At 43.5% G+C, this 44,613-nt stretch carries 39 protein-coding genes and 3 tRNA genes (1 of these 42 cut by a window edge); 13 read left to right on the forward strand and 29 right to left on the reverse strand.

Going from position 1 to position 44,613, the window contains the following annotated elements:
- From ACYVRH_RS07385 to ACYVRH_RS07405, 5 genes are all read right to left on the reverse strand, one after another.
- Nucleotides 1-52, reverse strand: the beginning of a protein-coding gene (locus ACYVRH_RS07385; protein ID WP_461256288.1) for a hypothetical protein. Its footprint begins 128 nt before the window's first position; the window shows 52 of its 180 coding nt (coding positions 1-52); it begins with the start codon at nt 50-52; the stop codon falls past the left edge of the window.
- A 75-nt stretch (nt 53-127) separates the two neighbouring features.
- Entirely contained in the window at nt 128-1,444 is a 1,317-nt protein-coding gene (locus tag ACYVRH_RS07390; protein ID WP_461256289.1) for an ATP-binding protein, read from the reverse strand.
- Between the two features lie 265 nt (nt 1,445-1,709).
- Nucleotides 1,710-2,510, reverse strand: coding sequence for a hypothetical protein (locus tag ACYVRH_RS07395; RefSeq protein ID WP_461256290.1), 801 nt, complete (start codon nt 2,508-2,510; stop codon nt 1,710-1,712).
- Between the two features lie 65 nt (nt 2,511-2,575).
- The gene (locus tag ACYVRH_RS07400; protein ID WP_461256291.1) at nt 2,576-4,936 is read right to left on the reverse strand and encodes a hypothetical protein; all 2,361 of its coding nucleotides are present in this window, start codon (nt 4,934-4,936) and stop codon (nt 2,576-2,578) included.
- Between the two features lie 137 nt (nt 4,937-5,073).
- Complete coding sequence (locus tag ACYVRH_RS07405; protein WP_461256292.1) at nt 5,074-6,546, reverse strand: hypothetical protein; 1,473 nt, start codon at nt 6,544-6,546, stop codon at nt 5,074-5,076.
- A 243-nt stretch (nt 6,547-6,789) separates the two neighbouring features.
- On the opposite strand from ACYVRH_RS07405, the gene ACYVRH_RS07410 reads away from it, so the two are divergent.
- The 5 genes from ACYVRH_RS07410 to ACYVRH_RS07430 all read left to right on the forward strand — a co-directional run bounded on the left by ACYVRH_RS07410 (nt 6,790) and on the right by ACYVRH_RS07430 (nt 11,721).
- Nucleotides 6,790-7,569 (forward strand): hypothetical protein, encoded by a 780-nt coding sequence (locus ACYVRH_RS07410; RefSeq protein ID WP_461256293.1) that lies wholly within the window; start codon nt 6,790-6,792, stop codon nt 7,567-7,569.
- Between the two features lie 44 nt (nt 7,570-7,613).
- Entirely contained in the window at nt 7,614-8,069 is a 456-nt protein-coding gene (locus ACYVRH_RS07415; RefSeq protein WP_461256294.1) for a hypothetical protein, read from the forward strand.
- A gap of 9 nt (nt 8,070-8,078) precedes the next feature.
- On the forward strand, nt 8,079-9,620 hold the full coding sequence (gene aroE / locus ACYVRH_RS07420) for a shikimate dehydrogenase (protein WP_461256295.1): 1,542 nt from the start codon (nt 8,079-8,081) through the stop codon (nt 9,618-9,620).
- Entirely contained in the window at nt 9,596-10,309 is a 714-nt protein-coding gene (rpiA, locus tag ACYVRH_RS07425; RefSeq protein ID WP_461256296.1) for a ribose-5-phosphate isomerase RpiA, read from the forward strand. Before aroE ends, rpiA begins: the two co-directional genes overlap by 25 nt.
- Before the next feature lie 74 nt (nt 10,310-10,383).
- Nucleotides 10,384-11,721 (forward strand): citrate/2-methylcitrate synthase, encoded by a 1,338-nt coding sequence (locus ACYVRH_RS07430; protein ID WP_461256297.1) that lies wholly within the window; start codon nt 10,384-10,386, stop codon nt 11,719-11,721.
- 238 nt (nt 11,722-11,959) lie between these two features.
- Here ACYVRH_RS07430 and ACYVRH_RS07435 read toward each other — a convergent pair whose 3' ends face one another.
- Nucleotides 11,960-12,211, reverse strand: coding sequence for a hypothetical protein (locus tag ACYVRH_RS07435; protein WP_461256298.1), 252 nt, complete (start codon nt 12,209-12,211; stop codon nt 11,960-11,962).
- A 34-nt stretch (nt 12,212-12,245) separates the two neighbouring features.
- Entirely contained in the window at nt 12,246-12,593 is a 348-nt protein-coding gene (locus ACYVRH_RS07440) for a helix-turn-helix domain-containing protein (RefSeq protein WP_461256327.1), read from the reverse strand.
- A gap of 168 nt (nt 12,594-12,761) precedes the next feature.
- Here ACYVRH_RS07440 and ACYVRH_RS07445 point away from each other — a divergent pair, with 168 nt between their 5' ends.
- Nucleotides 12,762-13,088 carry a hypothetical protein gene (locus ACYVRH_RS07445; RefSeq protein ID WP_461256299.1) on the forward strand — a complete coding sequence of 109 codons (327 nt, stop codon included), beginning with the start codon at nt 12,762-12,764 and terminating at the stop codon, nt 13,086-13,088.
- Nucleotides 13,089-13,186: 98 nt separating this feature from the next.
- Entirely contained in the window at nt 13,187-15,808 is a 2,622-nt protein-coding gene (locus ACYVRH_RS07450) for an InlB B-repeat-containing protein (protein WP_461256300.1), read from the forward strand.
- Nucleotides 15,809-16,018: 210 nt separating this feature from the next.
- Here the strand turns inward: ACYVRH_RS07450 and ACYVRH_RS07455 are convergent, their stop codons facing one another.
- From ACYVRH_RS07455 to fusA, 3 genes are all read right to left on the reverse strand, one after another.
- Nucleotides 16,019-16,252 (reverse strand): type II toxin-antitoxin system MqsA family antitoxin, encoded by a 234-nt coding sequence (locus ACYVRH_RS07455; protein ID WP_461251406.1) that lies wholly within the window; start codon nt 16,250-16,252, stop codon nt 16,019-16,021.
- Nucleotides 16,252-16,554 (reverse strand): DUF4258 domain-containing protein, encoded by a 303-nt coding sequence (locus ACYVRH_RS07460; RefSeq protein WP_461256301.1) that lies wholly within the window; start codon nt 16,552-16,554, stop codon nt 16,252-16,254. Before ACYVRH_RS07460 ends, ACYVRH_RS07455 begins: the two co-directional genes overlap by 1 nt.
- A 182-nt stretch (nt 16,555-16,736) precedes the next feature.
- Nucleotides 16,737-18,815 (reverse strand): elongation factor G, encoded by a 2,079-nt coding sequence (gene fusA / locus ACYVRH_RS07465; RefSeq protein WP_461256302.1) that lies wholly within the window; start codon nt 18,813-18,815, stop codon nt 16,737-16,739.
- A gap of 83 nt (nt 18,816-18,898) precedes the next feature.
- Here fusA and ACYVRH_RS07470 point away from each other — a divergent pair, with 83 nt between their 5' ends.
- The 4 genes from ACYVRH_RS07470 (at nt 18,899) to ACYVRH_RS07485 (ending at nt 20,826) form a co-directional block, all read left to right on the forward strand.
- Complete coding sequence (locus tag ACYVRH_RS07470) at nt 18,899-19,315, forward strand: secondary thiamine-phosphate synthase enzyme YjbQ (protein WP_461256303.1); 417 nt, start codon at nt 18,899-18,901, stop codon at nt 19,313-19,315.
- Nucleotides 19,316-19,530: 215 nt separating this feature from the next.
- A tRNA-Leu gene (locus ACYVRH_RS07475) sits at nt 19,531-19,613 on the forward strand.
- Between the two features lies 1 nt (nt 19,614).
- Complete coding sequence (locus ACYVRH_RS07480) at nt 19,615-20,502, forward strand: MBL fold metallo-hydrolase (RefSeq protein WP_461256304.1); 888 nt, start codon at nt 19,615-19,617, stop codon at nt 20,500-20,502.
- A 36-nt stretch (nt 20,503-20,538) separates the two neighbouring features.
- Nucleotides 20,539-20,826 (forward strand): DUF167 domain-containing protein, encoded by a 288-nt coding sequence (locus ACYVRH_RS07485; protein ID WP_461256305.1) that lies wholly within the window; start codon nt 20,539-20,541, stop codon nt 20,824-20,826.
- A gap of 76 nt (nt 20,827-20,902) precedes the next feature.
- Here ACYVRH_RS07485 and ACYVRH_RS07490 read toward each other — a convergent pair whose 3' ends face one another.
- Both ACYVRH_RS07490 and ACYVRH_RS07495 read right to left on the reverse strand, forming a co-directional pair.
- Nucleotides 20,903-21,475, reverse strand: coding sequence for a carbonic anhydrase (locus tag ACYVRH_RS07490; RefSeq protein WP_461256306.1), 573 nt, complete (start codon nt 21,473-21,475; stop codon nt 20,903-20,905).
- 49 nt (nt 21,476-21,524) lie between these two features.
- On the reverse strand, nt 21,525-23,723 hold the full coding sequence (locus tag ACYVRH_RS07495) for a methyl-accepting chemotaxis protein (protein WP_461256307.1): 2,199 nt from the start codon (nt 23,721-23,723) through the stop codon (nt 21,525-21,527).
- A gap of 480 nt (nt 23,724-24,203) precedes the next feature.
- On the opposite strand from ACYVRH_RS07495, the gene ACYVRH_RS07500 reads away from it, so the two are divergent.
- Together ACYVRH_RS07500 and ACYVRH_RS07505 are read left to right on the forward strand one after the other, a co-directional pair.
- Entirely contained in the window at nt 24,204-26,402 is a 2,199-nt protein-coding gene (locus ACYVRH_RS07500; protein ID WP_461256308.1) for a methyl-accepting chemotaxis protein, read from the forward strand.
- Between the two features lie 30 nt (nt 26,403-26,432).
- Entirely contained in the window at nt 26,433-28,679 is a 2,247-nt protein-coding gene (locus tag ACYVRH_RS07505) for an ATP-binding protein (protein WP_461256309.1), read from the forward strand.
- Between the two features lie 15 nt (nt 28,680-28,694).
- On the opposite strand, the gene ACYVRH_RS07510 is transcribed toward ACYVRH_RS07505, so the two are convergent.
- The 17 genes from ACYVRH_RS07510 to ACYVRH_RS07590 form a co-directional block, all read right to left on the reverse strand.
- Nucleotides 28,695-29,468 (reverse strand): TPM domain-containing protein, encoded by a 774-nt coding sequence (locus tag ACYVRH_RS07510; RefSeq protein ID WP_461256310.1) that lies wholly within the window; start codon nt 29,466-29,468, stop codon nt 28,695-28,697.
- Nucleotides 29,469-29,477: 9 nt separating this feature from the next.
- Nucleotides 29,478-30,566 (reverse strand): TFIIB-type zinc ribbon-containing protein, encoded by a 1,089-nt coding sequence (locus tag ACYVRH_RS07515; RefSeq protein ID WP_461256311.1) that lies wholly within the window; start codon nt 30,564-30,566, stop codon nt 29,478-29,480.
- Between the two features lie 9 nt (nt 30,567-30,575).
- Nucleotides 30,576-31,862 carry an SPFH domain-containing protein gene (locus ACYVRH_RS07520; protein ID WP_461256312.1) on the reverse strand — a complete coding sequence of 429 codons (1,287 nt, stop codon included), beginning with the start codon at nt 31,860-31,862 and terminating at the stop codon, nt 30,576-30,578.
- Between the two features lie 113 nt (nt 31,863-31,975).
- Entirely contained in the window at nt 31,976-32,149 is a 174-nt protein-coding gene (locus ACYVRH_RS07525; protein ID WP_461256313.1) for a pepsin/retropepsin-like aspartic protease family protein, read from the reverse strand.
- A 269-nt stretch (nt 32,150-32,418) separates the two neighbouring features.
- Nucleotides 32,419-34,197, reverse strand: a complete 1,779-nt coding sequence (locus tag ACYVRH_RS07530; RefSeq protein WP_461256314.1) for a leucine-rich repeat protein — start codon at nt 34,195-34,197, stop codon at nt 32,419-32,421.
- Between the two features lie 320 nt (nt 34,198-34,517).
- A complete protein-coding gene (locus ACYVRH_RS07535) occupies nt 34,518-35,642 on the reverse strand; it encodes an ABC transporter permease (protein WP_461256315.1) in 1,125 nt (374 codons plus the stop codon).
- Nucleotides 35,632-36,738: a BMP family lipoprotein gene (locus ACYVRH_RS07540; RefSeq protein WP_461256316.1), complete on the reverse strand. Its 1,107-nt coding sequence runs from the start codon at nt 36,736-36,738 to the stop codon at nt 35,632-35,634. The genes ACYVRH_RS07535 and ACYVRH_RS07540 overlap by 11 nt, the downstream gene beginning before the upstream one ends.
- Before the next feature lie 22 nt (nt 36,739-36,760).
- Nucleotides 36,761-36,834 (reverse strand) — tRNA-Val (locus tag ACYVRH_RS07545).
- A 108-nt stretch (nt 36,835-36,942) separates the two neighbouring features.
- Nucleotides 36,943-37,014 (reverse strand) — tRNA-Gly (locus ACYVRH_RS07550).
- Between the two features lie 108 nt (nt 37,015-37,122).
- On the reverse strand, nt 37,123-37,386 hold the full coding sequence (locus ACYVRH_RS07555; RefSeq protein WP_461256317.1) for an EscU/YscU/HrcU family type III secretion system export apparatus switch protein: 264 nt from the start codon (nt 37,384-37,386) through the stop codon (nt 37,123-37,125).
- Nucleotides 37,386-38,612, reverse strand: coding sequence for a hypothetical protein (locus ACYVRH_RS07560; RefSeq protein WP_461256318.1), 1,227 nt, complete (start codon nt 38,610-38,612; stop codon nt 37,386-37,388). The genes ACYVRH_RS07555 and ACYVRH_RS07560 overlap by 1 nt, the downstream gene beginning before the upstream one ends.
- 222 nt (nt 38,613-38,834) lie before the next feature.
- Nucleotides 38,835-39,362, reverse strand: a complete 528-nt coding sequence (gene cmk, locus ACYVRH_RS07565; protein WP_461256319.1) for a (d)CMP kinase — start codon at nt 39,360-39,362, stop codon at nt 38,835-38,837.
- Nucleotides 39,363-39,379: 17 nt separating this feature from the next.
- Entirely contained in the window at nt 39,380-40,246 is an 867-nt protein-coding gene (locus ACYVRH_RS07570) for a YicC/YloC family endoribonuclease (RefSeq protein WP_461256320.1), read from the reverse strand.
- Nucleotides 40,239-41,720, reverse strand: coding sequence for a UDP-N-acetylmuramate--L-alanine ligase (murC, locus tag ACYVRH_RS07575; RefSeq protein WP_461256321.1), 1,482 nt, complete (start codon nt 41,718-41,720; stop codon nt 40,239-40,241). The genes ACYVRH_RS07570 and murC overlap by 8 nt, the downstream gene beginning before the upstream one ends.
- 75 nt (nt 41,721-41,795) lie before the next feature.
- Nucleotides 41,796-43,331 (reverse strand): aldehyde dehydrogenase family protein, encoded by a 1,536-nt coding sequence (locus ACYVRH_RS07580; RefSeq protein WP_461256322.1) that lies wholly within the window; start codon nt 43,329-43,331, stop codon nt 41,796-41,798.
- Entirely contained in the window at nt 43,328-44,158 is an 831-nt protein-coding gene (locus ACYVRH_RS07585; RefSeq protein ID WP_461256323.1) for an SDR family oxidoreductase, read from the reverse strand. Before ACYVRH_RS07585 ends, ACYVRH_RS07580 begins: the two co-directional genes overlap by 4 nt.
- A gap of 103 nt (nt 44,159-44,261) precedes the next feature.
- Nucleotides 44,262-44,613 (reverse strand): FecR family protein (locus ACYVRH_RS07590; protein ID WP_461256324.1); only part of this gene is annotated, 352 nt, incomplete at its 5' end.

A 44,613-nucleotide genomic window follows, 5' to 3' on the forward strand; every position in this document is an offset into this window, starting at 1 on the left:
AATAAAAATTTGATAAGTCATGTACTTCAGCAAGTATATCGTCATTTATCATTATATGCTCCTTATGTTCTATTATTTTTTCAATAAATTAAGGGGTTTTCAAGAGGGAGAATGGGAAAAATGAGAATTATTTATTCCCGCCCGCAAGCATATCAGCAAAACTCGCTATCATATAAATAGGGATGGAATACAATCCGTCGCTAACGCCAAACCCTTTAAGAGTGGTGCGGACGGCATGAGCCGGATGGTACAAATCGCGGTATATTTCAAGGCTTTTTGATTGCGTGCGGATTCCTGATTTAACTTCTATTGGGACAATTTCATTTCGCCATTGCACAAGAAAATCCACCTCGCTCTTGCCTTCGTCACGCCCCCAGTAGAATATGGGCATAGTGCCAATTGTCTTCAATTCCTGCAATACGAATTGCTCGGTGATGGCGCCTTTGAATTCTTTAAAGACAAGCGGATCGAGATCGTAAAAAGTAGTTATGTCCAGTCCCGAAGCGGCTGCTAAAAGCCCGGTATCAAGCATATAAATCTTGAAAGCATCGCGGTCGGCATAGGCTGCGATGGGCAGTTTTGCCGCGCTTGTTCTATTCACCTTGTAAACGAGTCCTGTATTCACAAGCCAATCAAGAGCGTTTTCATAGGCCGCCGCTCTTGCGCCTGTCTTGATTTCCTTATACATAAATTTTTTTTTCTCTTTGGCAAGGTGAAGCGGTATGGAGTCCCAAATCATGCGAACCTTTGGTATATCCGTCCCCTTAATATGCTTGGAAAAATCCTCTTTATAGTTGTTTAGGATTTGCTCCTGCTCCTTGCGCGTTTCATGAAAATTACCAGATTCAATAAAAGCATTGACCGCAGAAGGCATACCTCCAACATACATATACTCTTTTAATTTTGGCTCAGCTGTGATCGAGTTCGTATTAAACATGGCTCTGTTGAGACTTTTAATATTTTTAAGCAATATGTCATTGCCCGTTGCCTGCAAAAATTCGTAAAAGGACATAGGGCGCAATGTTATCTCATCAACCTGTCCAACCGGAAATTTGCCGCCCGCTATGCCGAGAAAACTACCGGCGGCGGCAACATGGTATTTCTGCGCATTTTCATTAAAGTATTTAAGGGAGTCTTTTGCCCGCTGGCTCTCCTGAATTTCATCGAAAATAATAAGGGTTTCCTGAGGATAAATCTTTTGTTTGGAATAGTCTTCCAACCCCGCGACTATATATTCAGGTGATATATTTCCTTCAAAATATTTATGTGCATCTATGTCTTTATCAAAGTTTATATATATAACCGTTTTATACTCGTTTTTGCCGAATTCGTTTAACAGCCATGTTTTGCCGACTTGCCGCGCCCCATACAAAATAAGAGGTTTGCGATTTTTAGAGGCTTTCCAAGCCAAAAGTTCGTTGTATGCTGTGCGATTCATTTTCATATCTTTTTCCTTATATTATACTTTCACTCTATAACAAAATGACATTTTTTGCAATCAAAAATGAAAGAAAATGACACTTTTAGCAAGCAAATATTGTCTAAAATAACATTTTTAGCAATCTAAAATGTAAAGTAATAACACTTTTAGCAAGTAAATATTGTCAAATATGACATTTTTAGCAGGCGTTTTTTGTCGAAAATAACACTTTTAGTAGGCTAAAAAATAATAAAATGACATTTTTGGAATGACGAGGCTGGACATTGATCTATTCGGTCATCTGCCGCTGGCGGGCGATTGTAAACTGAACGTACTTCGACAGGGCGTTTTGAATCGGTATGCCATATTTTTCAGGCAATTTCATTCTGCATCGAAACGCCTTTATGGCAGTCTCCGCCACTTCTCTAAGCCGAGGATCTACGCATACAACAGTATCATTGTTCCATTTTATTATTGGAGGATGCCCTTTTTCTTCTATAAATTGCAAATAAATCTGAATGCGTTTTTTGCCAATTGTATCACCTTCGTACGTAACGCCGTATGTGCATTTGTCTTCTCCGGCTGTCCTTACAGGATCGATTTTGGACGAGTCCTTTATAATCTGGAACAGGCGGTCTTTATAATGCGTCCAGTTACTTTTTTGGGCAGCTTTTTTAATCTCTTCCCTTGATAAAGGTTTCTCTGCCTTGATGTATTCATCTGTTGTCTTTATATATTCTTCGGTAAGATCGTCAAAAATATCCTTATATGTCCGGTATCCGACGGCGGACGGTTCCAGAAACGGCGCCTTTGTCTTGATTACCGAAAGCAACACCGCAATTATACAGCCCATCTTTGGGTCGTCATCGCTTGAAAAAGAATAATCCCCGCCAACATACATAAATGAAATTGTCTGAGAACCGTTCCTTTTTTCCGTAATGCCCATTGCAAGCGCTGACTGAATCGCCGCTGCCCAAAACACGTTTCCTTCTGGCGTGTATTTAGGCGGCGTAATTTTGGTCGCGGAGTCGTTTATAAAGGCAACCAGTCTTGGAGTGTATTCGGTTAAAAAATCTTGATATTCTGTCATGCGTCTTAATCTTAATATAATATTTTTAAATAATATGTCAAGATATAATAAAATTAGGAATTTTTCTATTCATTACCGGATAAACCCGAAAACATAGACGAGAACGGTGAAACTATATCCATGTCCGCTATTAATTCCTGAACATCAGTATCATCAGTTTCAATTTCACTGGCAAGAGTTAAAACCTCTTCTCCTTGAATAAGAACCGGCTTTTCAACTTCACTGACATAAGCTAAAAGTCCCTCTCCTTGAATAAAAGCGGGCTTTTCAATTTCGCTGGCAAGAGCCAAAAGCCCCTTCCCTTGAGAAGAAGGCGGCTTTTCAATTTCACTGGCAAAAGTTAATAACCCATTGCCTTGATCAGAAGCGGGCTTTTCAATTTCGTTAGCAAGAGCCAATAGCCCCTTTACTTGAACAGGAGACGGCTTTTCAAGTTCGCTCGCAAGAGCCAATAGCCCCTTTCCCTGAACAGGAAACGGCTTTTCAAGTTCGTTAGCAAGAGCCAATAGCCCCTTTCCCTGAACAGGAGACGGCTTTTCAAGTTCGCTCGCAAGAGCCAATAGCCCCTTACCTTGAACAGGAGACGGCTTTTCAAGTTCGCTCGCAAGAGCCAATAGCCCCTTGCCGGAGGAGGCAGCTTTTTTTGCCGCCTTTTTACTTGCCAATTTAAGAAGCCCTTCGTAAGCTGAAGCGGCAGGTTTCTTTTTAGCGAATTTACTTGCAAGCCAAAAAAGTCCGCCGCGTTGAGAGTCGTCTGGTTCCATGGCGACGCGTAAAGCTATATCAATTATGTTCGCTTCTTTGGCTTGTGCAGCCGTTTCAACTTCGCCAATAGTCTCGGCTTCTGTAACTTCTTTAATCTCTCCGGCATCGCCAAGCTCTTCAATTTCACTAAGTTCTTCTACTTCACCAATTTCTTCAATACCTTCAGCTTCGCCAATATCTTCGACTTTGCCAATTTCTTGGGCTTCTCCGATCTCTTCAAGTTCTTCTACTTCGCCAACTTCCTCTTTTTCGCCAATTTCTTTGGCTTCTCTAATCTCCTCAAGCTCTTCAACTTCGCCAATTCCTTCGGCTTTTTCAACTTCGCCAACTTTTTCTATCTCTTCTGTCTCGCCAATTTCTCCAATTTCTTCGGCTTCGCCAATCTCTTCTATCTCATCAGTTTTTTCAGATTTCTTCGCTTCCTGTGCGGCAGGCTCTTTTTTAACCTGTTGAACAACTGCTAATTCCTGACCGCTGCCCACTTTAAGAAGAGCCAGCATTTCATCCAACGACTTATCAATAATACTGTTAATATTCTCTTCCGAGCGTTTATTAAATTTAAGGTTACTCTTTAACTGCGACCGAATTTCATCGCGGCGTTGTTCAAGTTCCAGTATCCATTTTGCCCTCTCTTGGACGGATTTATTCGCGTATAATTGTTCAAAAAGACTCTCTCTTAAGCGCGTTATGCGATTCCGTACAATTGTCACATGACCGGGCTTTAGATTTAACAGGAAGAAAAACGCGAGGAAGAACGTTAAAAAGATGGAAACTTGTAAAATAAATTTCATGGGCGCGGAAATTGAAAACAGGGAACTGTTCACAAGGCGGCCAAAAAATAAATTCTGATCTGTTTTTGTTGAAATAAGGGAAAAAGCAGTTCCGGAATCTTCAGCGTCAAGAGTTATATAACCTTGTACGCCTTTCTTCCAAATCTCCGCAACTCTGCTAAAAATAGCGCTCTTTGACGTTTCGGGACTTCCCAAAAGAATTCCTGATGGCGCGTTTATCAGAGAAATATTGTCGCTTATTTTTAACCGTCCCGCTTCGATAAGTCTTTCGGCAAACGTACTTATTGATACTGAAAAAAGCGCAGTCCCCCGGAAAACGTCCATTGAATCCCTAAATGGGAATGAAAAGATAATTCTGTCGTTTTGATCATCCATTGTAAGTTTGGCGTTATTAGCGTCTTCAACGCTTACAATTTCATAAGGCAGGGACGTTGGGTTTTCGTTATAATTACGATAAGCCGTCGAGTTTTGATTCTGGCTCATTATATCGCGCGCGGAAGTTGAATAATGAAGCCTTATCCCGTTACTGTCCACAAACTGTACTGATTGAAGCCCCACGGTCGATTCTACAAGTATTCCATATATTCTTGAACGTTCAAAAATATCATTGGGGCTTTGGTTATATAAAAAACTGCCGCGAATGGCGGGTACTGTCAGGGTAGCGAAAAACTTGCTTTTAAGGTTATTAATATGAGTTTGAACAATCTGAGCGTCTTCCGCGTTTTCCTTAACATAAGAATTGATAACCGAAGGGTTATAAAAGTGAGCCTCTACAAAGTCAAATAATTCTACGTTTACCAGATAGATAAATCCGGTAAAAAGGAGGATTGATATTAATAATGCCACAAGCGGTTTTACAAAAGTTGGCAATTTTCTACCTGTTTTTTCTGGGAACATCTAAAAATCTAACCGAGATTTTTAAGGGTTCCCTTCTATTATCGGTTGTTAATTGTATCAAAAAAAATAATAAATGTTTGCTTTAAAAATTAAAAATACCGCGTTTTTATTTATTTCTTTACTGATGTGGGCGCGGCTGGCGGAACGGCTTGGGCAGGTGCAGGAGCGGCGCCTGAGGCAGAGGCGGGAGCGTCCGATGGAATGACTCCAAGCCGTTTCATTTGTTCTTCCGCTTCTTTTTGAGCGCTGTATTCATACCTCATCTGATTGGCTTTTATATAGGTGTTCTTTAACGCGGATAATTCAGGTTTAATTCCTTTAATTTTACTGCGGTCTTCTTGCTGTACATTTCCCTTAAAAAAGTCATCCAGAGCGCCTAGTATCCTATGATAAGTTTGTACGTCATTAATATTTTTCTCAAGATAACCGATGATCTGTTCTTCGGTCATTGCGGAAAGTTTATTATACGCCGGTCCTCGGACAAAACTGCTTAAGATTCTGATTTTTTTGTCTATCTCGTCCATTAATTGATGAAAATTTACCTTTTCCTTAATAGGAGCGCCTTTGGTATTATCCATACATTCCACAGTATAGATAACTTCCTCAGGTTCGGCATTTGTAATTTGCCTGATTAACTCTTTTATCGCTTCAAAAAAAGTCTTTTTTCGGCTGTCCATTACCGCTTGGTTATCATTCAGTTTTTGGCAGATTTCAGTAAGCTGAGTTGACGCGCCGCCAATAATAATAATACCGTCAAGAAGGATGTTTTTAAAATTTACGGGAGCCTTTGCCGCTTTTTGTTTGGTTTCCGCAACCTTTAAGGTGTTTAATACCGTATCTCTAAGATCGGGGCCGCTGTCGGTATAATCTTCTTTGATGACTTCATCTACCAACTCCTTGTAAAAGGGCGATCCCGGCATCGCTGAATGCATTTTTTTCTTGATGTTTTCCAGAGTAGCTTCACTGGCAGACATATCTTTTGTTATATTCAGACGGACATTAAGTTTATAATTTTCTCTGTAGTAGATGTTAAGTTCCTTCAGGGTGTTCATTGCGGTGGCAGTTTTCTTGGAAAGCTTAGAAAGACTTTCAGCTATAATACTGAGGGTAAGAGAATCGACGCCAGCTTTTGCGTTGCTGGTCATTTCAGCGACCGATTTAGTCATTAAAGACTGGGAATCCGGCGAAAAACTTACCCAGTCTACATAACGGACAAGCCCTACAATCCGCTTTATGCGTTCAAGGTTAAGATAATCCACGCTTAATTGGTAGAAATTGACCAAGTAGTCAAGCTGATTGTCAAAATTCGAGAGTCTGATAGAAAGCTGTTCTATCCTCTTTGCTTCCTGAAAACTACTGGCATCCGGAACTTCAATCTCACTAATTTTAGTATCCTGTTTATAAGGATCTTCATCTATTATTTTCTTTTTTATATATATGTTATACAACGAAGCAAATGAGATTTGAAAAATCCTAAGTTCTTCCTTAAGTTTTACCATTTCAGACTTTTCCAGCCAGTCCTTTCTTGCTAAAAGAACCTGCTGTAGAGTGTCAATATAATTTGATTGTCCTGTTTCCGCCATTACTATTAATTATCGTATATTTAGCAAAAAAACTCAAATAGGGGAACCTCTAAAAACCTCGGTTAGGTTTTTAGAGGTTCCCTGAAGAAAATCGCTAAATCATTAAAATATAAAGAGTTATTGTAGTGCGATTTTCTTCTTAGGTTATGAAAACTTCTAAAAACTGAAGTTTTTAGAAGTTACTATTTTTTAAAAAGTTTATTTTTCGGTCAAGCGCCACGCATATCCACGCCATATATAGGTATGAAAAACTTTAATTTCAAATTGACAACTGTTTTCGTGCTGGCTCTTCAGCTTATCTGCTGCAAGGACCTGTCTCCTTCCAAATATGTCCTGAATTTGCCAAAACCGCCCGAGAAATGGGTTTCTCTGCTGGGAAAACCATGCTGGCGGCTTGAATGGTTTGCCCCAAATGGCGAAAAACAGGCGGCGGATTTCCAATCCACAGGTAATTTGGAAGTGGAACTGCCAGTAACATGGGCAAATCCGGTCATCGCATGGCCTTATTGGCCTGAACATAACCTGGGTCCAGGACTTTTTATGCCTGCAGGTGCAATAATTCCCTTTAATATCGAAAAAAACACCCTGCAGCTTAGCTGGGAAAGGGGGCCTGACGTTATTTTTTACATGGAACTTGCCCTTGCCTGCGCAAACGAGCAAAAACCTTCAAAAACACCTGCAAACTTTGACTGGCCTAGATTCAGAGAACTTTTTCATGATGAAACATTGAATAAAGATGTCCGCGAAGACCCCTGGCTTGTTAATTGGCGCCAAGTAGCAGAAAAAACCGTCAGCGCAAACTTTGACAAACGCCGCCTTGTCCCTGAAAAAACCGAATCCATGCATATACCGGTTCCTACCGGTTTATGGTACGGAACATCCCCATTTGCAAAACCGCTATTGTTTGAGAATGATGCCGATGTCGCTTTTAATGCGCGTCCCGGCATAAATTTATGGGTCAGCATGGACGGGATATTACGGGTAAACGGTAAAACATGGGTATTTTCCAAAATGAGGGATTAATTATTAGTATTGTAGAAAAAGCCTATCTTCCTGTAAAATAAACTATGAGGCGGGTGTTATTATCGCTGTTATTACTTTTTCTTACTTTCTCGCTTTTTGCGCAAAACCAGCCTATTTATGCCGGTCTTAGTATTGATGAACAGCTTTCCTTTGTCGGCATGATGATGGCGGATCTTCTGGATAGGTTTGGCCCGCCAAGATCGGTTATTTGCGAAAGGGGAAACGAGCCATGGCAAGACGACGTTGTTTTCCAATATAATGGCGCTGATTTTTATATTTACAGGGATCGGATTTGGCAGGTAAAATTGGCTTCGACGCTCGGTATTTCAAACGGCGACAAAAAAGCGGCAGTATTACTCACTTTGGGAAATAATGCGGTAGACAAGGAGGATCACGCGCTCCTTGCGATAAACGGAAAAAGTTGGCCTTTGATGATGAGGGTTAATTTTAATAATATGGGGCTGGTTACGGCAATTTACATTTACCGTCCCGATTTTTAGGGGGAATTTTTGGCTAAAAACTGCTTATGTCTTACAGGGAAGACCATCAAACAGGATGTGGATTTATTGAACAAATACCGTAAATACGCCGATTTGGCGGAGTTACGGGTTGATTGTCTGGATGCCGACGAGCGTTTATACATACGCCGTTTTCCGGAACTGGCGGGAGTGCCTGTTATTCTAACTGTCAGACGCGATGTTGACGGAGGATATTTTCCAAGCGGCGAAGGCGCAAGATTAAAACTGCTCGCAAACGGGCTTGCATACGCAAACGCGGACAGCAGGCTTAACTTTGCTTATGTTGACATCGAAGAAGACTTTAACGCTCCCAGCCTTGAAGAAGCGGCGCGTACATTCGGAACAAGAATTATCCGTTCTTGTCATGATTTAAAAAGAGCTATTGATGATATTCCCGCAAAAATTAAATCGATGAAACGCGCCGGAGACGAAATAGTAAAAGTAGCGGTTTCGGTAAAATCCACCCATGACGTGTTAAATGTTTTCCGGGCGTCCAATACCTTTATAAAACAGGACAAAATTCTTATCTGCATGGGGCATTACGGCATTTATTCAAGAATACTTGCCGAAAGATTCGGTTCATTTTTAACTTACTCAAGCGCGTTATCTGAAAATGTCATCCCCGGCGCTCCCGGGCAGATGGATGTCCGCGAACTTTCCGAGTTGTACCACTTTAAAAGAATAACAAAAGATACAAAAATATACGGAGTTATAGGCAACCCGTTAAAATCCAGCGTAAGCCCCTGGTTTTTTAACACTATTTTTAATCTTGAAAACGCCGACTGCGTGTATGCCCCGTTCCCTGTAACGGATATTAATGATTTTTTGGAGCTTGCAAATGAATTGAATATACAAGGACTTTCTATCACAGTGCCTTACAAAGAAACGGTTCTTCCTTATATTGATGAAAAATCGGAAATTGTGCAATCAATAGGCGCGTGCAATACCATGTACCGCAAGGGAGACGTATGGTATGGCGATAATACCGATTACGCGGGTTTTACAACGTCACTCCTGAATTTTTTAGGCAAAAAAGATTTAAAACGGCGGAAAATTACAATAATAGGCGCCGGAGGCGTGTCACGCGCCGTAGCGGCGGAAATATATAAAATGGGCGGCAAAGCCCTTATATTAAACCGAACTGTTCATAAAGCCGCAAATATCGCATCACGGTATAATTTCCGCTGGGGAGGACTGGATAATCAGGGAATAGAACTTATATCCAAATATAATGACATAATAATCCAAACTACCTCCGTCGGCATGGAAGGTTATGACGAATCAGATCCGCTGGAAGCTTACGAATTTTCTGGAAAAGAATCGGTAATGGATCTGATTTATACTCCCGCACAGACTCCTTTTTTAAAAAGAGCAGCGTCTGCGGGATGCAAAACGATTAACGGTTACGATATGGTAATACGTCAGGCTTGTTTGCAATACGCAAACTTTTTTGACAGAGAAATACCAAAAACACATTTATCACAAATAAATTCATTAGGGGCAAGCAGATGGGACAGGATAGCGTGGGGTTGATGAAAGAAGCGGCGGGTAAAGCCGCAGTAGACGAAATGGTAAAAAGCGGCATGAAACTCGGACTTGGAACGGGTTCCACCGCCATTCACGCCGTCCGCAGGGTAGGAGAGCTTTTGTCGCAGGGAGCGTTACGGGACATTTACGCGTTTGCCACAAGCTTTCAAACGGAAATTGAATGTGAAAAACTGCGGATTCCTTTTTTTACGCTAAATTCGCGCGAACTCTCCTCAGGACTGGATTTAACAATTGACGGCGCCGATGAAGTAGACCCGCAAAACCGCCTTATTAAAGGAGGGGGCGGCGCCCATTTAATTGAAAAAATAGCCGCGTATGCTTCGGCGCAATTCGCTATTACAGTGGACGAATCAAAATTGACGGAGCGCCTGGGTGGCGGTTTCCCCGTTCCCGTGGAAGTTGTTCCCGAGGCGAGAGTGCAGGCGGCAAAGGCTCTTGAAAAATTAGGCGCAAATGTTATTATTAGGGAAGCGGTGCGAAAAGCAGGGCCTGTAATCACAGAACACGGAAATCTGATTTTGGACATTCGCTTTAATTCTGTGATAGACCCGTCATTAATGGAAGCGGAAATAAATAACATTCCTGGCGTTGTAGAGAACGGTTTTTTCACCAGAAAGCAGCCTGTCGTATTTATTGCCTGTTCAAACGGAACAGTAGAAAAAAGAGGAAGATGATAACGCGCCCTTGCAGGTCTACGGCGCTTTAGAATCCCATCGCCTGCGTTCCTATCATAAGCAAGGAGTAAATTATGATCGATATAAAAGAACATTTAAAAGAAATATCCGGCAGCGATTATATTGATGCTGAACTGTTCGTAAAATACAGCGTAAAGCGCGGTTTGCGAAACGATGACGGAACAGGCGTGCTTGTAGGGCTTACAAGAGTCGGGGACGTACACGGTTACATTGTAGATGAGGGAGAAAAAGTCCCCATTCCCGGCAAACTCTACTATAGGGGAATTGACATTGAAGACATCGCCAGCGAAGCGGCAAAGCAGAACCGTTTTTGTTTTGAAGAAACAATTTATCTTCTTCTTTTTGGCAAATTGCCAAACCAAAAACAACTTGAAAATTTTAATAAATTGTTAGGTGAAACCCGCATACTGCCCAAAAACTTTGTCGAAGACGTAATAATGAAAGTCCCATCACGCGACATAATGAACAAGCTGGCTTTTTCGATACTTGCGCTGTATCCCTATGATAATGACCCGGAAAACCAGTCTCCTGAAAATATTCTGCGCCAATGCATAGAATTAATAGCGCGTTTTCCGGCAATTGCCGCATATTCCTATATGTCAAAAAAACACCATTTTGACCGCGAAAGTTTAATAATTCACCCTTCTGATCCGTCATTATCAAGCGCACAGACGTTTCTTTCGCTTATAAGGCCGGATAAAAAATACACCCCATATGAAGCGCAGTTATTGGATCTTGCCTTTGTGCTTCACGCGGAACACGGCGGCGGAAACAACTCTACATTTACCGTGCATGTTGTTTCGTCTTCCGAGACGGACACCTACTCCGCGATTGCCGCCAGTATCGGTTCGCTAAAAGGATTTAAACACGGCGGGGCAAACGCGAAGGTAATCGGCATGATGGATGACATCATGAAGAACGTAAAAAATTGGGAAAGCGAAAAAGAAGTGTCCGCCTACCTGGAAAATATTCTTAAAGGCCAGGCTTATGACGGATCAAAACTGATATACGGCCAGGGACACGCGGTTTACACAATAACAGACCCGCGCGCAAGTTTGTTACGCGATAAAGCAAGAACTCTGGCGGAAGAAAAAGGAATGATAAAAGAATTTAATCTTTATTGCCTGATAGAAAAACTTACTCCTATTGTTTTTAAAAAGGTAAAAGGCTCGGATAAGGACATTTGCACCAATGTGGATTTTTATTCAGGCTTTGTTTACAAAATGCTGGGCATCCCCCAGGACTTAAACACCCCTATTTTCGCTATAAGCCGCATAGCCGGCTGGTGCGCGCATCGCTTAGAAGAAATTATAGCCGGCGGCAGAATTATACGGCCTGCGTACAAGTGCGTCCAACCCCGTTTAAAGTATACTGATGTAAATAGTAGATAGGAAAGAAAATTGTTCTGGTACTTTATATAAAGAATTTACCACTAACAACACGAACAATTACACGATGTATGCCCAAGAATTTATTCAGTACAGGCGGGGATTTTATTGGGCATACATTCTGACCACTAAAACACATTAAAAAAAGCATCATCGAAAAAGTACTATTTATGTGTTTTAGTGGTCAGACGCTAATTAGCATTTCATACATGGAATTTTTCAATCCTTTTACGGAGACAGGCTAATTTTTTTTACTTGTAGTGTAATATTTTCGCATTTTAGCGATTGACCTTTTGACGGCAGGGCGAACAGCTTCCTCAATCGACTTGATAAAGGTTTCATCTACATCATCAAGATAATTTGTGACTGCTGCTGAAACATCGTCCCTTATGCTCTGTTCGGGTTTAAAGAGTTCGTAGATTTCAATTTTTAAGGCTTTGGCTATTTGAGATAAAGTTTGAGCAGAAACCCATTTTTTGTGGATTTCGTTCAATTCTGGAGAGTTCTCCAAAAAGAGTGGGAAATGTTTATCTTTTATCTTTTAATTCATTGTTTAAGGTTTCTTTTACGGCTTCTTTGACAACTTGTTTTATATCTACCATTACATGATTCATTTCATTAACGATTTTTTTATATAAACGCTCATTTGGCTCATTCGGGTCATTTTCGACAGTAAAAAGTTGGTATGGTTCAATGTCAAGGGTTATAGCAAGCCGTTCCAACATTTCGGGTTTTGGGAAAGATTTGCATGTCTCCACCATAGCTATATAATGTGAAGAAACATTTGCTTTTTCAGCAAGTTGCTCCTGTGTAACCCCCTTTTTTTGGCGGTTTTTCTTCAAATTATCAGCCAATACATCCTTAATTTTAATCATTTTTCCCAAAAACTTACCTTTTCAATAATAATAAATGATTTGTTCTTATTGACTAATTACTGAAATAGTAAGTATAATTTACCGATACAGTAAGTTTATGAGTTATCTTTCGTTTCTTTAGAGGTAATTTAGGAAATTATCAAAATTAGTTTTTAAGAGGAGTTTTTTATGAAGAACGTCTTCAAAATTTTCGGGATTATCGCAATGGTTGCGGTAATGGTTTCATTTACGGGTTGCGCGACCAATAGTTCTATTGGCGGTACTGCTGAAGTGCATGGGTGGCTTTCATCACTTATTTCATCATCCACAATAAATATATTAGCTCAAGAAGGCGGTGAGGAAGTTGCGAATTTTTGGGTTATTATAGGGACATTAGACATTGGGTATAAAAATTATGCCAATAAAGTAAAAGCCGCTGAAAACCGAGGCAAGAAAATTACCACAGTAGTTACTAATTATTTAGTTGTTGCAATTATAAAGGCGTATGCCCGCTAGGATACACTGAGTGCCGAACCTTTGGTTCACACCCAAAAGATTTGCCGACACTCGGCAAAAAAAGTTAGCGGAGACTATAATCCGCAAAGGAGTTTTGTATGAAGAACGTATTTAGGTTTTTGGGCGTTATCGCCCTCGTGGCGGTAATCGGGTTCTCAATCGTTGCTTGCGGTGACGGCGGTGGCGGTGGTGGAGATAACCCCGTCACCGGCGGCGGCACTGTGTATTTTGGAACAACCCTGACAATAACCAATGAACAGGTATATACAATGAATGATCAGGGCAATACCGTTACCTACACCCCATATACCGGGAATTTGACGCTTGAACCTGATACCTCCGATATCTCCGGAACCGCAACAATCACAAACGGAAAACTCAGTTTCAGCATTGGAACTCCGGATGAACTTTATGCATGGGATGTTTTTTTGCAGTCTTTTTTTTCTTTGTATAGTAACGTAACAACGACCGACGCAAGCGTAAAATCCAATATGCATAATGGTTTTTATGATGACCAGTATACATTGAATAAAGAAAAAACAACCAGAGTTAATAATACCAGTGGTATCTTAGAACATGTGTTTTATATATACGTGGACAAGGATGTTACGGTTAAAGGGACAGGGAAAACTACAAGTATCTACGGAATCAACATGACAACAACCAACGTTAGCCTTGCGCTGAGAACCGGCTGGAACGCGGTATACCAAAAAATGACAGCGACCTATTCCAGTAACTCTATTAGTGAAACCCAAACAATGTCCCTAGGCAATCCTTCCGGCATTAATTGGGTTTTAGAAGATGACGATGACGATCACACAGGAACTGGCACTGGAACTGGTACAGGCAACGGTACGGGAACTGGCACTGGAACTGGCAACATGACATGGACAGCCGTTACAAACAGCCCGTTCGGAACATCTTACATCAACGCCATCGCCTATGGCGGGCCTGCCGGACAGGAAAAGTTTGTCGCCGCAGGCTATGACGGCAAAATGGCGTATTCGTCTAACGGTATAACATGGCAAGCCGTAACGGACAGCAAATTCACATCCATTATCAAAGCCATCGCCTATGGAGGCGGCACGTTTGTCGCCGTAGGCTTCCTTGAAGATAAAGTGGCGTATTCGTCTAGCGGCATAAACTGGACATCAGTAGAGGACTTCAAACTTGGATACCTCAACGCCATCGCCTATGGCGGAACTACCGGACAGGAGCAGTTTGTCGCCGGAGGCTATAGCGGCAGAATGGTGCATTCGTCTGACGGCGTAACATGGGAATCCGTAACGGACAGCAAATTTGAAGACGAAACCATCGAAGCCATCGCCTATGGAGGAGGCAAGTTTGTCGCCGTAGGCGTTAAGGGCAAAATGGCGTACTCGGAAGACGGCATAAACTGGATGGCAGTGACGGACAACACCTTCGGTACAAACTACATCGAGTCAATCGCCTATGGCGGGCCTGCCGGACAGGAGAAGTTTGTCGCCGGAGACTGGGACGGCAAAATGGCGTATTCATCAAATGGCACAACATGGACAGCCGTAACGAACAGCACATTCCGCACAATAAACTCCATCAACGCCATCGCCTATGGAGGTGGCAAGTTTGTCGCCGGTACTGATGGAGGCGGCAAAATGGCGTATTCGTCTGACGGCATAACATGGACAGCAGTAGCGTACAACAAATTCGATGGTATCTTCGCCATCGCATACGGCAACGGCACGTTTGTCGCCGTGGGCGATGACGGCAAAATAGCGTATTCAACGGGCAACGGCACAGGAACCGGTACGGGAACAGGTACAGGCAGTGGCAACACTACTTACGCAGTAACCGTCAACGGCGGAAGCGGAAGCGGCAGTTATACGGCAGGCGCAACCGTAAGCATTAGCGCAACAGTGCAATCGGGGCAAACATTTACAAGCTGGACAGTCACTTCAGGCGGCGCAACATTGGCAAACGCAAACAGTGCAAGCACAACATTCACCATGCCCGCAAATGCGGTAACAGTTACGGCAAACTTTACTGGAGGCACAGGCGGAACGGGCGGCAACGAAAGTAATCCAATATTACTGACTCCAGACACATGGGTTGACGGCAGTATTACTTCAACCACTTCTGGCAGTACAGTCTGGTACTCGTTCAATGTAACAAGTGGAACTACATATTATGTCTGGTGGAATGACGGTGATCAAGGCAGTGGTAAATCATTGGATGTTAAGGTTAGCGCTTATTATAGCAACGGTTCATTTGTCTTATTAAACGACAGTTATTCTTCTAGCTTTTCAAACTTGGATAGAGCATGGGACACATCGCAAACTTTCACGGCAAGTTCATCCGGTACGGTAAAACTTAAAGTGGTTCCATATTCCAGTGGCAACACCGGTACCTTCGCCATTGCGTACAGCTCGAGCAATAACAGACCGGATATTACTTGGAATAGTAATACTCTATCCGCCGGCGTAACCGATACTTACCGGTTCTACGCAAATTCAGGGAATACCTATTGTATTCTGTGGCAAGATAAAGATAATTCCAGTTACACTGCTGATATTAAAGTCGGACTAAAAATAGAAGGTTCCTCATCGTATGTTGTTCCTGTAGAGGATAGACGCTCAACCAATAATTTCACATTTACTGTTTCAACATCAGGTTATTACATCATAGTAGTGCAAGGATATGGTGCTAATGATTATGGTACCTACAGAGTAGGTTACTATTAACGGTAACGCAGCGTAACTGTCACCACTTTTCTCTAGTGCCGTTATGCGACTTTTATACGCTATCAATGGTGTCTATTGCTAATTATTCATTGTTAATTGCTAATTCCTCTTTCTTCCTTTGTGTTCTTTGTATCTTTGTGATCTTGGTGTGAACTCTTTGCGAGTAATTTTTTTCAAGAGATGGTAAAGCGGCAAGAAATAATCTGATATTTATGCCACTGATTTTTCAAAATTTATTACAGAGACTTCAGTTCCCGCCGATGATGCAAATCGGTCAATCATATTCTCAAGTTGTGCGGCTACTGTTCCATTGTACCATGTATTACCGCATTCTGTACAAACATGAGCCGGAACATGGCGAATAACAACAACCCCCTGATCAATATCTTCAGTATAGGTAACGGTTGTTTCATCCATTTCCGCCTTGCAAATTCCGCATTTCATTATTTGCCTCCCTTCCGTTTTTTGCCCCCGTCTTCCCACTTTTCCTGTGATGGCCGGTAAGCGGTAATAATATACAAATGCCCTTCTCCGATACTGCAAACTATATGTATATTTTCCGCATTAATCAAACAACTTGGAAATGGATAGTCGGCAGGGTATTGTTCAATTATTTCCCCTTTTGCTATCGCATATTTGATATCATCAAGCCGTATATGACGCTGCCTCATCCTGGTTAATAGATGTTCGGTTAAAACAATGGCATCATCTTTACAACAAGCCCTGACATCTTCAATACGCAACATAATTAATTATATTGAGATTACTTTTTTATGTCTATAGATCAAAAAACATATCCTGAACAAGCGCAATGGTAGCAACTATCGAAATCCGTGTACCCTGCCCTGACTGTACTAAATAAATTCCTTGGGCATACATCGTGAGTTGTTAGTGGTTAAATTCAAATTTATCAGACAGTCCCAATTCCCTATTCATCCGCTTCTTGAATCTTGAATTCAGCGCGGGCTTTGACAACTTCGTCAGCAATGCGACCAGAGATCGGCGCATAATGGCTGAAATCCACGTTAAAAGAACCGGTTCCCGAAGTAATTGAGCGCAAATCTATCGAGTAACGCAAAAGTTCCGCCATGGGGACTTCCGCGCGTACTTCCGCGATGCCGCCAGCGGAATCCTGCCCAAGTATTTTGCCGCGTTTTCCTGAAAGGTCGCTCATTACGTCACCCAAATACTTTTCTTCGATAAAGACCGTCAAATTCATAATTGGCTCAAGCAGCGTGGGGTTTGCCTGCTTCATCGCCTCGCGGAAAGCGTTACGCGCAGCAAGTTTAAACGACAATTCGTTGGAGTCTACAGGGTGGTACTTGCCGTCTGTAAGTTTTACTTCCACGTCAACAACTGGATAACTAGCCATTGTACCGTGCGCCATTCCTTCTACAATGCCCTTCTCTACTCCGGGAATGTAGTTCTTGGGGATCGCTCCGCCGAAAATCGCGTTTACAAACTGATAATTTTCACCACGGGCGAGAGGAGCGATTTCCAGCACTACTTTTCCGTATTGGCCGTGGCCGCCCGTCTGCTTTTTGTGAGTGTACTCCGCGCCGGATTTCTTTGTGATTGTCTCGCGGTAAGCGATTTTTGGAACGCGGGTTTCAACTTCGATTTTCTGATTAGTTTTAATTTTATCAAGAATGATGTTAATCTGTAACTCGCCCATTCCTGAAATAACGGATTCCTTTGTTTCGCCGTTGTAGTGAAAACGGAAAGTTTTGTCTTCTTCCGCGGCGCGGACAAGGAACTCTCCAAGTTTGTCTTCGTCTTTTTTTGCAATTGCGTTTACGGCGACGGAATGAACAGGCTCAGGCAGGCGCAACGGGACAAAGGTTTTAGTGTCAGCCGTGGCCAATGTGTCGTTAGTTTTTAAAGTCGCCGCTTTTGTAATAATGCCGATATCGCCCGCAAATAATTCCCTTACTTCTTCAAGTTTCTTGCCCTGACAGGTATAAAGTTTGCCGATACGCTCTTTTTTATTTTCAGAAACATTGAGCGTTTCACTGTCCGCGGAAAGTTTTCCGGTAATAATTTTTATCCATGAAAGTTTGCCGGAGAACTGATCGTAATTTGTCCGTATGACAAACGCCGACATGGGCTTGTCAGGATCGATGGAGACGGGAGTCTCTTTGCCTTCCGCGTCAAGAACCGCGTCTTTTGCCGTACGCGGGTTTGGAGCGGCGTCCACGATAAAGTCGATTAACGGGATAATGCCTGAATTTTTTAACGGAGCGCCGGCAAAGGCGGGAACATATTTATTTTCCGCAAGCGCTTTTACAAGACCCGTTTTCATTTCTTCTATAGAGAGAGAACCGTTCTCGATATATTTTTCCATTAAGCTGTCATCGCCCTCGGCAGCCGCTTCGATCAATTTTTCGCGCGCCGCGGCAACGGCATCTTTTAAATCAGCGGGAACAGCCTCTTCTTTTTCCAAAGCGTCTCCCTGCATTGTGTACGCTTTTTCGTGCAGGACATCGACCACGCCCTTAAAACCGCCGCCGCTTCCGATTGGCAGAGTTATTACCACAGGCTCAACCTTGAATTTTTCTTTTATGTCAGCCAAAGTCCGGTTAAAATCGGCCTGATCGTTGTCCAACTTTGTAACAAAAACGCCTCTCGGTTTTCCCCTCCCGTCAAGATTTCGCCATAGTTTGACAGTCTCGATCTGAACGCCGGACTTGCCGTCTACCGTTAACAGCGCAAACTCTGCCGCGCGGAAACTTAAAATAACCGCGCCGGTAAAGTCGGACGAACCGGGCGTATCTAAAAAGTTGATTTTAGTCCCGTCTTTTTCGACATGGCCCAATGCAGCGTATATCGAGATTTTTCTTTCGATTTCCTCCGGGCTGTAATCGCTGGTAGTTTTACCGGATTCCAGCGTCTCCGCCTTTGCGATAACACCCCCGGCGAACAGCAAATGCTCAAAAAGGGTGGTTTTTCCGGTCTGTCCATGACCGGCAATAGCGATATTTTTGATTTTATCTGTTGAATGGCTCACAGGTAGCTCCTTTGGAAATAGATTATAATTATTATTGCCTGTTATAACCTTGATTGTCAAGAATAAAGCGGTAATAATAAAGCATGAAATCAATTACTAAAGAACTGTGGTTTTGCACTAAAAAACCGAAAGAATTCATCAATATTACAGGCGAAGTTGAAACACTTTTGCAGGAATCGGGTATTCAGGAAGGCCTATGCCTTGTAAACGCCATGCACATCACCGCCAGCGTCTTCATCAATGACGACGAGTCCGGCCTGCACCACGATTTTGACGTTTGGCTCGAAAAACTCGCCCCACACGAGCCTGTCTCCGGCTACCGCCACAACACAGGCGAAGTAAACGCCGATGCTCACTTAAAGCGCCAAATCATGGGGCGCGAAGCAGTAGTAGCCGTAACCGGCGGCAAATTGCACTTTGGCCCCTGGGAGCAGATTTTTTATGGAGAGTTTGATGGGCAGAGACGCAAGCGGGTACTGATAAAAATTATCGGGGAGTGATTCGCCAAAAACTCTCACAAAGATTAGGGAGTGGGGAGTAGGGAATGGGGAGTAGGGTTGTTGTTATTAATCTATGCTTGAGCTTCACTATAAGATAACGAACATAAACTCCTTATCCCTCTTTGTGATCTTTGTTCCTTAGTGATCTTAGTGTGAAGTCTTCTTGCGTATAATGTCTTGCCGTAAAAGCGGATTTTGGGTATAGTGAATTAATAGCCGGCGTGGCGGAATGGCAGACGCAGTAGACTCAAAATCTACCGTACGCGAGTATGTATGAGTTCAAGTCTCATCGCCGGTATATGGAAAACTATATCAATTGTATCGCGCATAAAACAAGCGAGGGCAATCTTCTTATCGGGGAAAATTATACCGCAATGATTGATTGCGGTATGGCTTTTTGCGCGGACACTACAATACAAAATGTTAAAAATGCACTGAAAGGCAGACCGTTGGATTATCTCTTTATTACACATACCCATTATGACCATATCGGCGCGACGCCTTTTTTTAGAAAAGAATGGCCGTTACTGCGTCTTGTTACTTCGCAGACAGGGGCAGCTGTCCTTTTAAAAGATACTCCTCGCAGAGTTATCCGCGAGCTTTCAATTGTGGCAGCCAATGAATATAATGTAAAAATTGACACATACAGCGATGACGCTTTTCACGCTGACGTTATTGTTAAAGAAGGGGATATTATTCCGCTTGGCGGAGTTTCAGTCAAAACGCTGGAAACGCCAGGACACACAAGGGACACGCTCAGTTTTTTTATTCCTGAACTTGAAATACTGATAGTTAGCGAGACAACTGGAGTTTTGTTACCCGACAATTCCATATATCCCCCATATCTGACAAGTTTTAATGATACGGTAAATTCGATAGAAAAATGCAGAAAAATGCCTTATAAATTTTTATCCCTGCCACATTACGGAATTGCCACCGAAAAAGACGCAAACGGTTTTTTTGACAGAGCGCTGGAAGCCGTCATCGGTTGCCGCGATTTTATTTTAAGCATGAATGAAAAAAAACTTGATCAGGAAGCTATGCTTGATATGTTCTATAAAAAATACGGAACCGAAACTCTTTTAGGCTACCAGCCGTTGGATGCCTTTATCGCAAACGCCCGCGCCACAATCGCCTGCACTCTGCGTGAATTTGCGCCTAACGGCAATAATATTGCCGCTCAGTAATGAGACTGCTTTCCAGAAAGCATGAGTAATATAAATATGAATAATTATTTTCGCATAGACGGCGATAAAATTAGGCTTGAGATAAAAGCAATACCCGGCGCTTCAAAAACTGAATTAGCGGGCGTTAAAGACGGACGGTTGCGGATACGGCTTGCCGCTGCGCCTGAGGATGGGAAGGCAAACGCTGAACTGCTAAGATTTTTGTCAAAGACAATTGATTGCCCTAAGAGGGATTTGCGGATTGTCAGCGGGGAGAAATCGCGGATGAAGGTGGTTGAGTTGTTGGGGAAGTGGGAGGAGAAGATTGCCAGTATGGGGCGGTAAGCCTAAAAACTGCAAGACTTGTGTCTAACTTTAGTCCGCGTGAAAACCAATCGGGTTTCCGAACAAATCTATTACCTTAAAGCCATTCAACCGCACCGCTATGAATGTCATAGTAGGCGCCGACAACTTTAACTCCCAAACGTTTGACTATTTCGTCCGCTTTAACTTGTTCAAGCATTCCCGCTACATGGCTATGGACAACCTTGTCTATGTCGCCGCCTTTTTTCACGGCGGGCATGATGTGATCTACAATATGTTTGATGTTTGGCGGAAGTTCCCCGCCTGAACAAGCCGCAGTTACCGCGCCGCATTTGCCGTGTCCGCAGACGACGACCAGTTTGCTTTTAAGATGTTCAACCGCGTACTCAATACTGCCAAGCGCGGTCTTGTCAGCGACATTACCGGCATTGCGGATAACAAAAATGTCTCCCAGTTTTTGATCAAAGAAAATTTCAGGCGCGGCCCGTGAATCGGCACAAGATAGAATAACTGCAAAAGGTTTTTGCCCGCTGTTCAAAACTTCCCTGTCGGCGCTATAGCTGGTTTTAGGGGTAAACGCCCCTTTCAAATAGCGCTCATTTCCTTCCTTGAGCATTTGCAACGCTACATTTGCATCCTCAATTAATTCTCCCGGTTGATGAATTTTCATAAAAACCTCCTTTAAATTATTCTTAAAATTATATTTAAAAATTTTATTTTTACGATACCTTAAAACGCGAAACTTCATGTATTAATTTGTCTATACTTTCGCGATTCCTGGCGCTTATTTCGTTGACATGGTGTACCGCCACATTTACCTGATCCGCACCGGATGCCATTTCATTCATGCCGCCGGTGATCTCCTGCGTTATCTTTTCAAGGTTGTGGCTCTCATTAATTACTTCTTTGCTGCCCACAAGCATTTCTTCACTGCCGCTCTTTACCTGTTGGGTTATCGCGTTCAAATTGCTGGTACCTTGCAGAAGCTGTTTGCTCCCCTCGCCCTGCTCCTCCATCGCCTTACTGATATTTTCTTCCTGTTCAGCCACCGTTTTAACCCCCGAGTCAATCGACTCGAATCTGTTTAGTACGGTTTCTGTGGATACGGTTATCTTATCCATCGAAGATTTTATCTTCTTTAAAACATTCCCGATTGTTTTGGACTGTGCGCTGGAACTTTCCGCCAGTTTGCGGATTTCATCGGCAACTACGGCAAAGCCTTTGCCGGCATCTCCGGCATGCGCCGCTTCAATTGCCGCGTTCATCGAAAGCAGATTTGTCTGGCTTGCGATGTTTTCCATTACCGAGTTAATCTCCATAAGCCCTTCGGATTCTTTGGCAATTTCCTGAATATCCGCAGCCACTTCCTGCAATCCGTTTCTGCCTACTTCGGAGGCTTCTTTAAGAATTTTTACATTGTCTATGTTTTTGGTTAGAGTCTGATTTACCGAATTGATGTTGTTTACCATTGCCTGAATAAAGGCGGATCGTTTTGTTATTGTCTCAGCCTGATTTTCAACTTGGCCGTTGAGTTTGTTGATGTTTGTGATAACCTGCTCCATAGTCGCGTTTGTCTCGGTTACGCTGGCGGACTGGTTGATCACACGCCCTTTGATGCTCTGAATGTTGGCAGTGATCTGGTTTATCGCCGCCGCTGTTTCAGTCATGTTGCTGGCGAGATCATTGCCAATGTTGTTCAGTCCTGCCGCTTCATTCTTGATGAGAATAATCATGTTTTTAATTTTTTCAATGGTTTTGTTGAAGTACAGGGCAAGGTCGCCAATTTCATCTTTAGAACTGACGGCGATGCTTCGCGTTAAATCGCCTTCGCCTTCGGAAATGTCCTTGAGAGTGTTGGCTACATTGACGATTGGTTTTATAGTGCTGTTCAAAACAAAGTACACAATTAAAGCCGCCAATAGAACGGCTATCACCGTCAAAATAATTGTAAATTGGGTAATTGTGTTGACTTCCTTTAATATTATAATTTCAGCGGCTCCTACCAATACTCCCCAGCTCATATCTGAATCACTGATTTTACAAGGCAGCATCTTAAAGTATATAAATGTTTTTAAGGTTGGATCATAAGCGGAACCGGAAAACATCTTTCCTTCATTTATTGACTTTAAAAGCGCCGACTGGTTAGCGCCGACTTCAACATCGACATCCATCGTATTTTTGCCTATACGCTCGGGAATAAAATGCGCCATAACTGTCCCATCGCCCGAATATATAACCATCAAAGCGATTTCTTCATGAGTTTTTATTGTATCTACAAGGAATGGCTGTAATGGATCCACTGACAACATACAGAATACGGTACCGACCACTTCATTGTTACGGTGATTAACAATGGGAACTCCCATTCTGATCGCAAAAGTTGCTTTTCCGTTTACCGTAAAAGGAACGGGATTATCCACGCGTTCTTTACTCGCATTGGGGCCTGAAATATAGGCTATGGTTTCTTGGATTTTAGCATCGGACGCAACTACTATCTGATTGGCGTTCCTGCCCCATATCATTGCGTACTGCCCTGTGGCGGTCGAGCCGGGACGGCCTGTGAAACGGCTGTCCATGCCGTCAATGGCGTTTGCTTTCCAGACAGAGCCCAACTGCACAAAATTTGGTTCCGCAAGCAAGGTAGAGCGCAGCATATCGTCATACCGATCCCGCCGATCTTCCGCTCGTACAGTATCAAAATCACCCATGATATTCGCCAATGTTTTCAACGCGCGAATATAGCCGTCTTCCCTGCCTTTAAGGTATGTGGCCTGATCTTTCGCGATATATTCAAGCTCCTTAAGGCTCAAGGAAAGGGTACTTGCGGAAGCCTGCTTTAATAGTATTATAGCAATGCTGCCGGCAACAACAACAACAATTGCGATAACCATCAGGCTCAATCTGAATTTAAGTTTCATTTTTTTCTCCTAATTTAAGTCGCATAAGCGACACGCTATTTTCCTTTACCATTTAGAGCTGTTTTTAAATGCATTATAGGAATTATATCACTTTAAAGTTAAATTTACAATATTTGATTTATTTAAGATATTTCACAAAAAAGTTAAAATTTAAGAAAAAATCGAATTTCCTTGCCTTACACGGTAATTTTTATGATATTAAAAGTAAGAGCTCTTACCAAAATAAAAAATCTCAAAAAACCGAAGTTTAAAGGTTAATTTAAATATTTTGCATAAAAAATGAAAATTGTCCCGCGTTGCGGAACGATGAGACTATTTTACCCAAACTTCAATATTAGTAAAGCTATCCGGCTAAATCGGATAATGTGCCGCTCACGCGGCTTAAAAAGGAGAAATCGTCTCCGCGTTGCGGAGCCGTTTGATTAAAAGCTATCCGAAGGATAGCACGCCGCTCTCGCGGCTAAAAAAAGGAGAAAGAAAATGAAAATCAAATTTAAACTGAGTATTTTAATTATCGCCATTGTGGTGGTCATTGTAACGGGAGTTGCCATACTCCTTTTACGGCAGGCGTCCGACATTGCTTTGAATTTGTCTAAACATAAAACCATGTATATGGCGCGTGAGTACGCCAAGGAATGGGACGGTAAAATAGACGGCTATATAAAAGTGTTACAAACATTATCAAATGTAATGAACTTTTATGAAAATCTTGCGCCTGACGCGCGACGTAAGGAATATGAAAATACGATGATGTCTGTTTTTAAAGACATGCCGGATTTTATCCGAATATTCACCGTCTGGAAGCCGGACGCTATTGACGGCATGGACGCGCGTAATATAGGCAGAGTTGGTTCAACCGAAACGGGACAATTCGCTTTTGCGCTGACAAGGGAAACCGGAGATATAAAAGCTATTACCTGCCTTGTTGTTCCGCAGGCAATGGCGCATCTTTCAGGAGCCAATAGTAAATTAGTTGATATGTCCGACCCCGCCATCATTAAGATGCAGGGAAAAGATACATGGTGTATAAGAATCATGGTTCCCATAGTTAATAAGCGTCTTAATGAATCAGTCGGAGTCATCGGCTGTCAGTTTGATATTGATCTGATACAACCCCAGGTAGAGCAGGCTATCAAAGATTTTGAAGAAGTTGCCAGTATGGCGATTTACACCAACACCGGGTTTGTTTTGGCAAATTACCTGCCGCAGATGATAGGAGGGCAGTTGGTTGAGGTGGAAACGCAATACGGCAATCAATTAAACCAAGTAGCCGCAGCTATTAAAAACGCGGAAGAATACGAAGTTTCCAGTTACGACCCCGAAATGAAAACAACCATGTATATGAGCATAGCTCCTATTCCTCTTGCGTCTTCTCAGACAACATGGTCGGTAATGATCGGCTCAACTGAAGATTACATCTTGAAAGATGTCAACACGATGAGAAATTTTGTCATTATTTTGGCGTCGATAGCCCTTTTAATAGCGACAGCGCTTATATATTTTGTTTTAAGCAGAACTACAAAACCAATCGTTAAGGTATCGGAGACTCTTAAAGATATTTCCGAAGGCGAAGGCGATTTAACGCGGGTTATAACCGTCAATTCCAAAGACGAGATAGGCGAACTTGCCCTGCACTTTAACAAAACGCTGGAAAAAATTAAAAATATGATCATTCATATCAAGAATGAGGCAAGCGGTTTGACAGAGATAGGCAATGACCTTGCCAGCAACATGACCGAGACTGCTTCGGCGATTAATCAAATTAACGCCAATATCCAGAGTATCAAGGGCCGCGTTATTGACCAGTCTGCCAGCGTTACCCAAACCACCGCCACAATGGAACAGGTTATCACCAATATCAACAAACTTAACGGCAATGTGGAAGACCAGAGCAGTAATATTAGCCAGGCGTCATCCGCCATTGAACAGATGGTAGCCAATGTTAATTCGGTAACTGAAACGCTGGTTAAGAACGCTGATAATGTAAATATGTTAAAAGAAGCCTCCGAAATAGGCAGAAACGGATTGCAGGAAGTGGCGGCTGATATTCAGGAAGTCGCTCACGAATCTGAAGGCTTACTTAAAATTAACGCGGTAATAAAAAACATCGCCAGCCAGACCAATCTGCTTTCGATGAACGCGGCGATAGAAGCGGCTCATGCGGGAGAAGCGGGCAGAGGTTTTGCCGTAGTCGCCGATGAAATCCGCAAATTAGCTGAAAGCTCCAGCGAGCAGTCAAAAACAATCAGCAGTGTTTTGAAAAAAATTATAGAATCAATCAACAAAATTACAAACTCCACAGGAAATGTGCTTAACAAGTTTCAATCTATTGATTCAAGCGTTAGGACAGTAGTGGAACAAGAGGATAATATCCGCAACGCTATGGAAGAGCAGGGCGAGGGGAGCAGGCAGATACTTGACGGCGTAAGCAATGTAAACGAAATTACCCGGCAGGTAAAGGGCGGCAGCCAGGAAATGCTTGAAGGCAGTAAGGAAGTAATGAATGAAAGCCACAATCTTGAAGTAGTAACGCAGGAAATAACCGGCGGCATGAACGAGATGGCATCAGGCGCGGATCAGGTAAATGTGGCAGTACACCATGTCAACGAGATATGCATTAAAAACCGCGAAGGCATTGAGGCTTTAATGAGGGAAGTATCGCGCTTTAAGGTGGCGTAACTAACCGGGAATATTATATAGGGGGTGATTATGAAAAATATATTAGCGAAATTTTTACCGAAACGCCCCCTATATATACAATTGCTGTTTACCGTCTTTGCCTTTTTTGTAATGGTTATTTTAAGCTGCATCTTTACCGGCAGAATCGTGCGCGCTAATCTTGTACGCAATGCTGTCAGCGTACTTGACTTTGTGGAAGCACAAATCAACTCTGATCTGCGGGAATCACGCACAATACTGGACGACTTTGCTCAATCCGTACAAAACTTAGCGCGGCACGGCTATAATGCAGAAAAATTGATTGCTTATAACGAGGATATATCAAACCATTTAATCTCAAAAAACAATGACACTTTCAGCACTAACGGACCTTTCGGTTATATAGAAAAATCTCCGGAAGGCCCATTCTTTTTTAACGGCATTGGCTGGAAGGCTCCGGATAGTTGGTATCCGCCTGAACGTCCCTGGTACAAAGCCGCCATGGAAGCCGGCGGCAGTATCGCGGAAACAGAACCGTATAAGGATACGGTTACGGGTGAACTTGTTTTTTCATACTCCCGTTGTCTTTTTGACGACGACGGTGACTGTATAGGCGTAGTCGCTATTGATATACGGGCAGGCTATATCGGGGAAAAAGTCGCCAATACCGCTTTTACAAAAGACAATAGTTACGGGGTATTGGTAAGTAATGATTTAACAATAATCGGCCATATTAACCCGGATTTTGTCGGAGTAAAAATGGACGATCCGATGATTTCCTCCGCGCATTTGGTTATTGATTTATTAAGCACGGGAAAAGTTTCAGAAGTCGTATATAATAACTGGAAGAACGAAATGATAATCGCTTTTTTCCGCACTCTTTCCAATGGATGGCGTTTAGGCCTTTTGGAGCCAAAAAATGTATATTATCAAAACGTATATAATATGGCACTGACCCTTAGCGTATTGGGCATATCACTTGCGGCAGTGTTAATATTAATATTAATTCACGTTGACGCGGCAAAAAACAAATCTGATAAAAAATGCAGGCATAAGAGCGCGTTCCTTGCCAACATGAGCCACGAAATACGCACGCCGATGAACGCGATAATCGGCATGACCACGATAGGGAAGTCTGCTACTGACTCCGTTCGCAAAGATTATTGTCTTTCTAAAATAGAAGACGCGTCAAACCATCTGCTTGGCGTTATTAACGATATTTTGGATATGTCAAAAATCGAAGCTAATAAATTTGAACTCTCTGAAACTGAATTTGATCTTGAAAAAACGCTCAGGCGCATACTGAATGTCATAAATTTCCGTATAGACGAAAAACATCAAAAATTTACCGTGTATTTCGACAGTTCCATTCCCCGCGCGCTCATTGGAGATGACCAGCGGATAGCGCAGGTAATTACCAACCTGCTTGGGAACGCGATTAAATTCACGCCGGAAAATGGTTCCATTGCCCTTGACGTGCGCCTTGCTGGAAAAGAAAACGGCATTTGTACCCTGCAAGTTTCGGTAAGCGACAGCGGAATCGGCATAAGCCCCGAACAACAGGTAAAACTTTTCAATTCCTTTGAACAGGCCGAATCAAGCACAACGCGCAAATACGGAGGTACGGGGCTTGGTCTTGCCATTTCCAAAAGCATAGTGGAAATGATGGGCGGATCAATATGGATAGAATCAGAACCGGAAAAAGGTTCTACTTTTACCTTTACCATTCAGTTGAAACGCAGTGCGAATTTACATTTCAACGCGGATAAACAACAGGCGGAAAAATTAAAGGCCGCTGACATTGCGGATATATTTGCCGGACGGCGCATGCTGCTGGTTGAAGATGTGGAAATTAACCGCGAAATTGTCCAAACCTTGCTTGAGCCGACAAAGTTGGAGATAGATTGCGCTGAAAACGGCATAGAAGCAGTCCGCATGTTCGCAGAAACCCAGCATAAGTATGATATAATTTTCATGGATATACAGATGCCGGAAATGGACGGCTATGAAACGACACGGCGTATCCGCGCCATTGAGGCTGAACAACGCAAAGTCTGCGCAGGTTTTTCTAAAGACAGAAATAAAATACACCTATCGGAATTGTTAAGGGGAGTTCCGATAGTTGCCATGACTGCAAATGTTTTTAAAGAGGACATTGAAAAATGTCTTGACGCCGGAATGGACAGCCACATTGGCAAACCGTTGAATTTCGATGAAGTTATAAACAGGCTTAATTTATATTTAGGAGCAGTGAAAAAGAACTGTAAAAACATAGATACAAAGTATGCGGTGGCTTAAAGCTTAAAGAAAGTATCAGTATCTGCCGCCGCCGCCGCCATGACTCCTGCCGGAAGAACTCGTATGGGAACCTCCTCCGCGGGAATTATCATCACTACGGGCGCTTTTATTAACAATGCTATATAAGAAAGTTTCTGTTTTCACGTTAAACGCAAGGCTTCCGGGAACCACATAGGCGGCAGCCTGAGTTTGCGGAAGTGCGGTATTCATTTTCCTTTTCCATGATTGCACAACCATAAAGCCTATCAGCAGGGATGCAAGCCACGCGACTAATACTGAAACATAATTCCATCTGTGAAAGAAATTGTAGCTCCTGCCGCCCCTTGCGTTAAGCGCGAGAAATTCCTTTGAATCATTCAGAAATGCCTGAAATGCGTCATAATAGCTGCCTTTTCTAAGCAACTTCACAATGTCGTCTTTCAGTTTTTGTATCGCGGTGGAGGTATATATTTTTATGCCTGTGCCCGATGTGCTGAACCAGTAGTCACGGCTTCCGGTTACCAATAGAAAAAGACAGCCGTCCCGATCTTGCCCAAGACCGTAACCTTTATAATCAAAAAAATCATCCGCGTAAGCCATTGGGCTGGCCGCGCCAATATCATTTTCAGTTACAATTACAAGATCAAAATCATACATTGATGAGATGGAAGAAATTAATGATTTTAAATTATCTTTTTCCCACGAGCTTAAAATATTGGCGTTATCAACAACACGTTCTTGAGCAAAAACGGACGAGGCAAAAAAAACAATCATGGCCGTCAAGAAAAGCTTAATCAATTTTGTTTTCATAAAAAACTCCTACAGTAAAATCCGCAAAGCTTGAATGAGAAACGTTGAGACCGCGCCGATGATACCGGCATATAAAGCCAAGTATTTCCAATACTTGACGGGATCCGCCGGCAGTTTTCCGATAAGGCGTCCCGACTGTCCGTTCATTAGAAACATATAATTTTCATTTTTATACTTGGTATTGAGTACCCAAACAGGAAACAGGCTGTAACTCACTTTGCCCTCTTCTACGCTAATTGTGGAACTTTGAGTAGTAACCGACGAATACCCTATAACGGATCTGGCAAACTCCGCTTCCACAGACCCCTTGATTCTCTTGACCGCCCTTTCCTTGCTTTTCTCCGCGTCCACGTCGTATTTCTCCGTAAGATAGCCCGACAGATACGCGGTTTCAAAACCCGTCATAAGGGTATAGTCGAAAGGTTCTATGGCATCCATGTAGTCATCGTCCATCTTTTCAGAACCATCCACAGGAATTTTTTGAAACTGCAAACTGCCATCGCGCACAATGGAGTAATAATCAGTTTTTGTATAATTATAGCTGGCGTCACTCCATGTTTTTACTTTTGCGCCCTTGTAACAAACATGCCCCTTGGCGTTTGCGTCAAAAAGCCAGAAGGGAAGATAAACGCCCTGTATGCTGTTGACGCGGTTTTCATCTTTGAAGCTGTCGGGAAGAAGCCGCTTGTCTTTGTAGAAATTTTTTAAAGCTTCCACCGCGACCTTCTTGTCCAGTTTGAATGAGATAATATATTCCGGTTTTAATAATCCGGTGAGCCGCCTTAACACAATTTGCGTATTGCCGCAATTAGGACAAACCATTGACGCGGTATTTTTATCTCCCAAAAGCTCAGCCCCGCACGATGGGCAAGAACCGGTTGAAAGATCGTCAAGCTCTTTCTGTTCCCATTCCTGCGCGGTTTCTTTCCCGTCCCATTTTACATTGTCCTTTTCAGGAACCTGTAATTGCTTCTGATACTCTTCAATCGCGGCGATTGTAAATTCCGCGTCACAGTACGGGCACTTCATGCTTTGCGACGAACTGTCAAACTTAACCGTTCCGCCGCAATTAGGGCATTTATATTCTTTTATTTCCATGATTCCGCCTTATGGCCTGGGCTTTCCGCATCCTGCGCAAAATTTACCGGTGTTACCTTTTTGTCCGCATGAGCAATCCCATTCGGCGGCAGGAGCGGGCTTTCCGCACTCCGCACAAAACTTGCCCGTGTTCCCTGCGTGGCCGCAGGAGCAAGTCCATGTTGAAGCAGGAGCGGGCATTGGCTTTCCGCAATCTGCGCAGAATTTACCGGTGTTTCCGGCGTGGCCGCAGGAGCATGTCCAACCCGCCGCCGCAGAAGCCGCCGGTTGTTGCGCTTGTTGCTGCGGAGGGTTTTGCTGCCCCATCGCAAAAAGATTTTGCGCGTTCATGCCGCCTGCAGCGCCTGCCATTCCCATCCCCATGAAGCCCGCCATAGCTCCGCCTGTATTTCCCGCAGCGGTACGCATTGCGTCGCTCTGGGCGTTTACCAGCGAAGCTGCGGCCATTGTCGGATCGCGCATAACTGCCGATGTTTGAAGTTGTTTGATCCGCGTTTCATCTTCCGGCGAAGCGGTGCATGTAATTCCAAAATTAACAATTTCTATGCCCCTGCCTTCCCTCCACTTCGCACTGAGCGCTTCGTTAAGGAGTTCCGCTAATTTTTCAGTTTGAAATGAAATCTCGTGGTACTCCAGCCCCTTGCCAAGTTTGCCCAAGGACGGACCCAAAACGGTAATAATTTCGCTCTTTAGCTGGCTGTCGATTTTGTCCCTTGTATACGGTTCTTCAACATTGCCGCAGACATTCGCGTAGAACAGAACCGGGTTTATCATGCGGAAGGAATATTCCCCGTTAGCGCGAAGGCTTATTGTCAGGCGCAAATTGATGTTTGGATCGACAATCAGATAGGGAATTGGATTGGGAGTGCCGTATTTATTCCCCATTATTTCCTTTGTGTTAAAGAAGTATATCCGCTGATCCTTTCCCGGAATGCCGCCGTATTTGAAACGCTCCTCTATACTTTTAAGCGCTCCCTTGATTCCCTGACCGAGACCTCCGTAAAAAATACTGGGTTCACTGGACTGGTCATAAGTATAGTGCCCTTCTTCCGCGCAAACTTCAACGATTTTTCCGTTATCAACAATAATCGCCGCCTGTCCCTTATTTACCACAATGCCCGAACCATTGGAGATGATGTTGTCTTCCCCTTTGGTATTACTGCTTCTTTTGCCTGTCTTCTTCTGCCCCTTAGCCGCTAATACATCCGCCTCTAAACTTTCACAGACAAAAAACTCAAGCCACTGATCCGCCAGCGTGCCGCCAACTGCCCCTGCTAATGCTTTAATTAATCCCATATAAACTCCTCATTTATTTTATGTTCTCTCTTAATTGGAAAATACTCTTATATATGTATATATCGCAAAAAAGGGAAAAAAACAAGCATGGGCGGTTACAGTGAAAAGTGAGATTATACTACTAAAAACTCTTCCTTGTCGCCATGGACTCCGACTACTTCCTGATCTACGGGGTTCACCATCAGATCCATTCCTTCAAGAGCGATTGCCCCAAGCAGGATTTTTTCGGAACCGGGGATAATTATTGCCGGTACTACGGTATTGCGGTTTTTCCACTGTACTTTCATTTTGCGCCTCCATGCTTTTGTTATTGTATCTGTAAATAAGAGTTATGTACAGAGAGGACTTTACGAAGAGGCGGTGGATACAGTGCGTGTACCGTTAAAAAAATTACTCTAAAATATTTCACACGCTCAATAAACGCATGGTGTAGCCGTATGGATCAATAATGAATAATTAGCAATAGTCACCACCGCTGGCGTGTATATGTCGCATAACGACACTGCCGGGATGCGGTAACAGTTACCTGTGCGCCTCCTATTGCATACACTTCTTCCTACTGTTTCGACCATGTTAAACTTGTCGTGCTTGGCCTTGTATACGTCCCGGGACCTCCGTCAAGGTACTTGGCGCACAAGTCGCCGATGTAGGCTAAAGATGTTGTTTCACCAAACGCATAAATATCCAATTCGCTCGAAGCAATCGTCCCTTCAAATATTACGCAGGTAAGGCTGTGGCAAGCTCCAAAAACCCAATCCTCAATGCTGTTAACGCTGTCCGGTATAATTATGCTGGTAAGGCTGGTACAACCGGCAAAAGCTAAGCTCTTAATGCTGTTAACGCTGTTTCCTATGGTTACGTTGGTAAGGTTTTTACAATCGTAAAAAGCCGAAAGCCCAATGCTGTTAACACTGTCCGGTATGGCTATTTCGATAAGACTGGTACAATTACGAAAAGCGCCATACCCAATGCTGTTAACGCTGTTCGGTATATTTACACTGGTAAGGTTGGTGCAATCGAAAAAAACAAAATCCTCAATGCTGTTAACGCCGTTGGGTATGGTTACGCTGATAAGGCTGGTGCAACCATGAAAAGCGCCCTTCTCTATGCTGTTAACGCTGTTGGGTATAATTATGCTGGTAAGGTTGGCGGAGTAAACAAAAGCATTATCCCCAATGTTGGTAACGCTGTTGGGGATGACAAAAGAAACGCCTGCTTTTCCCGCCGGGTATTGGATAATGACGGTTTTATTTTTGTTATACAATACGCCTTGGTCCGAAGTGTAATTTTTATTACCGGAATCAACAGTTATTGCGGTAAGACTGAAGCAAAAATCAAAAACGCTATTCCCAATGCTAGTAACGCTGGCGGGTATATTTAGATTGGTAAGATTGATACAATTGTCAAAAGCCCAATTTCCAATGCTGGTAACGCTGTTTGGGATGATAATGCCGGTAAGGTTTTTGCAACCTTCAAAAGCCCCTTCCCCAATGCTGGTTATGGTACTTCCTGAGAGATCAAGAAAGACGTATTTGCCGCTGTTGCCATACAGCGCATTTCCGATGCTTCCTGAATCCCACCATGCGCCGCCGAGATCATCCACGTTAAGCGCAATGTGATAGGGGTTGTCGGCAGTATTGTCGGGTTGGTCACCCAGCCATGCCTTTATATCCGCAGTGGTGGTAAAGGTTGCGTCGTTTACCGTAACCACGCACTCCGCCGTAAAGCCGCCGTCCGCCGTGGTTACGGTAATGGTTGCAGTTCCAACGGCAACTGCGGTAACAGTACCGTTGCTTACTGTCGCCACATTAGCATTGCTTGAACTCCATGTTACATTTATATTGGTTGCTTTATCAGGCGTTATGATAGGGGTAAGAATAGCCGTATTTCCTGCGGTCAGAGTAAGCGTAGTTGGGGAAAGCGTTATGCCTGTAACGGAGACGGTTTCGCCGCCGCCTGTACTACCTTCAACCATGTTAATCAAAAAATCTTGAGTATAGTCTTTTCCTTCCGCTTTGCCGTCCGTTACTGTCGCTCTTATTGTAACTTTCCCAACCGCCGCAGTATTTAAAATATTTCCGCTTATGCTCGCTCCTGTGGTTCCTGCGTCTTTGACAGACCAAATAATATTTGTATTACTCGCAAAAGCGGGTCTGACTGTTCCTGTAAGGGCAAGAGGCGTTCCTGCCGTGCCGGTTTCAGGCACGCCTTCAATAGACACTATCCGAATATAAAAAGGATCGGAACCGCAACCTGTCATCGCTAAAAATAATGCGGCAAAAGTAACCGCCATTGCGCTTTTGAATGTGTATTTTTTAAGCCTCTTTTTTTTCATACAAAACTCTTTGATTTGATATATAAAAAACCGCCGTAAAAACATACGGACAGCGTTTTTTTGAGGTTTTAATGTGTTGGTTTTGCCCTTTAGACGGCTTATATAACGGGGGGAATTATGTACGCCGTTTAAGGCGTATTGAGCAAAATTTATGTGTTGTCGCTCTTGTCTCATGTTTAAATAATACCATAGTTTAATAATTATTCTAAGCCTCTTTTTACTCTGTTATATTAGAAATTTCCCCTCTGATACCGTGTTAGAAAACATAGCCCATGCCTTAAAAATTGACCCTAGAAAATATTTGCTATATAACCCACGTCTTATTTCTCTCTAATTCTCCTTTTCTTCCTCCACTGCGCGAACATTTGAACGCCTGGCCGTAACGCGATAAAAACAACAACCAACCCCATAATAATCGACGCAATCTCTCTTGGAATCTGCCGCAGTTGCATCAAAGGCTGAGCGGATTTTAACATTCCAAAAAGCAGACCCATAATCGCTATTCCCAACGCGGAACAATTGCCCGCAAGAGCGACCGCGATGCCGTCAAAACCGTAATTGTCAAACGCCGTCAATACGCGCCCGTAATTGAACAATCCCAACGAAACAACCGCGCCGGCAAGACCCGCGAAAGCGCCGGAAATAGCCATTGCTACGGTAATATTTGTTTTTACGCGCATACCGGCATACAGAGCCGCGTCCCTGTTAAAACCTGCGGCTTTTAAGGAAAAGCCAAACGCGCTTTTTTCCATGATGAGCCAATAAATAACGACAGCAGTAATCGTAAACCAAAGACCGTTATTCAGACTTGATCTGTTTGTAATTGCCGACAATACCGGACTTGAAAGAGCCGCCGTTACGGGAAAATTCACAGTTTTAAAAGTATTACTGCCGGGAATGTTTAACGTAACAAGACGGTGTATAAAAAAAGCGATATAGTTCATCATGATTGTAGCGACCACTTCCGACACCTTATACCTGGCTTTTAATAAACCGGCGATGCCGCCCCACAAAGCTCCAAAAATAATTGCGCCTAACACAGCGATTGAAAAATGAATGGGAACTCGCTCGCCTGTTGCGCGGACAAAACCTACGGCGATTAACTGAGCCGCCGTTAATCCCGCTATGTACTGACCTTCAGCCCCTATGTTGAATAACCCGGCGCGGACGGAAAATCCCATGCTTAAACCGCATAAAATAAGCGGCATGGAAATTACTATCCATTCCCCTATATAGCGGACATTCCACGCGCCGCGTGTTAAATCAAACCCGCTGACAACCTGTAGCATAGCCTGATACATAACAAGCGGATTTTTCCCTATTAAAATGACAAGTAACGTGGCGACAAGAAAACCAAGAAGCACGACTAAAGCGGAGATTACGGCATTCGAGCCTGTAAAAATTTCAAGAACTTTATCTTCTATTCTGTTAAGTTTAGTCGTCAATTGCCCTTAAATTTTTCGGGAAACCCGGCAGAAGCATTGAGTCCGCAAGAGTCGCCGCGACTTTAATATTTCCATTTGCGACTTGCGCTTTAATAAGTTCCAATCTGTCAATAATATTTTTGCCAAGAGCGGAATTCGCGGCGGAATAGCCGACCCCATCGGCTTTTAAATCAAAAACTATTACGCTGGGTTTAAAAGTTTTATTTTTAACCGCGTTTAAAGCGAAAATAACGCTATTCTCCACGCGCTTAACCATTGATGTAAGAACGGCGGAATCCTTCGCGTTATAAAGCCCGTCTTCAAATTGATCGGAATCCACTCCTATCGCCCAGACATTTTTGCCCGCAATGCGATATTCCTTCGCTTGAGCGATAGTCCCGTTACCGCTGTTTCCCGCAGCGGAAAAAATCGCATAAACATCTGAATCGTACCAAATCATCGACTGTGTTTTTGCGAGGGCAGGTTCATCCCAACTGTTTACATAATAATCTACAATTTCCGCGTCGGGAATAATAGAAAGAATGCCTTGCACATAACCCACCTCAAACTTGGTAATAACCGATGAAGGCATACCTCCAATAAAACCAAAACGCGGGGAAGCTATGCCGTCTTCGAGCGCCTTTAACGCGGCTGCGACGCCGACAAGATAAGAGCCTTCATGCTCCGCGTAAACCGCTTGCATTACATTGCCAGCCTCGACCCAATCGACATCGACAATAAGATATTTTTGAGTAGGGTTATCATTGGAAACAACAGTCAACGATTCGTCCCATGTATATCCGTTTACTATAATAAGATCGTACCCCTGGTCTGTAACCATCCTAAGATTGGGGACATACATACTTTGATCCTGAGTTACAACCCAATCATAAGCCTTTCCCTTTTGTTTAGGATTTGCCGCCGTATCGCCATAAAATTCAAGAATGCCTCTCCAAGCGGCGGCGTTAAAAGACTTATCATCAACACCGGAAGAATCCGTAAGAAGGCGGACAGTAACGCCCACATTGGAAGCAGAACTGGAAGCCCCGGATTTTTTTTGACATGATATTGACACTATCAAAATCAAAACCAAGCACGCGTAAAAAAACTTTTTCACAAAATACTCCTTTATAAAAAAATGGGCACACCCGGATTCGAACCAGGGACATCTTGCGTGTAAAGCAAGCACTCTAACCAGCTGAGTTATGCGCCCCAATAAAACCTAATAAATAGCCTAAAATAAGCGGCTGACCGCAGGCAGCCGCTGCATATCCTTATTTTTTTTGAAGCTCCGCTTCAAAAAAAATAATACCTTAAAAGCAGCGGCTGATGGGAGTCGAACCCACGTCTCCAGCTTGGAAGGCTGGGGTAATAGCCGTTATACGACAGCCGCCAGATACGGACTTTTTAAAACATTTAAAAACCAATGTTTTTAGTCATTTTTCAATAAATCCGTATATCAAAAACCTTAAATTGATACTTACAAAAACGGCAAAAAAAGTCAATAGGGGGATTTATCGGTTTTTATTACAAAAGCAAGCGCCTTTGCCGCCGCTTCCCAGCACCACGCGGGGATAAAATCGCCCGGTTTCGCGCTTGTGTCAAGCAAGGCGGCAAGGGCGGCATCTTCCACAACCGCTACCCCCGCCTCCTGCGCAATCTCAATTATCCGCTGAGCTTCCCTTCCCCTGCCCGAAGCCAAAAGCATAGGAGCGGGATCGCCTGATGAATAGCCGATAGCGGACGCAATCTTCTTCTTTTTCATTAAACAGCCTCATCTATTGAAGAAAAATTTTCCGCAAAGGAAGCCTCATAAGGAAAAGGTTCCGTTCTATTTATTATATTGATATGTTCAACGGGCATATTAAAAAGATTCGATAACTCACTTTTAAACTTGGAATGACTTTTTTGCGAAAGCTCACCTTGAAGATATACTGACACGCGCAGAGGCTTTTCATTTACAGACTCCATCACAAAGAGCCATCTTCGCTCAGATGTTGCCTCTCCGCTTAAATGCTCTTGCTTACCGTCATGTTCTAAGGCAGATTCAATATTTACGCTTTCTAAAATATCCAATGTCATGCAAACAGCGCGATTTAACGAATTATCATCATCAAGCAATAACCTCATTGAAACATTGAATTTTTTATCGTCTTCGATAAAATCAAAGGGAAGCACAACCCAACGCTGTCCGTTTTTACAAGGCAACTTGTTAAGAATTTCAAGAAGCGGATTTTGTTCCGCGTATTCCAAAGACATTTTTTTAAGACTGTCCGCAGTAAAAAGTTGAGTAGAAGAACTATCTTCGTATTGGGACTTCTTAACAGCTTCACTTTTTAAAGAATTTTTTTCCGCATTTTCATCTTGTTCCCTATTGCGCCGCCTGCGTCTAAAGCCGCTTTGCTGACCATCACTGTCCTGCCGCCGCGATTCGGGATCAACAGCTTCAGTGTAAGATTCAAGTCCTTCTGGTGAAAGTTCTGTTCCCTTACTTTCCGCCGCGGCGGCTGAAAGCGAAGCCGCCTGACGTGTCTTTTCCGCTGTAAAAGAGGCATTAGCATCTCCTGCGACTAAAGCGTTTGCAGGGAGCATTTTTGCGGCGGCGGCATTTGCGGCAGCAGAAGACTGATTCGCAGTTTGTGAAGCGACTTTAGTCGCAGCGGCTTTAATCACAGCAGGTTCAGACAAAGCGGCTTTAGCCGCAGACGGCATGAGAGCGTAACGCCGTAAATTAGCCAGCAGTTGGGGTTTTAAAGGGAGTGAAAAAAAACGCGCAAAAGAAATAATAGCAGATGAAAGCTTATCCTGCGGTAACCCCAAAGCAACGGAAAGAGCCGCAGCTGAACGCGGCGTGTTAGACGCAACAGTACCGAAAGATTTAGCGGATAGCACTGACTGCGGCTTTGGTGATTCATGTTGTGTTTTCCCCGTCTCTGTTTTTTTCGCGGACAATTCAGAATTATGATTATGTTGGTTTACTCTATCAATCATTATCAACACGCTCTAAATAAATTTTTTTTGTAGTTCACTAATCTCGTATCTACTAATTACTAATTGTACATCGCTAATCTAGTGTTTTATCATCGCTCATTGCTAATTGCTCATCTCTCATAGCTCATTGTTCATCGCTCATCTCGCATTGGCTAATTGCTCACTGCTCACTGCTAATTGCTCACTGCTAATTGCTCATTGCTAATTGCTCATTGCTAATTGCTAATTGCTCTTCGCTCTCTCCACAATCATCTCCGTAATTTTCTCCGGCGTAATATTATCGGTATCTACAATTAAATCTGCGAAACTAAAATCATCGGTATCAATGCCGTAAATGCGCAAATACCTGCCGTGATCCTGTTTGTCGCGGCTGGCTGTAAACGCGGCTATTTCTTCAAGAGTGCCGCCTTCCCTGTTTACAATCCTCGCGGCTCTGGTTTGCGGACTCGCGTTAAGGTAGACTTTTAAATCAGCATCTTTCAACATCCAAATCGCAAGACGCGAACCTAATACGCAACCGCCGGCTTCACGGGCAAGCTGTACTTGGCGAGCGTCTAATTCTTTGTCCAGCGAATCGTCTTTTGACGCAAGCTCAAGCATGTCTTTTAACTCTACATTTCGCTCTTTCGCCAAAGTACGGAAAGTAAAATTGATAAAATGTAAATTTAATTTTTCCGCTACCATTTTGCTGACTGTCGTATTACCGCAACCGCTCCTTCCTGAAATAGCGATTTTAATGTCTTTTTTCATCTCTCCCCCGTAAAGCGTTACTCGATATTCCTTAACTGCTCTCTGATGTTTTCCAGCGTTTCTTTCATCCTTACAACTTCATTAGTTACTTCTATTATAGCGCTTTTTGAGCCGATTGTGTTAATCTCGCGGTTAATTTCCTGACATAGAAAATCAAGTTTTTTTCCCGGGCGCGGATTTTTTTCCGTCTCCGCTCTGAACTCGGCAAGATGTGAAGTAAGGCGGGAAATTTCTTCGGAAATTGTATACTTTAAAAGCTGTGACGCTGTTTCGGCAAGCACCCTGTTTTCATCAATTTGATTTCCAATTAATTCCGCAAACCGCGTTCTTATATTCTCTTTTAAAGTTTGCTCTATCACAGGAACAAACGAAGAAACTTTTTTTAACGACGATTCTATCGCTCCAAGATGGGAAAGAATATCATCCTGAGTGTGCTTGCCCTCCCTTTCCCGCTCTTCGCAAAAACCTTTAACAGCGTCATTTAACATGGGTTCAATCTCCCGCCAATAACGCTCGTCATCACGGTTTTTTTCTAATTCCAAAACGCTCTCCATTCCCAAGATTGTTGACAGCGACGGTTTTTCCTTTATGCCGAGTTCTTTTGCCATTTCATTAATCGCGTTGTAGTACGCCCTTGCCGCGTTTTTATTTACGCTAATACTGACAGGCGCGTTATGTTCCCTAACACGAACAAAAATATCCGCCTTCCCCCTGCCGCAGTTAGCTGAAATCTTTTCGCGGATTTTTGCCTCAAGCGTTGAAAGCCACGGCGGGAGATTCACGGATATTTCCAGATAGCGGCTGTTACAGCCTTTAATTTCTATCGAGACCGAGAAATCCTGCCCTGATTTTTCACGGTACGCGTAACCTGTCATACTAACCATGTTTTTCTCCGTTTTTTGAGCTAAAATATTTGAAAAGTTTAACTCCAAGCGGCCAGTTGTTTCCAGCTCCAAGAGTGATAAAAATGTCGCCGCTTTTTAAAGTTTCACATAACGGCTGGAAAGCGTCATCTATTTCTTCCATATAGAAGGTTTGCCCTTTACCGGCAGAAGAGCGTATTTCGGATGTTTTTTCATAGAGCGTGCGCCCGTTTACGCCGCCCTTGTAATTTTCTCTTGCGGAAGCGTAAATTTTATGCAGGTAAAGAATATCGGCGTCATTAAAACAATTTGAAAATTCATCGAGTAAAGCGGAGGTGCGGGTGTATGTATGAGACATAAAACTCACAATCAGCCGCCGTTTAGGATAAAAACTTTTAATTCCGGCAAGCGTTGTTTTTATCGCGGTGGGATGGTGTCCGTAATCATCCATAAAAATTATTCCGCCGCTTTCGCCAATTATCTCGCTTCGGCGTTTAGTGCTTTTAAAATTGATAAGAGCGTTTTTTATGGACTCAAGTTGTTCTTGATTTAAACCAGTTCCAATTGCCGCGCCGTCATTTTTTGCCAGCGAAGAAGCAAGCGCTAAACCTGCGGCAACATTCAAAGCCTGGTGTCTTCCCGGAATGCGAATGTTAAATTCACCGGGAAATCCCGCAATAGAAAAAACAGCTTTCTCGTTTTCAACTTTATACGAATTTATTTTAAAATCGCCCTCTGCGGCAAATCCGTACTGAATAAGTTGTATGCCGCGATTATCATTTTTTATAATACCCGCAACTTCGCTTGCTCCGCGATCATCGGCGCAGTAAATCAGCTGCCCGCCTTCGGGAAGCAGGCGGCAGTACTCGACAAAAGCGTCGCGGATTGATTCGTAAGTGGGGAAAAAATCCTGATGGTCGCTTTCAACAGCCGTTAAAATTATTCGCTTAGGATGAAACGACAAGAAATGCTTGCGGTACTCGCAAGTTTCCGCGATAAAATATTTGTCTCCAAGACTGATTGTTGACCTGCCGCCAAAATCAATTACCGCGCTTCCGACAAGCACTTGCGCGGGGAGACGGGCGGCTTTCATCATTATGCCGCAAATCGCCGTAGTCGTGGTTTTTCCATGCACGCCGCATACGCCGGTAGAATCGAATCTTGCAGACCACGCGCCAAGGGCATCGGTATATTTAATCATTGGAATTTCAAGTTCCTGCGCCCTTTTAAGTTCCGGGTTTGTATCCGCGCCGTACGCGGCAGAGTGTATCACCATGTCAATATTTTTGCCGATATGCGCCGCGTCAAATTCTTCGTAGTATGGGATTTTAAGGGCTTGCAAAATTTCGTCAGTATAAAATTTCTCGCTAATATCACTGCCGGAAACTTTTATGCCTGAATTATGCACAAGCTCGGCAAGGGCGCATACGCCTGTCCCTTTTATTCCGACAAAATAAACGTAGGAGTTAGGTTTAAATAATTCTTCCGTTCCCATAATTTATTTTACAACAAAATAGACTTGTTCGGGAAGATTTTGCGACTTAAATAAAACCAGAATTTTTGGAGATGTTTACTTCCTTATCCCGTCTTTTTTCCATGCAGTCATGAAAAAGCCGACGATAACGGGAAGCGCGCCTATTTGCTTGAACAAATTGCGTTCTCCAAGTAAGGCTCCAAGGGCGGCAAGGCCTTTGTAAACTTTTTGCGAATAAGGCTGCCACCAGGGTTCGCGCCTTGCGCCGGGCAGTATGTCGTCTATAACCACCTTTACCTTGAGCATTTCGCGGAATCCGTTTTCACCGTGCGTTCTTCCAAGCCCGGAATCGCAAAAGCCTCCCCACGGAGTTTCAGCAAGGCCGTGAGACATCAGGTGATCATTTATCATTATTGAACCGGCGTTGATGTTAGCTGCAATTTTTTTCGCCTGCCTGTGGTTTTTAGACCAAACCGAAGCCGTCAGCGCGTAGGAAGAGTCGTTGGCAATGCTTATAGCCTCGCCGTCATTATCAAAAGGAATTATTCCGATGACGGGACCAAAGACTTCATCGTCAATAATGGGCATTCCTTTTTTTACTCCTGTTAAAATTATTACAGGGGCAAATAGGCTTTCATCATCAAGAGTACCGGCGACGCTTCCGTCATGAAGTTTAAACGCATGGCTTTGAGCGGCAATTGTTGCTCCCTGCGAAAGACATTCTTCTATCTGATGACGGATTTTTTCTTTTCGTTTATGAGAGATAAGCGGGCCATGATCGCAGGAAACATCACTCCCCGACCAAAGGGCGTTCACTTTTGTTTTTAACTTTTCCAAAAATTTGTCGTGAATATCGCGGTGGACTAAAACCCGCTGGACTCCGCCGCAGGATTGCCCGGCGTTTGAAAAAGCTGACCAGATAATTCCCGCCACGGCGCGGTCAATATCCGCGTCTTTGCAAACTATCGCGGCATCCGCGCCGCCAAGTTCAAGGGTGAGGGGTAAAAGTTTATGGGCGGCAAGAGCCATCAATTCCTTGCCTACGGCGGTAGAGCCTGTAAAAAACAGTTTGTCTATTCCCCCGTTTATAAAAGCGTGCCCCGCTTCGCTCCCGGCCATCTCAACATTGACAAAAAGCCCGTCGGGAAGATTTGCCGCCTTTAGTATTTCCGCAATAACGCGACCCGCGCCGGGAGTGAGGGACGCAGTTTTTAGAATTACCGCGTTACCCGCAAGAAGCGCCATGATAACTTCCGAGAAGGGAATTGAAAAGGGATAGTTCCACGGAGAGATGATTCCCACCACTCCCCATGGTTTGTAAATTATGCGGCTCTGTTTAAAACACATTAGGATATTGCCGCCGCGAATTTTTTGCGGTTTACACAAACGCCGCCCCTGACGGATATAGTAGGGAACCGCCATGAGCGCGGGAATAACCTCCGCTGCAAGAGCGTCAATTTTAAGCTTGCCGTTTTCCTTGTGGATTATTTCCGTAACTTCATCGCGTTTGTCGGCAAGGCTGTGCCCCGCTTTTTTTATGCGCCGCGCCCTTTCGTTATATGAAAGTTCCGCCCATAAACTTTGCGCTTTACGCGCTTTATTTACCAGTTCGTGAAGTTCGTTATGCGTCATGCTCTACCCCTGAAATCATCCATTGCGTGGCTGATGCCGAAAAAGTCGGCGATCAAATCCATTAATGCCGGCGGCACGAGCCGCAGTAAATATACAGAAAACACAAAACGGGGCATGATGAGCCGTGTTTTGTTTTTCAATACCGCTTTAACAATTTTTTTTACGGCATATTCTTTTTTAAGAATAGGAAGAACGAGCGGGAAGCGGGTTTTTACCCCTTCAAACATTCCGGTATTTATAAAGAAGGGACAAATTACGGTCGTTCTTATTTTGCTTTTCATGCGCCTCAGTTCCATACGCAGAGCTTCGTCAAAACCAAAAGCGGCAAATTTTCCGGCGCAGTAATCCGACAATCCCTTTACGCCGATCATTCCTGCCGCTGAAGAAATTGTAACAATATGGCCGCTGTTCCTTTCAATCATGGAAGGCAGGAACGCTTTACTTGTCCAGAAAAGGGCAAGCGCGTTAATATTTATTGTTTTAATTATACTTTCATCGGGAATGCCAAGGAAAGCGGGACCGACAACCTTCTCTCCTTTTTTTGACACAACTCCCGCGTTGTTAATAAGAATATCCAACTGACCAAAATCCGCAGTAAGTTTTTGCGCCTGACTGTAAACGGCGTTCCTGTCGGACACGTCGCAGATCATTCCGCGAATAAAAAGGTTTTTTTCACGGGCTGTATTTTCCATCGCTTTTATTGCGTTGTCGTTAATGTCCCAAATAATGACCTTAGCCTTTTTTTCAGCAAAGGCAAACGCCATAAGCTGCCCGATACCGGATGCTCCTCCGGTGATTAATATCAATTTATCCTGTATGTTTTTCATGCCTGACACTTTAGCAAAATTTGTCAATAAAGTCAATAGGTTAATTGAGAGGGTTCACACAAAACTTGTTCGTGTGGTTCGTGGTAGATCTCTTCCTTTTATTTTAGTATTCCACAACCAACCCCACTTCGCTTTTATTTGATTGAGACGCTGAGGGAGCTTTAATATCCGCGCCGACTGGCGGCAGCACTTGGACTGAGTTTTCGGCGTTCACCTTCGGATCAGAAACAGTACCGTCTGCGTTTGAGGAGCTTGAATTGCCGCCCGTAACAAGGACTCCCACTCCGCTAACGCCGGCAAACAAAACCTTGCCTTCTATGCCGTACAGGTTATAGGCGTCCATCTCGAAAGTTGTCCCTCTGACGGAAGCGGTGGCGCTGGGGCTTTGCACGTTAAGGTTTGTTTTTGTGCCGGCGGGAGGTTTTACCTCAACTCTCACTTTTCCCGACTGCAAA

Source organism: Treponema sp. R80B11-R83G3, assembly GCF_054786115.1.

Coding starts and splice junctions, on each gene's coding strand:
- ACYVRH_RS07390 (WP_461256289.1), bottom strand. CDS start 1,444: ATGAAAATGAATCGCACAGCATACAACGAACTTTTGGCTTGGAAAGCC.
- ACYVRH_RS07395 (WP_461256290.1), bottom strand. CDS start 2,510: ATGACAGAATATCAAGATTTTTTAACCGAATACACTCCAAGACTGGTT.
- ACYVRH_RS07405 (WP_461256292.1), bottom strand. CDS start 6,546: ATGGCGGAAACAGGACAATCAAATTATATTGACACTCTACAGCAGGTT.
- ACYVRH_RS07410 (WP_461256293.1), top strand. CDS start 6,790: ATGAAAAACTTTAATTTCAAATTGACAACTGTTTTCGTGCTGGCTCTT.
- ACYVRH_RS07415 (WP_461256294.1), top strand. CDS start 7,614: ATGAGGCGGGTGTTATTATCGCTGTTATTACTTTTTCTTACTTTCTCG.
- rpiA (WP_461256296.1), top strand. CDS start 9,596: ATGGGACAGGATAGCGTGGGGTTGATGAAAGAAGCGGCGGGTAAAGCC.
- ACYVRH_RS07430 (WP_461256297.1), top strand. CDS start 10,384: ATGATCGATATAAAAGAACATTTAAAAGAAATATCCGGCAGCGATTAT.
- ACYVRH_RS07440 (WP_461256327.1), bottom strand. CDS start 12,593: ATGATTAAAATTAAGGATGTATTGGCTGATAATTTGAAGAAAAACCGC.
- ACYVRH_RS07445 (WP_461256299.1), top strand. CDS start 12,762: ATGAAGAACGTCTTCAAAATTTTCGGGATTATCGCAATGGTTGCGGTA.
- ACYVRH_RS07450 (WP_461256300.1), top strand. CDS start 13,187: ATGAAGAACGTATTTAGGTTTTTGGGCGTTATCGCCCTCGTGGCGGTA.
- ACYVRH_RS07455 (WP_461251406.1), bottom strand. CDS start 16,252: ATGAAATGCGGAATTTGCAAGGCGGAAATGGATGAAACAACCGTTACC.
- ACYVRH_RS07460 (WP_461256301.1), bottom strand. CDS start 16,554: ATGTTGCGTATTGAAGATGTCAGGGCTTGTTGTAAAGATGATGCCATT.
- ACYVRH_RS07470 (WP_461256303.1), top strand. CDS start 18,899: ATGAAATCAATTACTAAAGAACTGTGGTTTTGCACTAAAAAACCGAAA.
- ACYVRH_RS07480 (WP_461256304.1), top strand. CDS start 19,615: ATGGAAAACTATATCAATTGTATCGCGCATAAAACAAGCGAGGGCAAT.
- ACYVRH_RS07485 (WP_461256305.1), top strand. CDS start 20,539: ATGAATAATTATTTTCGCATAGACGGCGATAAAATTAGGCTTGAGATA.
- ACYVRH_RS07490 (WP_461256306.1), bottom strand. CDS start 21,475: ATGAAAATTCATCAACCGGGAGAATTAATTGAGGATGCAAATGTAGCG.
- ACYVRH_RS07495 (WP_461256307.1), bottom strand. CDS start 23,723: ATGAAACTTAAATTCAGATTGAGCCTGATGGTTATCGCAATTGTTGTT.
- ACYVRH_RS07500 (WP_461256308.1), top strand. CDS start 24,204: ATGAAAATCAAATTTAAACTGAGTATTTTAATTATCGCCATTGTGGTG.
- ACYVRH_RS07505 (WP_461256309.1), top strand. CDS start 26,433: ATGAAAAATATATTAGCGAAATTTTTACCGAAACGCCCCCTATATATA.
- ACYVRH_RS07510 (WP_461256310.1), bottom strand. CDS start 29,468: ATGAAAACAAAATTGATTAAGCTTTTCTTGACGGCCATGATTGTTTTT.
- ACYVRH_RS07515 (WP_461256311.1), bottom strand. CDS start 30,566: ATGGAAATAAAAGAATATAAATGCCCTAATTGCGGCGGAACGGTTAAG.
- ACYVRH_RS07520 (WP_461256312.1), bottom strand. CDS start 31,862: ATGGGATTAATTAAAGCATTAGCAGGGGCAGTTGGCGGCACGCTGGCG.
- ACYVRH_RS07525 (WP_461256313.1), bottom strand. CDS start 32,149: ATGAAAGTACAGTGGAAAAACCGCAATACCGTAGTACCGGCAATAATT.
- ACYVRH_RS07530 (WP_461256314.1), bottom strand. CDS start 34,197: ATGAAAAAAAAGAGGCTTAAAAAATACACATTCAAAAGCGCAATGGCG.
- ACYVRH_RS07555 (WP_461256317.1), bottom strand. CDS start 37,386: ATGAAAAAGAAGAAGATTGCGTCCGCTATCGGCTATTCATCAGGCGAT.
- ACYVRH_RS07560 (WP_461256318.1), bottom strand. CDS start 38,612: ATGATTGATAGAGTAAACCAACATAATCATAATTCTGAATTGTCCGCG.
- cmk (WP_461256319.1), bottom strand. CDS start 39,362: ATGAAAAAAGACATTAAAATCGCTATTTCAGGAAGGAGCGGTTGCGGT.
- ACYVRH_RS07570 (WP_461256320.1), bottom strand. CDS start 40,246: ATGGTTAGTATGACAGGTTACGCGTACCGTGAAAAATCAGGGCAGGAT.
- murC (WP_461256321.1), bottom strand. CDS start 41,720: ATGGGAACGGAAGAATTATTTAAACCTAACTCCTACGTTTATTTTGTC.
- ACYVRH_RS07580 (WP_461256322.1), bottom strand. CDS start 43,331: ATGACGCATAACGAACTTCACGAACTGGTAAATAAAGCGCGTAAAGCG.
- ACYVRH_RS07585 (WP_461256323.1), bottom strand. CDS start 44,158: ATGAAAAACATACAGGATAAATTGATATTAATCACCGGAGGAGCATCC.